This is a genomic window from Anaerococcus murdochii, from assembly GCF_019957155.1.
Classification (GTDB): Bacteria; Bacillota; Clostridia; order Tissierellales; family Peptoniphilaceae; genus Anaerococcus; species Anaerococcus murdochii.
The window spans coordinates 1903160-1950000 of the sequence record NZ_JAIPME010000002.1; the positions used below are offsets into that span (position 1 = coordinate 1903160).

A 46841-nucleotide genomic window follows, 5' to 3' on the forward strand; every position below is an offset into this window, starting at 1 on the left:
GCTACAGAATATAAACCAGCTATGATTGTTGATCTAGCAACCCTAACAGGCGCAGCCCTAGGTGCCCTTGGAGAAACATACACAGCCTCTATTACCAATGATGAAGATGCCTTCAGAAAAATCCTTAAGGCGAGCAAGAAAATGGATGAAAAAATTTGGCTTTTACCAAACGATCCATTCTATAAAACTTATAACGAATCAGATGATGCTGATGTTAAAAACTCTGGTGGACCACTTGCTGGTTCAATAACTGCTGGTCAATTTATAGAAAACTTTGTGGAAGGTTATCCTTGGGTACACTTAGATATAGCAGGAACCGCTCATTTATCTGCACCACAAGGTATAAATGGCAAGGGTGCAACAGGTGTCCACGTAAAAACCCTTTATGAACTAGCCAAAGAATTTTAATAAATAAAAAATAAGCCCTCCTTACTTTTATAAGGTGACCCCACAAAGTTGGACCTAATACCAGAGTTAGAACTAAACTAGCTCTGGTATTTCTTTGTTCTTTCCTACCCCTAGGGGTAGGAAATTTTTATGCTGCATTCTTCTTTCTGTATTCTATTGGTGATAAGTATCCTAATTTTTCTTTTATTCTTTCTTCGTTGTAATATTCTATGAAATCTTCTATTGTCTGTTTTAAGTGTTCGTATGAATAGAATTTTCTTCCGTAATATATTTCTTGTTTTAATATTCCAAAGAAGTTTTCCATTGGTGAGTTGTCTAAGCAGTTGCCTTTTCTTGACATAGATTGGGTGATGCCGTTTGTTTCAAGTCTTGATGTATATTTCTTTGTTTGATATGCCCAGCCTTGATCTGAGTGGAATATTCTTTCTTCTTTACTTTTTTTAGTTACCTTTATTGCTTTGTCTAAGGCTTTCAAGATTGGTTCTATTGTTGGTTGTTTTGATATTTCATAGCTTAGTATTTCACTGTTGTACATGTCTAGGTATGGGTTTAGATAGAGTTTCTTTATTTGGTAGGTTCCTGTTTTATCTTTTTCTAAATACTTAAATTCTGTTGTGTCTGTTGTTATTTTTATGTATGGTTTTTCTACTTTGAAGTTTCTTTTTATTTTGTTGTCTGATATTTTTCCTACTTGTCCTTTGTAGGATGAGTATTTTCTAGATTTTCGTGAATAACTTTTTACTTGAAGTTTTAACTTTTGAACTAATCTTTGTACTTTCTTTTTGTTTATTATTAGTCCTGATCTTTTTAACATGGCTGTTATTCTTCTGTAGCCATAGTTTGGATTGTCTTTTCTTATGTTTAGTATTTTCTTTTCTATCTCTATATCTTTATTTGGTTTATTTAATCGTTTTTGCTAATACATGTATGTTGATTTGGCAATATTAAAGTATTTTAACAAGTCTTTTAGTTTGTATTTACTTCTTAAGACTTCAATTGTTTCAGCAATTGTCTTATTTCTGTATCTGTCATTTGAGATAATTCTATCTTTTTTTTTATTGCATCATTTTCTAGTTGGAGCCAATAGTTTTTTTCTTCTAATTTCTTTATTTTTTCTTTTAGTTGTGCTTCATTTAAGGAATTATCTTCTTCGTTGGTTAATTGTGCTGATGATTCTATTTTAGTATCTTTTGATTTTTTTGGGGATTTTGACATTTTTGAAGGTCTTCCTCTCTTTTTAGATTTCAGTCCTTCTATGCCTTTTTCTCTAAAGTCTATTACCCATCTTGCTATCATTAATGGATTGTTTATCTTTAATTCATTTGCTAGGCTTTGATAGGACATTTCTCCTGTTAAGTACAAGTTTACTACATTTAACTTAAATTCCAAAGTATATTGTGTATTTTCTCTTTTTACTTTTAGTCCTTCATAGCCTTGTGATTTGTATGCATTTACCCATCTTCTTATTACACTTTTATCCGGTATACAATATTTTTCTGATAAATTTGTATATGAGTTTTTAGACTCCAAATATTCTTTTACTACTTTCATTTTGAATTCTGTACTATATTTTGCCATTTAAAAACTGACCTCCTTTAGTTAGTTTTTAGGTCTAACTTTTGGGGGTCAGTTCATTAGTAAAGAGAGGCTTATTTTTATATTCCAAGATAAGCTGCTTTGACATCTGGATCTGTCTTAAGGTCGCTTGCTCTTCCTTCTTTTACAATTTTTCCTGTTTCTAGAACATAGGCCCTATCGGCTATATCTAAGGCTAGGTTAGCATTTTGCTCAACTAGCAAAATTGTCCTACCTTCTTCTTTCAAAATCCTTATTGTATCAAAAATTTTATCTACAAACAAAGGTGATAGTCCCATAGAAGGTTCATCTAAGAGAAGGACCTTTGGATTTGTTAAAAGTGCCCTTCCCATGGCAAGCATTTGCTGTTCACCACCCGATAGAGTACCAGCCTTTTGCTTTTTTCTTTCTTTTAAAACTGGGAAAAGTTGATAAATTTTATCAAGTTGGGCTTCTAATTCCTCTGGGCTCCAGCCAACAGAAATCGAGCCTAATCTTAGGTTATCTTCTACAGACAGGTCCTTAAAAACCCTCCTGCCTTCTGGAACTTGAGCAAGACCTGCCCTCGTAATTTTATATGACTTTTCTTTTTTGATTGACTTATCATTAAAGAAAATATCCCCTTCTTTTATAGGAAGTAGGCCGGAAATTGTTTGAAGAGTGGTTGTCTTACCTGCTCCATTAGCTCCAATTAAGGAGACTACTTCACCTTCTTCTACTCTTAAGCTAATTCCTTTTAAGGCCTTGATATTACCGTAGGATACAACTAAATTTTCTATTCTTAAAATACTCATTTTTTCTCCTAACTACCCAAATAGGCCTTAACTACTTCTTTATTAGAAATTACATCATGTGGATCACCCTCAGCGAGAATTTCTCCATAATTTAAAACTATAAGTCTTTCTGTAATTCCTAAAACAAGGTTCATATCGTGTTCGATTAGAAGGATTGAAACCCCTGTTTTTTCCCTAATTAACCTTATTGAATCCATTAGGTCTTGAGTCTCAGATTCATTCATGCCTGCGGCTGGCTCATCTAAAAGCAAAACTTTTGGTCGAGTCGCCATAGCTCTTGCAATTTCCAATTTTCTTTGTGCTCCATATGGCAAAGATCCTGCAAAGGTCCTAAAATATTTTTCTAAATCAAATAATTCTAGAATTTCCTTCGCTTTTTCTGTTGCTTCATTTTCTTCCTTCCAATAATTTGGAAGTCTGAACATCCCAGTTAGCATGCCATAATTCATATACTGGTTCATGGCAAGTTTTACATTGTCAAGGACTGTTAGGTTATCAAAAAGTCTTATATTTTGAAAAGTCCTCGCAACACCTAGTTTTGATAGCTTATCTGGCCTAGTCCCATTAACATTTTCTCCATCAAGAATTATCTCACCACTTGTTGGTGTATATACTCCTGAAAGCATATTAAATAAGGTGGTTTTTCCAGCCCCATTTGGTCCTATAAGTCCAAGAAGTTCTCCATTTTTAAGTTTAAAAGTAACATTTTCAACAGCCTTAAGTCCCCCAAAAGAGATGCTTAAATTATTTATTTCAAGAACATTTTCACTTATTACTTCTTTACTGTTCACCTTCCACATCTCCTTTCTTGTACTTATCTAGCTTCAAAAACCTTCTAATAGAAAATTCCTTCCTACCAAGCAAGCCTTGAGGTCTGAAAATCATTACAACAACAAGGATAATAGCATAGATTACCATTCTCCATTCAGCTAGTGGTTTTAAAAGCTCAGGTATAATTGTAAGTCCAATTGATGAGAAAATCGCTCCTGTAATTGAACCCATACCACCAAGAACAACCATTACTAAATAGTCAAAAGACTTGTTGTAGTTAAATATATTTGCAGCGAGAACGCCTATATTTTGAGCGTAAAGTGCACCAGCTATACCTGCGAAGATTGCAGATAAGGTAAAGGCTTGAGTTTTATATTTGGTAATATTTATACCACAAGCTTCTGCTGCAAGTTCATTATCTCTTATAGATAAAACTGTTCTTCCGTGACGGCTTTCAGCCCAGGTGAAAATCATTGTTATAACAAAAACTGCCATAAAGAAAAATTTCCAAAAATCATTTGTTGTTGGAATTCCCGCAAGGCCTTGGGCACCACCTGTGAAATCTAAATTTTCTATTAAAACTCTAATAATTTCGCCAAAGGCAAGTGTAACTATTGCAAGGTAGTCTCCAGTTAGCCTTAAAACTGGTAAACCGATGAGAATACCAAATATAGCTGCAACAAAGCCACCAACTATCAAACTAAGAATGAAGGCCGGAAAACCTGTTACAATCCCAGTTTTTAGAAAAAGACCTGCAGAATAGGCTCCAATTGCCATAAAACCAGCATGTCCTAGGTTGATTTGTCCAAGAACACCAACAGTAAGATTAAGGCTAGTTGCCATTATCATATTTATGCAAATTAAATTTAAAATTCCTTGCCAGTATCTATTTAAGATATTTGCAGAAATAAGAACTTGGACAATAACATAAAATAATATAACTAATCCGGTTGTGATAAGATAAGACTTCTTTTTGTTTTTTGACATATCACACCTTTTCTTTCTCTAATTTTCCAAACAAACCATTTGGTTGGACAAGTAAAACAACTATTAAAACTACAAATACTATGGCATCTGCATAAGCACTTGATAAATAGGCCCTGGTTAAAACTTCGATAATACCAAGGATTAAACCACCAACGACAGCGCCTGGAATTGATCCAATTCCACCTAAAACTGCCGCTGTAAAGGCCTTTATACCTAGCATAGAACCCATGAATGGTTGGATTTGTGGATAGCTTGCAACATATAAAACTGATGCCACTCCTGCCAAAGCAGATCCTATGGCGAAAGTCAAAGTCATTACTTGATTTACATTTATACCAACTAGTTCAGCTGCCCCGTAATCTTCACTAACAGCAAGCATGGCCTTGCCCTGCTTGGTTTTATTTACAAATAAGCTAAGTATATAAGTCAAAACAATTGTTGTAACTATAGTGATGATTGTAGCAAATGAAAGGTGAACTCCCCCAAAATTTATAGAAATTTGTGGGAATATTGCTGGTATAGGTTTAGCGCTTGAAGTGAATATTTTTACAAAAAAGTTCTGTAAAAATAAGGATACGCCTATTGTTGTGATAAGTAAGGAAATTCTTGAAGAATTTCTTAGGGGTTTATAGGCCACTCTTTCGATTACCACTCCTAAGATTGTACAAACTAAAATCGCCGGAATAATAGCTAGCCATAATGGAAGGCCAGCCTTAAATAAAGGTAATTGGATTGCTAAAAATACAGTATAGCCGCCCACCATGATAATATCACCGTGGGCGAAGTTTATTAGTTTTGCAATTCCATAAACCATTGTATATCCAAGAGCTACAAGGGCATAAATACTGCCCAGCTGAAGCCCGTTAAACAATTGGGTTACAAAATCCATTTTAATCTCCTTTTATAAATTACTTGTTGGATTCAACCCCAGCATCGCTATCAAACTTATATTCTCCATTTACTATCTTTATCATTTTTGCTGTTTTTATAGGGTTGTGATTTTCATCATATGTGAATGATCCAGTTATACCTTCAAATTTTATATTCTTTAGGGCTTCGATTACCTTATCCCATTCTGTTGTACCAGCTTCTTCTGCTGCTTGTTTATATAGATAAACTGTATCGTAACCTTCTGCTGCAAATGTAGATGGTTTTTCACCATATTTTTCTTCATAAGCTTTTATAAAGTTTTGAACTTTTTCACTTGGATCTTCTAGGGTAAATTGATTTGCAAAGTATGAACCTTCGATTGCTTTAAAGTTTGATTGATCCATTACAGATAAAACTGTATCCCAACCGTCAGCACCAACTAAAGTTGCCTCTATTCCAGCTTCCCTTACTTGTGGGACTATTAGAGCTACTTTTTCATAATAATCTGGGATAAATAATACATCTGGTTCCTCTTTTCTAACTTTTGTAAGCTGAGCTTTAAAGTCTGTATCACTATCTCCATATGATTCATCAGCAACAACTTCCATGCCTAATTCTTGAGCTTTCTTACAAAATACATCAGCAACACCCATAGAAAAGTCTGAAGATTGGTTTCTTAGGATTGCTACTTTTTTAGCCTTAATGTTATTTTTAGAAAAGTTTGCAAGAACTTCACCTTGGAAAGGATCTGTAAAGCAAGTTCTAAAGGCGTTTTTCTTGCCTTCTGTAATGTTTGCTTGAGTTCCTGTTGGTGTGATGAATACGACTTCATCATTTGCTGCTGATTCTGCTATAGCAAGTGATGGTTTTGATGGTACACCACCAAATATTGCTTCTACTTCATCTTGCATAAGGTTGTTATAGTTTGTAACAGCATCGGTTATTTCACCCTTGTCATCATATTCAGACCATTCAATTTGTCTACCTAGGACCCCGCCATTAGCATTTACTTCTTCGATTGCAAGTTTGATTCCATTATTGGTTGTTGTACCATAGATTGACAAAGGACCAGTAAGAGGTGCTGAGTTTCCTAATTTAAGAACCTCACTCGCTTCTTTCTTTGAACCTTCATCTGCTTTTTTGCCTTCATTTCCGCCATTATTTGAGCAAGCTGTTAAAAACATACCTGCTAGTAACATTCCAACTGCAAATTTTTTCTTTAATTTCATAATTTCCTCCTTAATTTTTGGGAATAAAAAAACCTCCGTCTCCTTACTCCACTTGGGTAAAGAGACGAAGGGTAATTACATAATTTTTACCTTCCGCGGTACCACTCTTCTTCATCTAATGATGCACTTAATTCATTTAATGAATAGCTCTGTAACGGGAGCTCCCGTCAACCACTTACATTTCAGTGGGAAGCTTGATGGTGATTTTCGTTAAAATATCTCAGTATCTTCCACCAGCCGATACCTCTCTAAATAGATTCTCTTAACTACTCTTCCATGTCATAGCTTTTATTTATCGTTAGGAAGAATATACACCAGCTAATTTATCTTGTCAAATATTTTTTTGATAATTATTAATAAAACTTGATTATTATCAATATTTTCCTTGCAAATAGCCACTTTTCTTTACTAACAAAAATAAAAAACCACACACTTATGTAAGCATGCGGTTAAAATTTGTAATTTAATTTTTATAATCCTAGTAATAATGATGCTACTTCAAAATAAATTAAAAGTACACCAGTATCTACAATTGTAGTTATAAGTGGACCTGCCATTACAGTTGGATCTATGTTTAGTTTATCAGCTAAAAGTGGTAATAGACCACCTATGATATTTGATAGAACTATTGTTAAAAATAAGGTCAATGATACTGTGAGATTTACAGCAAGACTCACATTGTCCACAACAAGAATCCTCAAAAAGTTGATCGCAACAAGAACTAAGGAAACAAGTGTACCTACTCTCATTTCTTTAAAAATAACTTTTAAAAAGTCTTTAGCTGAGAGGTTGCCTGAGAATAATTGAGTCATAATTGTTGTTGATGACTGACTTCCAGCATTACCACCAGAGTCCATTAGCATAGGTATATAAGCTGTTAGGGCAACTGCTTGTGCAAGTAGACTTTCATACCTTTGGATAATAAAACCTGTCATTGTTGCGGTTATAAGACAAATTACTAGCCAGGTTGTCCTGTTTTTCGCAATAGTAAATGACGATTCATCGATGTATGATTCGCCCTGATCAGAAATACCTGTGATATTTGCAAAGTCTTCTTGTAACTCTTCATGAACTACGTCGATTACGTCTTCTGCTGGTACGATACCGATAAGCCTGCCTTCTGAATCGATAACTGGTACCTCTCCTAGGTCATATTTTATAGATAGCTTTGCTACTACCTCTTGGTCATCAGTTGGACCTACAGCTGCTGTAATTTGTTGGGTAATTGATTCTATGGTTGCTTTTTTGTTTCTGATTAAGTCTGCTATAAATACAAAACCAGTAAGAACTAAAGACTCATCAGTAACCCAGATTTGTTCAAGTTTTTCCGCATCCAAATCAGATTCCATAACTTTTTTCATAGCCTCTGCAGGAGTTTCTGTTGACTTCACTGATAGGAAGTTTACTGTCATGATAGAACCAACAGATTCTTCTGGATAGCCTAAAAGTTCGTTGATTATTTCCCTTCTGTCGCTATCAATATGGCTTGTCATTAACTTCTTAACCATATTTGCAGGAAGTTCTTGCAAGGTATCTACAAGTTCGTCTTCGTCTAGTTCCTTGACAAGGTCTTTGATATTTTCTTCTGATAGGATTTTCAAAACCCTATCCTTATTTTCTGGTTTTAGCTCTGTAAAGGTATCAGCAAGTAAATCCTTATTTAATAGCTTAATCCAAATAGCTACAGATTTTTCTGGCAATACCTCAAGTCTATCGGCTATATCAACCGGGTTCATCTTGTTGATTTCTACTTGGAGTTGTTTTAGATTATCAACGTTATAATTTCTTTCTGCCATTCATTTCTCCTATTTAGTTAAAATATTCTTTAGAATATTTTTTGTATAATGGCAAATAGAAATCCGCCACTATACTAGTTTCTTATTTTCTTACGCCTTCGATAGGGCGACGCCTTATCCATTTCTCCTCCTTAATTTCAAAAGTTTTTCTAAATAAAAATATTTTTATGTAAGATTTACATAAAACTTCCTTCATCATTATACATTTTTTGCAAGTTTTCTGCAATCATCCAAAGATTTTTGCTAGACAATCCTCAACTTCATTTAGGGAACTTATTTCTAAATCAATTGGCAAATCTAAGTGGTTCTTCTTGCTATGTGGATTAAACCAAATTGTTTTTATTTTTGCATTAACCCCACCTAGCATGTCTGATGTCAAAGAATCACCTATTATTACATAATCATCAAGGGTCCTCGATCCAATTTTTTCAAATACATATTCAAAAAATCTCTCGTCTGGTTTTTCAAAACCAATTAGCTCCGAAATAAATGACTCCTTAAGTATTTTGTTCAAATCAGATCCCTCAAGCTTTCCACTCTGGGCTGTTAGGGACCCATTTGTGACTGCATATTGGTCATATTTACTTGCTAATTTTTTTACAGCTTCCTTGCCGTAGGGATTAAAAACATAGGTCTTTCCAAGTTCAATTTGATAATTGTGGTTGAAGTCTTCAACTATATCGGTTTGTATCCCATATTTCTCAAAAAAATCCCTAAACCTACCCAATAGTACCTCATCCCTAGTAACCTCATTTCGCTCAAGCCTTTCCCAATAAATATTGTTTATATTTTTGTAGGTCTTAAGCATATCTTCGGTCGGCTTATCTAAGTTAAATATCTCAAAACACTTATATATAGCTGCTGTTTCTGCCAAATCAAAATTTAAAAGTGTCCCATCTATATCCCATAAAATTTTCTTCATATCATATCCCCTTTATATAAATATTTTACTACTCTATAAATATTATAAAACTATTTACTTTAATGACTATTAGTGTTATCCTTAACATAAGAATGTGAGGTATTTATGAAAAAAGTTATGAAAATTTTAGGTTATTTAATACTCTTATTGATAATTGCCTTTTTATGCCTTTTAGCCTATTTAATGGCAACTGAATATAAGCCAAAAGACATAGAAGAAGTAGCTATAGCCGGCTCATCACAGGATAAAATCAAAATGAACGAGACCTATAAGGCCCTAAGCTGGAATATTGGCTACGGCGGACTAGATAAGGATACAGATTTCTTTATGGATGGCGGCAAGATGGTAAATCCTATATCAAAAGACCACGTCGAAAATGCCCTAGCAGGTATTGCAAAAGAAGTAAAAAATATTAACCCTGATCTATTATTATTACAAGAAGTAGATTCTGATTCGCAGAGGACCTATCATATAAATGAAGTTGGATATTTTGACAAAGAATTTTACGGAGCATCAACCTTCGCCTATAATTACAAAGTGAACTTCGTACCATTTCCTATTCCACCAATGGGTAAGGTAAATTCTGGAATCTACACCAATTCTAAATTTGCCATAGAATCATCTTACAGGTACCAACAACCAATCCCACACAAGTGGCCAGTAAGGCTAGCAAATCTCAAAAGAGGCTTCAACGCCTCCTACCTACCTATAGAAGGTTCTGATAAGTACCTAGTATTAGTAAATGTCCACCTTGATGCCTATGAATCTGGCTCAAGCGGCAGACTTGCCCAAACAAAACAAATAATCGCCTTTATGACAGAAGAGTACAACAAGGGAAATTATTTAATAGTCGGTGGCGATTTTAACCAAGAATTAAGAAAAGATTATGTAGCAAATGTCCCAGAAGGTATTTGGAATCCATCACCATTTCCATACGATTACCTAACAGACAAAATCAAACCAGTTTTTGATGAATCTACCCACTCATCAAGACTAAATCACAAGCCATATGACCCAAATGACTCTTATGAGTGTATTATAGACGGATTTTTAGTAACAGATAATGTAGAAATAAAATCCGTTAAAGGCCAGACATTGGGCTTCGTAAACAGCGACCACAACCCAGTTTTATTGGAATTTAGTCTAAAAGAAAGTAAAGATAGATAAATAAAAATCGTCCAAGATATTTAACTCAAGATTTGAGTCAAAGTCTGCGACGATTTTTTATTTTTATGATTTCATTTTAAATCTAATTTATACATTTCTTTGCCGATTTTTTCAAAACCATGACTTTTAAATAAGCTTTGTGAAACTTGGTTAAAGTCATAAATTTCTGCCTTTAAATATGCCAGGTCTTTTTCCTTAGCCAAGGTTATCAATCTATCCAAAACCTTTCTCCCTATTTTCATTCCCCTATATTCTTTTGAAACTACAATAGCTACCATATTGTCATCAAATATTGCACAGTCTCCTATTAGTTTATTTTTATAGGCAATATAAAATAAATCACCATTTCTATCAAGGTAGCCATACATATTCTTAAGCTGATCTATATCATAAGGAGTGTTTGCATTATCAACCATTTTTACAGTTTCCACATCTTCATACCAAGGAAGGGTTAATTTATAGGAGGGAAAGTATTTTACTAGATTTATATCATCAACAAAATCTTTTGATTTATATTCGCTAAATTCCAAAATATTTACTGTTGATTCTTCTTCCATCATTCGATCCTATTCCAATTATTTTCCATAAGTTCGGTTAGGTTTTTGTAATTATTTTTAAAAAGCCTACCATTAAGCTCCACTTCGTATTGATAGACCTTGCCTAGGTGGTTGATTTTTAGTATTTTTTTGTTTCCTTCCACTAGCTCAAAATCTTCTATCTCATTCCAGGCCATAAAGAGAAAATCTTTTTTATCTGAGTTTGAAATCTCTGATTCATAGACTCCTTTTGGGTCAAAGTATAAAATGAAGGTCCTTGATGAATCCATTGTATAGTAAAGGCCGCCGATTAAAAGCCATTTGCTAATATCCTTAGCAGGGCTGTTATGCTTAAATACTATTAAATAAGACTTATCATCTCCAAATTTTTCCCTTACTTTTTTGTCCATATCATCGCTGGTGTTAAATAATAATCCCATAATATCTCCTATTTAAATATAAATACTTCCTTAATATCCTTATCAAAAACTTTACAAATCTTATAGGCCGTCTCTAGGGTTGGGCTTATGGTGTTACTTTCATATGCCATTATTGACCTACGTTTAAGACCTACCATTTTCGCCAAGGCATTTTGAGAAAGCCCCATTTCCTTCCTAAATTCTCTAATCCTATTTTCTATTACTACATCCAAACAAAAACCACTCCTTTTTTATTTATAAATCTTTAACATATTTTATCCTTGCGATTAAGGTATAAATTACAAAAATACACAAAGTTACATAGAGCTTGAATACCTTAATATCCAATACTTCAGTTGGATCATAGCCAAGAGTTTTAGATTGGATAGCTCCCAATACCAAAATAATTATTATTGACACTAAAGCACTTAATAAAAATGTCTTCACAGTGTAGTATTTTTGTACTTTGCCACCTTCATTTTTAAAATAATAAAACGAAATATAGAAAAATACTCCCAAGCCTATAATTATTGGCAAATAATTTGGAACTTCTAGAAAAAACATTGTAACTAACAAAATAAAATAAGAGACTATCGCAAAACTTATCATAAATTCCTCCTTAAATTTTGTTACATTTATAGTACTATTTATGTTACATTTATAGTACCACGAATACTAATATTAGGCAAGGTTTTTCAAAAAAATATAGCCTTTAAACATCTCAATGTTTAAAGACTATTTTCTTATCATATAAATATATCCATAACTGTATCTGGCATATCTATAAGTCTATTTAGGTCAAGAACTATCAAGTCATCATATTTTTCAGCTATTTGCCAACATTCCTTGGTTAATCTTGCCTCATCTATTACTAAAACTAATTTAGCCTTTTCTTGGTCAAGGGCCTTCCTATATTTTTCTATACTTGCTAAGATTCGCATAAATTCACCAAGACTTAAGTATGTCTTATAGCTAATATCCTTAATCTCGACTATATATTTTAGCCCATCTTTTTCTGCCAATATATCCAGATAATAAAATTTCTTAGTTTCCTTATCGACAATTTTCGGCTCAACCTGAGTTTTAAAACCATTTTTCCTGAGATTGGCATCTATTAGTTTTGCTTTGTTATATTCGCTTTGAATTGAAATATTGTTTAAAGCTCGAATTAAGTTTTTCGGTCTTATCTTAATTATGGCCTTTTTTTCGCCCTTATGTTCGTTAAAACCGACAAACATATCTCCAACTACAGTGAAATCCCCGTGGGCAACCGCATTTCTAATACACCTTAATAAATCTTCGGTCTTTGTCTTATTTTTTTGCCTAACTATAATTATCTTTTGACAAGAAGTGCAGACTTCTCCCTGGTAATAATCCCAATATTCATCAAAAATTTCTCCACCAGGCCTTATGAATAAAACATCTTTATAGCTCATTCCTAGAGAGTCTAGTACGTAATCAAAGGTCAAATTTTCGAAGGCCTTGCTCCTAATAAGATCATCGCTAAAGGACTGGACAGAATCTATATTTGGTATATACCACAGAAGCATTTGAATGGCATCCATCACATCCTTATCCCAATCTTTTGGCCTTGGCATATGGTAGATCTGATATTTTTTCGTATTTCTATCTGGGCAACATTTGTCAAACTTCATAATAACCTACATATTATCCTTCACTGCTACAGCCACCATCTTGGCTTTGGCTCTGACTTCTCCCTTGCAAGTTAGAACCATATTTACAACAGCCTTTCTCTCTCCTAATTCCTCAAGACTTGCCACAACTTCAATTTCCTCATCCATTGGAGTAGGCTTTTTGAAATCCACTTCTAGGTGGGCTGTGATAAATCTTTCGATAATAGTATCTTTAGAAAGTTCAAGTCCCTTGGCTTGGTGTTTGAAAAATGCCGCACTTGCTGTGCCATGGCAGTCAAAAATCATGGCTATCATTCCACCAAACAAATTATTTGGTACCCCACCTGTAAAAGCCTTGCCAGGCCTTACCCTTGTTATTACCTCTTTTCCGTCATCACTTGGGTAGGATTTTAGGTGTAAACCTTCTTCATTTTTGGGACCACATCCCCAACAATATTGAAATCTTTGGCCATAAGTATCTTGAATAGCAATTTTTTCTCTCATTTTCTTTCCTTTCGCTATTAAATTTCAAATCAAAATTTTGATCTATTAAGTATTTTTATTAATCATCTATTTTTTTAATTACAATTTTGGTTTCTTCTAGAGGCAGTGGGAGATTTTCGTAAGAAAAATATTCTATATTTACAACCTCAGCCATTGTTTCCCTGCCGTGATTTCCAACAGGTACAAGGACCCTATCTCCAACCTTAATTGTTTCGTCATCTGTCCTGTAATAATAGCTTTTACTATCTGGACTAAATTCAACCGATAAGTAGATATAATCAGACTCACTTCTAATTATTTTCCCGTAAATATTTGGGTCTAAAATATCTGGTATAGAGGAGTCCAACAGAATTTCTGTGAGATTTCCAATAAATATAGGGAAAAAATACGGTAGATTTCTCCTATCGTAGGTCCCTTCTATTCTTATTTCTCCCTTTTTTTCATAAGTAATTAATAACTGATAAAAATTTTTATCATCAGGGTCATAAATTAATTCATCTTTGAAATCCTCAATATAGTAAAAAACCTCAAAATTTTCCAAAAATCCTAAGAAATCTTTGAATTTATCAGTTAATTTATATGAATATTCCACTAGAGTCCCGTCTTGAAGACCTCTTTTAATATTAATAGAATCCTTATCTAGTTCTAATTCTTCCCTAATCCCCTTATAGGAAACTTCTTCATCAGTCTCTTTATTTTCTTTTATAGTCCTTTGATAATTTAGGACAATTTTTTCTATATTATCGTAGTTTTTCTTACCATCAAAGACAAACAAATCGTAATTCATTAGAAATTGTCTAACAAGCCTTGAGATCTCTTTATCTTCCAATAAATTAAATCTATAGGAAAGTGGATCAGCCTTATCTTTTTCATAAAATTCTAGGATAAAATGTGGTCCCTCTAAACTTAGAGAAAGGTCGATATTTTTCCTAAAATAATCGTTAATTATACTTATAATATTGCTTGTCCTGTATGAATCAATCTTGTATTCATATTCATCTTTCAAAATAAATTCTAAATTTCTATAATCATAGGAGAATGACTTTAAGGAGATACTTCCATCTATATCAACGCTTAAGACTTGCATATCTTCTGTATCGGTATTAGTAGCTAAGTCCGATCCTCTTATATCAGTTTTTATTATCATTTTATCGAATATATTATAATACAAAGCCTGCTCCTTTTAAGTTTTTATACCCAATAAAACCGAGTTAATAACTATTATAAGAAAGAAAAATCGCCCATTGTTTGGGCGATTTAGATTTGTTTATATTTTTGTTAGGATCTTAATTTATAATATTTCTTTCATTTGTAAATTGCCTAGTCAATTAAAAATTAATCCTCTTGTTCTTTATTTTGAGACCTGTCTAGGATTTTCATAAGATTTTCCCTACCATTTTTGAGATTTTCTTTAAAAATATTTGCTATGGTTTCCTTGCCTTCTTTGCTTGATAGGTCTTCTATATTCATCTCTCCCTTATAGACAAGTTCCATAAAGGCGATGTAGGCACTACCTAAAGCTGCTGTAATGACACCTGCTGTGCCCGCTGAGATTGCTCCTCCAGCAATGGATCCTGCAGCTGGAAGAAGTTTTAAAATATTTGCCACAAATGCCCTACCAAGTAAGGTTGCCCCACCAGAGCCAATTGTCGATGACAAGAGAGCTGTAATTACAGACTTGTTTACGTCAAAACCAAATATAACTGTAATTGAAGCTATCATTCCCACCTGGGTTGGGATTAAGAGTGCTGCATCTGCGAAGGGAATTGGTGCTGCCCCTTGGCCTGTAGCTGCAAGTGCTGCTGTGGCTACGACCTTAGAGGCTCGGCGCTTTTTTTCGGATAAACTCGCTATCTGCACATGTTGAAGAGTATCAAGAAGTTCCTCCGGCAAAGCCTCGCCCATCACTTCAATCAACCTTTCAAGTCCAAAAGATTTCACTACTCCAACATCTTCTATCTCAAAGTCCTTGGCAAGGACAGGGATAACTTGAATAATATCTAAATTTTCATCCAAAATCATCTGCCTCATCTTCTCTGCATTTTTCTTTGAAATTGACTGGGTAAGTACCACAATTATAGGTACTTGTGTGACCTGATTTTCCCTTGATAGTTCCCTAAGCCATTGTATTTCCTCAGGCTCAATCCTGTTTGATGCTGTATTTATGCAGTACCAAATACAATGGATGGCCTTATTTATATCCTTAGTGGCAAGTCCCTTGTTAATTGTATCAAAAACTTCTTTTTTTACGTCTTCTTGGACATCCTTGCCAAGTTCAAAACCCCTAGTGTCATAAATTGCAAGGGGAATATCTTTTTTAGTAATCTTTCTCATGTGGTTTGTAACAGGTCTACCCATGCCTGTTTCAGCAAGTTCGTCCTTAAAAACAGCGTTAATTAAGGTAGATTTACCTACACCAGTTTTACCTGCAACAATTATATTCAAAGTGGAAAGATTTTGAATTTTCTCATTGATTGCATCAATAGTATCTTGAGCAACCTTACCTAGGTCATTTAGCATATAAACTCCTTAGTTTTCATTTTTATAAATGAATTATAGGAATATTGTACTTTTTAGCCAATTTTTAACAATATAAGTCAAAATCAAAAATACCTGCAAAACTAAACTTCACAGGTATTATGAATCTTATTTTATTATTTTTAAATTTCTGGCCAAGTTTCTTGCTTGTAGCACATATCCCAAAACATATACTCAAATAAGCCTGTTTTAACTACTATTTCTTCAAGGACCTTTAATTCTCTTTCAGGTTTGCCTTCGGCAAGCTTATTAATAAGATCCATGGCGTTTTCATTTAGGTCTGTAAATTCATCTGATGAATACATTCCTATCCACGACCCATAATTTTCGCCCTCCAAGGCCCCCGGAATTTTGGCAAGCTCAAGGCCTATATAATTATAGCACCATGAACAAGCAAGTAGGGCTGCCGCTACGTTTTCTACCCCACCTGCCTGAGCTTTATTTAGCATATAAGAAGTATAGGCGGTATTGATTGCGGATTGATCAGTCGCTTCAAGGTCTTCTTCTGGAATGCCGAAAGTCTTAGCATAGGACCTGTGTAGGTCCATTTCCACAAATAAAACCCCATCAAGGCCCTTGGCAAAAGAATTCATTGTTCCAAGGTCTGTAGCCTTTGATGTTCCTATCGCAAATAATCTCGCATATTCAATTAGATAGACATAATCTTGCATTAGCCAATGTTTAAATTTTTCAAGGTCTAAAGTCCCATCTCCCATGCCTTGAACAAATGGATGTTTGAAGCACGCCTCCCAAATCCCCTTGATTTTTGGATAAATCCTATCAGTAAATTTTTCTGACATAAAAAACCTCCTTGTATTCACAAGGAGTTAAATTCGCTATTTTCACATCCCTCCGCTAGTCCTAACTAGATCAGGTTAAAGAGTTCGATTTCTCGTCTCAGCCTAAGCACCCCTCGTGTTAGTCCTATTATATCTAATAGGATAATTATTGGCAAATTTTTATAAATTCTTCAACATCAATAGCTTTTATTCCTTCTTTCTTTAATTCCTTTACAAAAATTCCATCACCTTCGATTAATTTTCCTGAAAATGACCCATCATATATTGTATCCACTCCACAAGAAGGACTCCTTGATTGTAAAACTACAAGTTCTGCCCCAGATTTTTTCACAAGATTCAAAGCTATTTCTGCTCCCTTTCTAAACGCAACATCAACTGAACTTCCATCTTTTGTTAAGACAACTCCATTTACGACTTCAGCCGGCCTTCTTGGTGTAGGAAGACCTCCCATAACCTCAGGGCATATGGGAACCACATCATGTTTTTCTAGAATTTTCTCTAATATATATGAGTAATTATTCCCACCATTATATTTACAATTTTCTCCTAATAAACATGCGCTCACAGCAATTTTCATAAATTTACCTCATTCTCTCATTCGTTTTGTAAGCATTTTCTCCACTTAAAATATATCTTACCACAAAAATAATGAAAAAAAATAAAAAAAAAGTTTTAATTATTAATTTTGATGGTATGATAGACTTATTAATTTATTAATGAAAGAGGAATTATTATGAAAGAACATAAAGGATTTACGGGCCAGCTTGGTTTTATATTAGCAGCGGCTGGTTCTGCAGTCGGTGTAGGTAACCTTTGGCGTTTCCCATATCTTGCGGCCAAAAATGGAGGCGGAGTCTTCCTTATCATATATTTGCTTATGGTTTTTACAGTAGGTTTTGCCCTCCTAACAACAGACCTTGCTATTGGTCGTAAAACAGGAAAAAGTGCAATCTATGCCTACCAATCAATGAGGTCAAAATGGGAATTTTTGGGAATTTTCACATTTTTTGTACCAGTAATTATCATGACCTACTACGCAGTAATTGGCGGTTGGATACTTAATTACATAAAATATTTTTTAACCGGCCAGTTAACACTAGCGGCTGATGATGCTTGCTTTTCAAATTTCATTTCATCAAGCTCATCAGTTTATTGGTCATTAGCCTTCATGGTTCTAACAGCTGTGATTGTTTTTGGTGGTGTTGAAAAAGGAATCGAAAGAGTTTCTAAAATTATAATGCCAATTCTTTTGATAATGGTATTAGGAATTGCGATTTTCTCTCTAACCCTAAAATCAACTACAGATACAGGCGACCTTAGAACTGGTCTTGAAGGACTCGCTGTGTATTTAAAACCAGATTTTACAGGCATGACCTTAAAAAGATTTTTACAAATCTCTCTTGATGCTATGAGCCAGCTATTTTTCTCACTTTCAGTATCTATGGGAATCATGATTACCTATGGATCTTATGTAAAAAAAGAAGTTGACCTAGCAAAGTCTGTTTCTGTAATTGAAATCATGGATACATCAGTTGCCATGCTTGCTGGTGTTATGATTATTCCTGCTGTATACGTATTTTTAGGCGTTGAAGGTATGTCCGCAGGACCAGGACTTATGTTTATTTCCCTACCTAAGGTATTTTTCCAGATGGGAACTGCTGGCAGAATCATAGGCTTAGTATTTTTCATACTCGCGGCCTTTGCAGCCCTTACATCTTGCATATCAGTGCTTGAGTCAATCGTTGCAAACACAACAGAAATCTTAAATACAAGAAGAAAGTCAACTACTCTTGTACTTTCTGTTGTTTATCTAATAGCCACAGCTGTAATTGCCCTTGGCTATAGCAAATTTTATGTAGAAATATCCCTACCAAACGGATCAACAGGCCAGCTTCTTGACATAATGGACTATATTTCAAATAGTTTCATGATGCCTCTAATCGCATTCCTATCTTCAATATTTATTGGTTGGGTAATGAAGCCAGAATGGATTATTGATGAAGTCGAATATGGCGGAAAGAAATTTACTAGAAAAGGTCTTTATGTAATAATGACCAAGTACTTTTTGCCAGTCATCATGTTTATCCTATTTTTAATATCAACAGGTATTTTTACCTACTAAAAAAATCGCTCCAACTGGGGCGATTTTTTATTTTAAATTCTCAATGATTTTAAGTACTTGTGGGAAATCTTCTTTCTTATATTTTTGCTTATAAATTGTTGAATCTGCATAAATTTCAAGCTTATAATTTTCCTTATCGACCTTAATATTTTTTATATTAGAAAAAGCAATTTTCCTAATAGTTGATTTTCCTAGTAAAACATAAAATCCATCTTCCCCAATTCCTTGACAATAAATTGTTGTGCAAAGGTAAAACAAAGCAAAAATTGCTGCAATACCTGACTCTATTTCCCCTCCTATTTTATAAGCTAAGACTGAGTACAAAATCCCAGCAGCGACCAATATAATTTTATAAATAGAACTTATATCTATTCTGATTTCCTTTCCCTTACTTTCTCTTAGGTTATAAATAGCAAAGGCTAAGAACATTAAAATTATTAAGTACTCCATAAATCCTCCAAAAATGAGTCAATCTCCTAATAATATTTTACCAGATTTTAAATATGAAACTAATGGGTAAATTATTAATATAAAGAAAAGAGGATATTATGAATTTATTAGAAAATTTAAAGATACTTGATTTTACTACCCTACTTCCGGGCCCATACGCAACTTGGATGCTCGCAGAAATGGGAGCTCATGTTTTAAAAATTTCTGCACCAGGCAGAAAGGACTTAGTTTTGGATTCCAAACCAAAAACACAAAATGGCCTTTCAGCCAATAGAGCATGGCTAAACAACAAGAAAAAAGAAATTTTCATAAACCTTAAAGAAGAAGCAGGCAAGAAAGAAATTGAAAGACTCATCAAAGAAGAAGGCTATAATTGCATAATTGAACAATTTAGGCCTGGAGTTATGGCTAAATTTGGCCTTGCTTATGAAGACGTAAAAGAAATTCAAGATGATATAATCTACTTAAGTCTTACAGGCTACGGTCAAGATGGTCCATACAAGGACAAGGCAGGCCACGATATAAATTACCTCGCCCTTTCAGGTCTTATGAGCTATTCTGGCAGGAAAGAAACTGGACCTGTTCTCTATGGCATGCAAATTGCTGACATTGCCTCTGCCCAAAATTCTGTTATAGGAATCCTTGCTGCCCTAAATAAGAGAAACTCAACAGGCAAGGGAACTTACATTGATGTTTCAATTTTGGATAGCGTAATTCCTTTTAATGCCATGGCTGGTGCTGGTGCTATGATGGATGGAATAAACCCAGAAAGAGAAAAAGATTTCTTAAACGGTGGATCTCTCTATGATTTTTACCAAACCAAGGATAATAAATACCTAAGCTTTGGAGCGCTTGAAGAGAAGTTTTTTGAGAGATTTTGTAAAATTATCGGCAAGGAAGAATGGATAGAAGCTGGTTGTGTATGCCCTGACTTTAAGGAAAAGAAGGAAGTCTTAAGGAAAATTTTTAAGGAAAAAACTAGGGATGAATGGACCCAAATCTTTAAAGACGCAGATTGCTGTGTAGAACCAGTCCTAGACCTTAAGGAGGCCTTGATTGACAATAAAAACTCAATAATTAGAAATTCGATCAAATCCATAGAAATAGCTGGCGAAGAGATTAAAGTTTACGCTAATCCTATAAAATTTAAATAAACTAAGTACAATTAATTTTTGCATAATGAGCTATTTTAAAAATTGCTGGTATAATAATAAAAGTATTTGGCAGTTGTCTGATGACGACTGCTTTTTTTGTTGAAAGAGTAAAGGAATATTAATGGAATTTAAAGAATTATATATATCAGAAGAAATATTAAAAGCAATAGCAGATATGGGATTTAAGTCCCCATCACCAATCCAAGAAGAAACCATCCCTCCACTCCTAGAAGGAAGAGATCTGATCGGTCAGGCTCAAACAGGCACAGGCAAAACTGCTGCTTTTGCTATACCAATTATTGAAAAAATCGATGCAAATGGAATCACCCAGGCCCTTGTTCTTTGCCCTACAAGGGAACTTTGTATCCAAGTAGCAAAAGAAATAGGAAATCTTGCAAAATATAAAACAGGCATAAAGATCCTTTCTGTCTATGGCGGAACACAGATTGTAAAGCAAATAAAAACCTTAAAAAAAGGTATAGAAATAGTTGTCGGCACACCAGGCAGGCTTATGGACCTTATGAGAAGAAAGGTATTAAAGTTAGATGATCTCAAGATAGTAGTCCTTGATGAAGCTGATGAGATGTTTGACATGGGCTTTAGGGATGACATGAAATTTATCCTTGATGCCACAAACGAAGATAGACAAACCTGCTTTTTCTCGGCAACTATGGGTAAGGAAATTACTGAATTTTCTAAAATTTATCAGACAAATCCTGTTACAGTAAAGATTAAGGCAGAAGAACTTACCGTAAATAAAATTGACCAACATTTTATAAAATTAAAGGAAGCCGATAAAGAAGAAACCCTTAGAAGACTTTTAGAAATCAATAAGCCAAGGCTTGCTATTATTTTCTGCAATACCAAAAGAAAAGTTGACAGACTTGTAGAATCCCTTAGCAAGAAAGCCTACCTCGTTGATGGACTTCACGGTGATCTCAAACAGTCTCAAAGAGATATTGTTATGAAAAAATTTAGAAATAATGCCATAAATATTCTTGTGGCAACGGATGTGGCAGCAAGAGGACTTGATGTAGATGATGTTGATATGGTAATTAATTATGACCTACCTCAGCTTGATGAATATTACGTTCATAGGATAGGAAGGACTGCTCGTGCTGGTAGGAGCGGTCTTTCCTATTCCCTTATTTCTGGTAGAGATAATGAAAGGCTTAAGGCTATCGAGAAATACACCAAGGCTACAATAAAACAAGCGCAAATCCCAAGCCTAGTCCAAATAGATAGAAACCAAGAGATAGCTGTGGTTGAAGATATTATTGAGAAACTTGAAAATTATACTAGCCTTGAGAAAGAAAAATCAATCCTCATTAGGTTGATGGAAAAAGGCTACGATCCCTTTGTTATTTCCCAAGTCCTCTTGTCAGATAGGCTAAATAAAGACAATCTAGACCACCATGAAAAAATAGCTGGCGTTGACACACCAAAGGAAAAACCCAAATCCTCTAAGAAAAAATCTAACAAATATAAAGACGAAAACATGACAACCCTCTTTTTAAACAGGGGTAAGATGGATAATTTCACCAAGGATAAGATAATAAAAGCATTAAACAGGCTCGCCCATGTTCCAAATAAAAAAATCGGTCAAATCAGGATTCAAAAATCCTATAGCTTTGTAGATGTAGAAAAAAGCGTAGTCTACGATTGTATAAGAGGTCTTGATAATAAAAAGATTAATGGCAAAAAGGTAAAAATAGAAGAATCCAAAAACTAAAAAAAATAAAAAAAATGATGAGCCAGGAGAAATTCTCACCAGCTCATCATTTTTTATTCGCTTTTTAAAACTTCTTCTCTCTTAGCCTTGTTTTCCTTAGCTTTTTCAAGGAAATTTTCTTTTGCGTAGGCAATGATATCGTCTGATTCATACATGGCCTTACCATCTATAACCATACAAGGAACTTGGACCTTGCCGCCTACTGCAATTAGCTTATCCTGGTTTTCATAGCCAGAATTCACATCTTCGGTATTGTATGACGGAAATTTTATTATGTCATTTTCCTTAAAGAAATTTAAAACTTTAAGGCAAAATGGACAATCTGGTTTAAAATAAAGTTCAAAATCCCATTCTCTTTTAATTTCTTTTCTCATAAAAAATCCTTTCTTTCCATTCTTCTATATTCCTACCCTATTCTTCTTATAAAAAAACTTTCGTTTAAAATTATTTCATTATAAAAGCAAACTAAGGAAAACCTCAGTCTGCTCGCTTATCATTTTATATTGTGTTTTTCCATTTTCTCTTTAAAAATATCTGTGATGATTTTTCTTAACTCTTCACGCTCTTTTTCAGGAAGGTCTCCTGGCCTTTTGGCTACTTCAAAGAGTTCTGGATAATCATTTGCAATTCTTTCAATTGTTTTTGTTGTAGAATGGCTTCTAACAAAAAATGGAATTTTTTTAATCCATTCTTCTGGCACTAGGTCTAAGATCTTTTGGCCAGCTTCCTTATCAGTAATTTCTGCAGTTGAAAGTCCTTTTTTAATAGCATCTTGTTCTTTATCTGTAAAATCAAATAATTTCATATATACTCCTTGATTAGTTTATTTAGTTTTGTCAGTAGGCAAAATATATTAATAAGTTTGTAATTCACCGCTACGAAATATTTTTACCCACTTATTCACAAATCAATCTTACACTTAGAAATTTTGGTATTTTTTTGACAAATTAATAATAAATAAAAAGACTATTCAATCTTCTAATATTTTTGACAAAAGATAAGGATCTTTGCCTTGGGTCTTCTTGCCATATTCAATAGCAGAAACAGGACATTTTGAAATGCATGCTGAACAATGGGTACAGTTGCCATTCCATACAGGCCTAGCTTTCTTATAAGTAATATTATTTAATACGCAAACTTTCTCGCAAAGTCCACATGAAATACATTTATCGGTCGCATAAAATTTCTTGTCCTTGGCTATAAATTTAAAAAATATAGGATTAATGACTGCTGATTGAAATTTACCGACTATACCAACTTTCTTTTCAGGAAAATTTTCCATATTTTTTATGTAACTTACAATATTTCCTATCTCATTTTTAGCCCCTGCGATTATTTTCTTATTTGTTTCAGGACTATCAAGATCAAAAAGCATAATATAATTTTCAGGCATTTTGACCCCATAAAGCCCCTTAAAATTAAGGTCTAGCTTATGTAAATCTTCTTTTATGTAATAATAGGCATTGCCACAAGAATCTCCATAATCCATCACCACATAAAAATCCCTGCTCCCCTTAAAATCACAAGTTAACAAATATTTTGATAAAAATAAAGGGACTCTCCAAGAATAGGTCGGACAAACTAGGACAAATGGACTATCAGATTCAAAAACACCAGATCTACCTTCTTTTATATAGGAAAATAAGTCCACAACTTCATCCCCAAGCTCATCACCAAGAGATTTAGCCAAAAATTCACTATTACCTGTAGCAGAAAAATATAAAATCATTTCTTCTCCTTAACTAATATCTATTTTAAAAGATTCCCTTAAAGGATTAAGAACTTTTAAAACATCACCTAATTCGACTTCACTAAGGTTTGTCAGATAAACTTCTCTCCCATAATGGGCACTGCAATAATTATCCCCAATTTCAAGCCTAATGAATGGACTATAATAATCCATACCATCGTCATTTTTTACTTTATAAGACTCCTTAAAATCTTTTATCATTTCCCTATTTAAGATGCCTTCAAAATATATTTGATTTTTTTCTTTAGCGATTTTAAGGTCATTATAATAAGTAGAAAGTTTTTCTAAAATATCAGTCTGATTTCGATCAATACTTGCTTTGACTCTTAATCCTGGCTTTAAGAAAATTTCTAATATGTCAAGCCACCATTTGTGATTTGCCTTCACTATTTCATAATCGATTAAGAATATATCTAGGTTTACCATTTTTCTATGCAAGCCACCAAGTTCCGTCATGTCTTTGGTAGAGGTTACCAATCCTTTCTTCGATAATATTTGAATCCAAGTCTTTAACAATTAACTTATCATAATAAGAATAGTCTTCTCCTGCACTATCCTTTTCATCATCCCAGCCTTCTTCTATCCAACGATTGATATAGACCTTACCATCGTCTATCAAAAGTACCGATTCGCTTCCAGCAAGTTTTATTGTTTTCCTGTAAGGATAGTAAATTTCTAAGTTCTCAGAATCTTGGCTTATTAGGTGGAGGTCAGATCCGATAAGCTCGAGATTATAGGTGGATAGGTCTTTTATCTTGTAGTCGATAATTTTTTCTAAAATTTCACCTGGATAATACTTATAAATATTTGCAAGACCCTCATTAAAGTCTACTTGCAAAATATAAAAAATCCCGTCAATAAATATCGGCCTTCCATAGCTTACATTTTCTTTTTGTTCAAATAGAAGTGAAACTTTTCTTGTTTGATAGTCATAAAATCTTATCACAGATCCCTTATAGGATCCGTCGTATTTAATTATGTCTTCTATCTCAAAAAAATCATCCATATCGGATAGAGCGTATCCAAAACGTGCTTGGCCTGGTATTTCATCAACATATTGACCTTTAATTTCTGAAAATTCTTTAATAAATTTATTCATATTTCACCTTCTATTGTCCACTTTAATTTTATTGGATAAATTTCTATTACAAAATGATTGACAGCTAGGCCAGTATCTGGGAAAGATTCTGCAAGGTCAATTGTTAGTTCTCCTAGCTTTACTTTTCTAAAATCATCCTTATTTCCAATAATAATATACTGGGCTCCCAAATATTCAATATAGCCCCCACTTGGCTCTCCTGGCATGGCTTCAAAAGGCTTTTCTATATCAACTCCTATCTTATCTAAGTAATCTGCCAAGTCTGGATAGGCCTTCCTAATCTCTTTTATATAATTTTTGCAATAAGCGCAATCACATAAGTCATCATAATCTTTATAAAATTGTCTGGTTTTTTCTATATTCATTTATCTTATCCCAAAGGCCTGTTCTTGGTCATCATCTAAGAAAAGTCCCGATTCGCTCTCCCTTACTGTAAGATATTTCATATCTTGTTCCTATAATTTAGATTTTTAATAAAAATATAATTATAAATGAAAATTATGCCAGCAAGTAATAGAGCAAAGCCAAGTCCTGTGTAGAAAAAGGCAATGAAAAATTCAGGTATTTTACCACTTGCACGAAGTCCTATACCCATAGACATCATAAAGACCATAATCAAGTAAGATTTGGCATCAAAAAAATTCCAAAATGGCCTTTTATCTTCATAGGCTAAAATTCTTTTTGTGTGTTTTTCGCTCATCTTATAAAACATAGTTCCAAAAATTATGAAAATCAAAATAGTAAGGGCATACAAATACCAATTTTTATCAATCAAACCAAAAGATAAAGTCCCAAGTCTTGCCACATTAAAGCCCGCAATTAACCACACTATGCCTGCAATTAATAATAAAGTTCTCTTTTTAACTTTCAAAATATACTCCTTTATAATTTTTCCCAAAAAACCTCTAAATCTTCCTATTAAAGCTAGCTCCCAAAAAAGATCCAACAAGGGATATAACCCCATAGGCAAAAACATAAACAAAAGCACTTTCGTTATAAAAAATAAATATCGATGGGATAAAAACAAGCATCACAAAAATTGGATAAAGCCAAGAAAATGAATTTTTCACGCCATAAGCTAAGGATGTTAAAAAACAACCTAAAGGCATCAAGATTAACAAGATTATCATAGCAGATCCAGTATCTATCATAAGGGTTGGCAATAGATAAAACATTCCAATATTTATCAATAAGTAGGGCAACATTTTTTTTATTTTTTCCATAACCTGACCTCCTAAATATATATAAATTATACCCTATCAAAAAAGTAGGTATAGCTTTTTCTTTCAAAATATATTATAATCAAGTCAAGAAGGAGCTGGGTATGGAAGAAAAAAGAAAACTCAAATTAATTATCGGTGCCTTTATATTTTTGCTGGTTATAGGTGTCCTTGGCTATATGGTCTTACTAAAAGTAGACTTTGTTGATGCCCTCTACATGACTGTAATAACCATATCTACAGTTGGTTTTGGCGAAGTAGGCACAACTAGCGATGCATCAGAACTTTTTTCTATTTTTATGATTTTTTTAGGTGTAGGTATAGTTGGTTACACCTTTACGTCTGTTGTGGCGATGTTTGTAGAAGGAAAACTTGGCGACTTATGGAAGGGAAGTAAGATGGATAAAAAAATTTCGGCTCTAAATGATCATTACATAATTTGTGGTTCAGGAGAGCTTGCAGAAGTCATTATAGATAAATTTATAAAAGAAAAGTTAGACTTTGTTGTTATTACAAATAATCGTGAAGATTTAGACGATTATAGTCATCATGATATTTTAGTTATTGAAGGACAATCCACAGAAGAAAATGTCCTCGACCACGCTGGAATCATGAAAGCCAAGGGTCTGATTTCTACCCTTGATACAGAAGTCGATAATATTGTTACAGTCCTAACCGCAAGGAATATGAATAAGGAAATATATATTATATCAAACGCTATAACAAAGTCAGGCAGTGATAAGCTAATGAAAGTTGGGGCTAATAAGACATTATCAGCCACAGAAATTAGCGGCAAAAGAATGGCATCTCTCGTGATCAAACCAAATATTATTTCGTTCTTAGATGTAGTCACAAAAGTCGGTGATGTTGAGCTTGACCTTGAGGAAGTTATAGTCAGGAGTGGTTCCTACCTAGAAAATAAAAACCTAATAGAAGCACAAATCCCAAACAAAACTGGCCTAATAGTCCTAGCTATCAAAAAATTTGAAGATGGAAAAATGATTTTCAACCCTCACGGGTCCTACACTTTTAAAATAGGTGACGTTTTAATAGTCCTGGGACAAGAAGAACAAGTTGATAAATTAAGAAATTTGGGAGATGAAAGTAAATAAAAAAGTCAAAAGAAAAAGCCAAGTCAAAATCTTAGGAGAATTTAATTCCCATTTGAATTTGAACTTGGCTTTTTCTTTTAATTTTTACTTATTTTCGTTAGTATAAATTCTTTTCCCTTTTGGAGATATTGTTGGATAAGCTAGAAACTTATTTAAAGCTGCAAACATCTCTTCACTTGTCACATGTTCTAGCAAATCCGATTGGTCATGGACAATTTCTCCACTAAGCCCAAGTGCATCCACAAGGAAACATTCCCAAATCCTGTGTTTAGAAAGAATCTCCTTGGCTTCCCTATCTCCCAAATCGCTTAGGTGAATCTTGTTTTTTTCTTGAATTACTAGGCCATCATCCACTAGCTTTTTGATCATTTCGCTAACAGATGGTCTACTTATAGAAAAATAATCAGATATATTTTTATTGCTAGTATAGCCCTTATCTTTTGAAAGCCTGTATATAGCTTGAATGTAGTCTTGTCTGATAGAGTTCATCGCTTACCTCATAGTCCGTAATCTTTTATTAAACTTACATATAAGATTCTACCCTTTTCAGTTAGTTTATAAATACCTCCATCAACCTCAATCTTATTTTCAGAAATAAGGATTTGACTATATTTTTCAATATCTTCTTTTTTCCATGATAAGTGCCTATAAATTGTTGATAAGCCTAACTCTTCGCTAGCATCTTCTTGGGCTTGGTGGTTGCCAACGTGCATCAAAAATACGTCTTTTTTAAATTCCCTATGATTTTTCTTTCGAGTTAAGATTTTCATCAAAAATCCATTTTTATTAAATAAAAATGTAATTAGGAAACTTATGCCAGCCATAGTTGCAGACATACCTGACATTGACAAATTATAGTACATAGCTAAGACAAATCCAAGTATAGAATTTATTATAGCATATATAACTGAAATTATTATCATAGTTCTGAGATTTTTGCTTATAAGATATGCACTCGCTGCCGGAGCAATCAAAAAGGAGATTACTAAAATTGCCCCTACTGCCTCAAAGGCAACCACTGTCGTAAATGATGTTAAGGTCATTAGACCATAAAATAATAGCACTTCTGAAAATCCTGCAATCTTTGCAAATTCCGGATCAAAAGTAGTTAGTTTTAGTTCTTTAAAAAATACGACTATAAAACTTAAATTTATAAGCCCAATCACAGACATTTGCAAGAGGGATTTTGGTATTTCGTAGCCTAAGAAATTCATAGTATTTAAAGGCGCCATAATTACTTCACCCATTAAGACAACATCCACATCTAGGTGGACATTTCTCGCATATTTTGTAATGAGTATAACTGCCAGAGCAAAAAACATTGGAAAAACAATTCCAACTGCATCATCATTTTTTACAAGTTTGGTTTTGGATAAAGATTCTATGGATAACACAGTTATTATCCCAAATATCGCCGCTCCAAATACCAAGTAGACCGAAGTGATATCCTTAACTATGAAATAGGCTAATACAATTCCCAAAAGGATTGAGTGGCTAATTGCATCTGCTAGCATTGAAAGTCTTCTTAAAACTAGGAAAACTCCAATTAAAGAACAAGCTATAGCTGTGACGAGAAGAACCAACAAGGTTTGATAATTAGATACAAAAGAATACCTTAAAAAATCAAGCATATTTTTTCCTCCCAAGCTGTTTTCTAATCCCCCTAGGTCCGATTAACATGGAGATAAGGGAAATAAAGCTCATTATCAAAATAATTGTAGATCCCGTACTCATCCCGTCATAAGCTGTGGATATATAGGTGCCGATAAAAGCTGATACCCCACCGCAAAGCCCTGCAATTATTAGCATTACATTGAATTTATCAGTCCATTGAAGGGCTGTAATTGCTGGCACTATGAGCATGGATGAAATCAAAATCGCCCCAACAAGCTTAAGGCCAGTTGTGATTAAAAGCATGGTTGCAAGGAGTATTACTGTGTTCATTATGCTAGGTTTTATGCCGATTGTTTTTGCATAGACTTCATCAAATACATAGACCTTTATTTCTTTATAAAAAGTTAATAAAAGCAATATTGAAAAAATTGATACAATAAAAATTATCTTAACATCATTTTTCATAATATATGAGGCCTGACCGAAAATATAGTTTTTTAGGCCAGATTGAGAAACACATGCATAAGTAGGATTACCTTGGATATAGGATTTTAAAACCATACCTAGTCCAAAAAAGCTCGATAATACGATAGCTAATGTCGCATCGAGGTCTATTTTTGAGTTATTTGCTATCATATCTATCAGGAAAAATGAAATAGCTCCAGCAATAGCCGCTCCAAGCAAAAGAACAAGGGGAGATTTTTCCATTGATAGCATAAAGGCGATAACAATTCCAGGATAAGTAGAGTGACCAATGGCATCTCCTATCAAGGACTTACCCTTTAAAACGCTTATAGATCCAATTATACCAGTAGCCATAGCAAGAATTACCGTACCAAGAGCCACTATTATGAAAGAATAATTTCTAAAAATATCCATAAACTTACCTCACAAAAGCCTTGTCTACATTTTCTTTTGTGAAAGCCTCGCTAACAGGACCTTGGGCAATGACTTTTTTATTTAAAATCACTATATGGTCAAAATATTTTTCTATAGTATTAAGGTCATGGTGGACAACTATGGAAGTTTTTCCCTTATTTTGAGAATCCTTCATAAAATCAAAAATAATTTTTTCTGTCACCTTATCCACACCTGCGAGAGGCTCGTCCATAAAATATATTTCTGCATCTTGGCAAATGGCCCTTGCTATAAAAACTCTTTGCCTTTGGCCACCTGAGAGTTCTGAAATTTGCCTATCTTCAAAGTCTTCCATGCCAATTTTTTTTAAGGCTTTTCTAGCAAGACCGTAGTCTTCCTTAGTCGGTCTTTTGAGCCAACCAAGGTGAACATACCTGCCCATTAGAACAACGTCTAATACTGTAGTTGGGAAATCCCAATTTACTGAAGCAGTTTGTGGTATATAGGCAATTTTTTTCTTAACCTCTTCAAAGGACTTGCCCATGATAGTAACAGATCCTGATAATTTTTTCTGTAAATTAAGGATTCCCTTGATCAAGGTTGATTTGCCCGCCCCATTAGGGCCGATAATCGCAGTTATTGAATTGTTTATTATATCTATATCATTATCCCAGAGGACCGGCTTATCAGCATAAGCTATTGTCATATCCTCTACTTTTATGATTACATCCTTCAAAATTCCACCTATTTCAAGTTTTCTACTATTAAATCAACATTATGCTTGTACATGTCAATATATGTGTCGCCAGCTTGGCCTACTGGTGCAAGAGAATCTGAGAAAAGTTCTTTGCCCTCACCTGACACAACTTTTACATCAAAGCCCTTAGCCTTTACAGCTTCCTTTAATTTTTCCATCCTCATTGGGTCAGTTGTTGACTCTGCAAAAATCGCCTTGATTTTGTTTTCAACAATAAAGTTTACAGTATCTTCAATATCCTTATTTGCAACTTCGCTGTCTGTAGACACACCTTGTGGAGCCTTTACAGGAATGTTGTAAGCTCTTGAAAAATAATTAAAAGCATCGTGAGGAGTAATCAAATATCTGCTAGCTTCTGGAATTGAGTTTATTTTTTCCTTATTTTCCTTATCAAGTTCATCAAGCTTTGCAAGATAATCTTCTAGATTTTTCTCTATATTTTCTTTTTCTTCAGGAAGAAGTTTTTCTAAATCTTCAGCAGCATTTTTTGTGGCTTCCTTGTAAAGTTTTATAGAAAACCAAAAGTGTGGGTCAACAACAACCTTTCCACCCTCTTCCATTTCACCAATATCTTCTTTTTTGAAAGTTCTAGAAACTGCAGAACCCCTCTTCTCTAAAACATCAACCATCTTGCCCTCAAAGTGAAGACCGTGGTATAAAAGAAGATCAGCCTTTTTAATCTTTTCCAAATCTTGTGGTTTTGCAGTATAAAGGTGTGGGTCTTCGCCAGCAGGAATAATTAATTCCTTGTCAACCTTATCCCCAACCAAGTTATCAACCATGTCATACAAAAAAGAAGTTGTAACTGTAACCACCTTCTTGCCACCATCTTGATTAGCACCTTCTGATTCTGTATTCTTTTCGTTTTTTGAACAGGAACTAGCAATGATAAGCATTGCAAGGACCATTAATATTTTTTTAATTTTCATATTTCCTCCAATAAATTAATTCTAATTAAAAGTTAGGCATACCTAACTATTTATAGTATAGCCCCAGCTTTTATTTTTGTCAATTATTTTTTGATAATAATTATCATTTGATTGTAGTTGTAAGAAAAAATTCACATTATCTAGGAATTCAATTTTAAAACCTATGAAAAAGAGTCTTAAAAGACCTAATAATCTTAAAAGACTCTGCTATTATTGAAAAAACAAATATTAAATTTTATCATCGCTTCAACTTACGATTAAATTTAATAAATTTATTTAAGATACTTATTATATTTTAAATAAATTTTATGGATTAAATCTGAAAACTCTTCAGACTTTGACTCCATAAGTCCATGACTGGTATTCTCCATAAGATACAATTATTTTTCTGGCGCCTCTAGCTCATCAAAATATTCTCTCGCTAGTTTGTAATTAGCCTGATAATCCATATCACCATTAATATTTATATATGGAACTTGATAAGTGTACTTTCCTTTTATGGAAAAATCCTTAAATTCATCTGACCTATAAAAATCAAAATATACTTTAATGTCTCTGCCAAAATAAGCAGCCCAATCTTTTATTGAGTAATTCGGATTGAATAAAAGAGTTGTAAAAAGATTATAATCTGAACCATCTTTCATCATATCGTATCCATATTTATTTAAAATTATATTTTTTATTTTGATATTTTTCAAGTTGATTTCTTCAGGATTGTAAGTTTCTAATAGGTTCATATCTCCATGGTTATTTGCCGCCCATTTTATCACCTCTTCTTTAAAGGCCTTTTCATTTTCTACAATATCAACTATTTGGCCAGTGCCAATATATAAATTATAATAATTAGGATAGGCTTGGACGAGATTTGCCCCATATAATGACCCCCAAGAATGACCCAGAATACTTATTTTATCAACTCCCAGATATTTTCTTAGAAATTCAGTCATTTCTTTGCCATTTTCCATAAAGTCTCTCTCGTTAGCTTTATATTATTTTGATTTTTATCATAACTTTTTCCACAATTTCTCTGATCCCAAGTCACAACTGTGAAAATATCCGCCCATTTTCTTGTGAAAGCATAATCAATTTCACTAGTAGCTGAGCCAGGCCCTCCGTGCAAATAAAGTAAAACTGGATTATTTATATCTTCACCATAAATGTTTATCCACTACTTTGTTCCGTTAATTTCAACATACATCGACTCATTTATTCCACCCTTTGGCCTTGATTTATTAAAACACTTCCCCAAAATTGTAGTCCCAAAATCAAAAATATTGATATAAGCAAAATAGACAAAATTATTTTCAAAAATTTTTTCATAGTATTTTAAATTTCCCAAAACCTATACATTTCAAAACTAAGTATTACTAGAATCTGAGTCATAGCAAGAAGACTATTTATAAAAAACTTATATTTTTCTTTCTCACTAGCCTTGTTATAATATTTTCTAAATCCATTAAAAACAAAATATGCCATTAAAAGAATTAGAGGTAAAAATATTGCACTTTGAACCATGTATGAAGCCCTGATTCCAATATTTCCAGTACCATAGCCATGGCTAAGTCTAAAAAAAAATAATTAGCAAATTAATAAATGATATTGACATCAAAACAAAAATAAAATATGAATCCTTACGAATCTGCGCAAGATTCTTTAAATTTCTCTTATTTTTTATCTTCTCTTTAATCAAGCCCCTAGAATAACCTTCACCAAACCATATATGCCAGCAAGAATAAAAAACACCATAAATAAAATATTTGTAAGAGCCTTAGGTGTAGATATAAGAAAATCTGAAAATTGGATCTCAACTATCTCATTTTCTTCATACCACCAATTTTCCAAATCTTCTTCTCCATAGGAAGTTACTCCCAAAGCACTAATAAATTTTAGTGGTCCTGTCATTATCCCACGAGTATTTAAAAGAAGACCTTTAGGGAACATCCATTTTAATTTTAGTTAAGTCAGAATCTTTAAATTTATCAAAAATTAATTCATACATATCGTAATTATAAATAGTTTCATGGGCTTGATTAGTCATAAGAACCATTACAACCCCACTAATAGGATCAAATTGCAACATAGCTGAGCAATCAAAAGTATTACCCCCATGGCCAATAGTTTTAAGGCCATACTCACTTGCAAAAAAACCATAGAAATTTTTAGGAATCTCTGTTGGTCCGTAAAAACTTGTAGGAGTGTAAATCTTTTTTAGAGTGCTTTGATTTTTAAAAAGTGGAGAAAAATTATTATCACCAGAAGTAAGAGCACGAGCTAATTTTGCCAAATCGCCTATTGTGCCCATTGCACTGCCAGCAGGATAAAGATGAATATAATATATTCCAGGTCCTTCAATTTTTTCTCCCTTTGTGTCATAACATTTAAGCTTAAGTCTTTGATTTTTAACCCACTCATTATCATCAAATACAGGACTTATTGAGCTATGGTCCATCTTTAGAGGTCTAAAAATATTTTCATGAACATAATCTACATAATCCATACCTGAAACTCTCTCGACTATAAAAGCTCCAAGAGCCGCTGCCCAATTCGAATATCCTGTATGTTGGACTGGCTCATAGATTTACCTGGGTTGATTAGTGCTAAGAGTATCATCAAGGCTTTTTATTTCCGAAGGATCTGTAGTTTGGATAAAATATGTATCTTGGAGACCCGCCTTATGATTCATTAGATCTAAAATAGTAATTGGCTTGTCATAACTTAGATTATTGAGGAAATCATCTGGTAAATACTACCTTATATCCCTATTTAACTCAATTTTATCAGCTTCATAAAGCTACATAATAGAAACCCAAACTAATAGTTTAGAAATTGATCCCCACTCGTAAACAGAATCAAAATCAGCCTTAAGTCCAGCTTCCTTATCCAAATATCCAAAATAATTTGATTCCTGTCGTACACAATCACATTTAGACCATAAGTTGTATCCTTATTATTGCCTAAATAACTTTCTATCTCTTGTGGCAAATCTTCGTATTTTATTCCAGATGGTAAATATTTTTGTGCTTTACTCGCCAAACTAACTGGTCCAAAGATAATAATAAAAACTAAACTGAATATTAATGAATCTACAAACGACTTTACTAGATTTTTCATAAAAACACCCCATTTTTCTTATAATTTTATAATAGAAGCAGATTCTATTTTTTATGTAAGAATAATATTAGGAATGTATAAAGTTTTTAATTATAATAATTCTACTAAGATTCCCCTTTTTCCGTTTCAAGTTTAATTAAAACTTCTGTATGGGGTAAATATTTTATATCAGCCAAAACATTATCATAAGGTCCCCACTTTTCCTTTTCTCTATCGTATGTTTCTCCATTAATATCAAAGATTTTTATCTCGCCATTTTTTGTATATCCAATCAAATGATACTTTACAGAATATTCATTGTTATAATCTCCCTCAAAGCTTACATAATCTAGCTTTATGGATTTTGGATTGTCAAGATATTCCAAATCTAGTATTGGTGCTTTTAATAAAAGATAAATACCCAGAATAGAAAAGACAAGACAAATCCACCAAATAATACTTGCTCGATCCCTCTCCCTAAAAAAATAGGTCGCAAAAAGTGTTGTACAAATAATCAAACTAATAAAAACTCGTAAAATGGCGTCACATATTAATCCTATTAAGCCCTCTCGATAGTAGCCATCAGCATTTTTTAAGATAAGATAAAAAGAAATTATCCCAATTACTCCAAGTATTATTAAGATAATTATAAAGATAATTATAAGGACAATCCTTCTTATTTCCAAATATTTCCTACGATTCATCTATATCTCCTGTATTATAAAATATTTTAGTTTTAATCCAAATCATCCTTCTTATCTAATTTCAATAAATATAAACAATAGAAAATAGCCACTATAATTGTAAGAATAATATAGATCCATTTTGTCACTTGGTTTTCTACACCAAATTTTGAAAAAGCATTTATTAGGCTATGGGCGATAATACAAGGAAATAGGCTGTTCCTTTTATAAAAAATAATAACCAAAATAAATCCCCAAGCAATGGCAAAAATTATTTGAACTAGGGTTTCTAGACTTGCTTGACCTGCAAAAAGATTAACAATATGACCAAGACCGAAAGTTATGCCAACTATAACTATAGCTTTTTTAGGCCCACTTTTTTCTTGCAAAGCCTTGAAAAGAAATCCACGAAAAATAATTTCCTCAATATAAGCAATAAGTATCATAGATAACACTGCCCATAGCTGTGAAAGTCCAGTATAAGATAAGCTAAATCCACCCCATAGATTCCCCGTTGCAAGAATCCAGACTGGAAGAAAATATAGATATCTTTTTGAATTTTTTGGATACTTATCTAAACCATATTTCTCAACCAGCTTATATTTCTTGATAAAAGTTGTAATTATAATAGATAACACAAGAAGAAATAAAAACATAAAGATACTAGCATCCCCAAATTTCCCCATAATTGGTGCAGCCAGCAAACAATAAATAAGGATCCAGAAAAGTGCAAAATTAAGCTCGTTTTTTTGATAAAGTTTATACATCGGCTTCCCCTAATTTTTTAAATATATGTTGAGTCTTAGTGTTATTTTCACTATACTTAGCAAAAATACTGGAGCTAGTTTGTATAAAAAATTTTACAAATTAAATAAAATTATTTATTGAATTTAAATATAAATATTAAAAAAATACACCCCAAAATCAAATTTAGATTAGGAATGTATTGAAAACTATATTAAATTTAATATTCACATATTATTTTTATTATTTTTCCTTTTCTATATTAATAAGGGCAAGAAATATAGTTAGGGCGAACAAGAATATGGCGAATATACCATAAATCGGTATAGCTTGTACTATGCCTAGTTTTATTAATCCACCTATACAGTAGGCATAGATAGCAAACCAGAATATTATCAATGTCCAATCTTTATTCTTTGCCAACCTAATTTTTTCTCGATTTCTCATTAACTCGGCTAATAATTTTATAAAAATAAATGTCCGTAAAAGACAAAATGCAATGCAGGAGAACCATTCATCACTTATTTTATCTAGGAAAAGGGCAAGATAAGAACAGATTCCTACAAAAATCACTCCACCAGATCCGATTAAAAGTGACTTGCCTAGATTTATTTTTGACTTGTTATTTTTCTTTTCCCAACTTTTTAAGGTCATGTAGACTATGAATGGGACTTCAAACATATAGCCCAGGAAATTGACCCAAATTACTGACATAAACATATGGTGGTTGATTGCTAGATTTATTTCTCGACCGTCCCAGACCCAGAATCCACCGTCTAACCTAATCGCAACAACGTCCAGCAGCAGATCCATGCTTACTATTAGCCAACCAGCGAATAGGGCTGTCATTAATTTATTAAAATGAAATTTTCTCGCAATTCTTAGGGCACATACTGTTATCCCACCCCACATGAGTCCTCCAAAAAATGGAAATTGATAGGGCCTGAAGCCTATGCTTATGAAAAAATCGTCGCTGTAATGGTAAATATCAGTTAGCCTTACAGCCAAAAGTTCCAAGGAAAATCCTGCCAAGGCGCCTGATATCAAGAGTCCCAATTCCATATAATTTTTAGATTTATAAATGTCTACAACCAGTAATATGACTATAAAATAACAAATCAGCTCAAAACTATTTATCCAATTCATTTTAACTTCCCTTATTTAATTAATTATGGTCTAAAATATGTTCTTTGCTTAAAAGAAAATCTCTGTGCTCATGCCTATGTCTTCCATTCTTTATAAAGTGTTCGTGATCGTGAGCGTGGCTTATCTTATGGGTATGGATTCTTCCATTATGAAAATGTACTATTAAATGGTTATGGGTATGGTTGTGGTGTTTTGCCATGGTGTCTTTGACTACAAAAATTGTCCCAACAATCATGAGGCTAAGTCCAATAAAATACATAGGGGTTAATTTTTCGCCATTGATCAGAAAGGACAATAAGGCTCCTATAAAAGGTGCCACTGCATAATAAGCACTGGTTTTGGCAGCTCCCAAATCTCTTTGGGCTCTTATATAAAGAAAAATACTAAGTCCATAAGCCACAAAACCTAAAAGCATTACCAAAATAATATATTTTATAGGCGGGAATTTCTCTCCAATAAAAAGACCAATTAGAAGAGAGCCTCCTCCCGAAAATATTCCCTTTAGTAAAACAATTTGATAGGTAGACTTATCTGCAATTTTTCTAGTGCAGTTGTTTTCTAATCCCCAGGATGATGTAGCGAGAATTACAAAAATAGATCCAATAGAAAACTTAAAGCTATCAGCTCCTTCAAAGGATAATAAAATACATGATGAGCTAATAAAACCTATAGCTATCCAAAGTCTTGCTGAAACTTTTTCCTTAAATATAAATAAGGCTATAAGGGTTGTCGCTACAATTTCAAAATTGCCCAATAAAGATGCGTTTGATGCTGTCCCATACTCGATTCCTAGCATGAGAAATATCGGTGCCACAATGTCTAGGACTATCATGCCTAGGCTGTAAGGCAAGTCTTCCCTTCCTAGTCTAGTATTTTTATTTTCGTCCTTATAGTGAAATAAATATATTATTCCAACCCCTAGGCCAGCACCTAGGTATAAGAATCCCGCCATGAATGTAGGCCCAACATTATCAAGTAGGACTTTTGAAAATGGTGTGCTTATGGCATAAAATATTGCTGCTAATAGGGCGAGTAAGATTGGCCATAGTTTACTTTCTCTATTTACAATATTATTTTTTTCTAGCATGTAAATAATCCCCCATTTTCTTGAAAATATACTAGTATCACTAAATATTTTACCTTTTTAGAAAAAATAGGGGATTTTTTATTTACTTATTTATCAAAATGATTTTCGTAGTTTGAAATCAAGAGCCTAAGTCTTTGAACTTCGTCTTTTAAAAGATCCCTTCCTACATCTGTAATGATGTAGTGTTTACCTTTTTGGTCCGCTTCGACCCTTTTTATCAAATTATTTTCTAGAAATTGGGCAAGGAGAGCATAGAGTGTGCCAGGTGCTAGGGATACCCTGCCCTTAGTTATCTCCTCTACCCATGATGTGATTTCTGCCCCATTTCTCACTTCTCCCAGGGCTAAGAGAGTGAAATACATTGGTTCTGTTAAGGTTTGAAATTGATCTCTTGCCATTATTTTGCCTCGAGTATCTTTTCTATATCTTTTGTGACTTTTTCATCATAGATATTTCCATCAACTTCTAAAACTGTATTTCCATTTAAAATCAAATAGGAATCCTCATCAGCAAGGCTGTAAGTTTTATCATAAGTAAAATCTTTTGAAAGATCTTTTACAAATTCTGCCCTATATGGATGGTTTTTAGCATTTTTAAGAATTCTATCAAATAAATCTTCCGCAAGCCCTTCAGAATTTACAACAGTTTTTCTTATATCAAGGTCATGAGATTTTGCTCTAAAATCTTCACAGCTTTCCGCCAAGAAACTTGTAGATTCTTTCCTTACAGAAAAACCAGCTATTTCTTTTGTTTGTAAGTCATCTTTTAATGCAAGCTTACCAAGCATACCAAAATTAGATACGCTAAAAACTATAAACATTATTACTGGTATTAAGGCAAATAGAAATTTTTTCTGTCCTTTTTGTGCATCCATAAGTTTTACTTTTTTAATAAAATAAGAGATAAGAATAGCCATAAAAATTATAGGAATCACGGAAATAAGTATTGTTAGCCCATAACCCATTCCTAGCTGATTTATTACTAATGCAATCCAAGACAAAATTACTAACACTATTGATAATACAGGTAGCAAAGCTTGTAACTTTCCTATTCCCAACCTAGAAAATTTCAAATTTTTTATTGATTGTACTTTCTTATTTCTCTTCTTAAAACTTATATAATCTCCCAAAGATAAGAGTGATAATATGAGAAATAAACTAACAGCTGGTGCCATAAAAAATGGAAAATTAGAGTAATATATTTCACTTGATCTTAAACGAGCAATGCTGGATAGAGCCATAAAGCCAAAAACAAGAAGATTCAAGCTTATTGTAATTAATTCTCCCTTGATACCTTTATTTAAAATCTCAATTTCGTAAGAATCATCATTATAGAGTGAATTTGATCCATTCTCATCAACCTGATATAGGTTCATATTAAAGCTTCTGTCAACAATATGCCAACCATATTCTTCTGCCATCTGGTCATAGTCTTTGAGTTCTTCCTTAGAAAACTTAACATACCAAGTCTCGTTAGGAGCAATTGTAAATTGATATTTTATATCTGCTGGATCACATTTTTTAAACTTATGAATAAAAGGCAAAACAATTTTTTCTATTTGCCAACCTTCCCTAGCCATTTCTTCGTACCATTGTGCCATAGGTCCGAAATTAGTATAGGATAAAAATCTAAACTTAAGCATCTTCTACCTCCTTTTAAATATCGATTCTCGATATTTGTTGATTTAATTATATATCGATAATCGATACTTGTCAATAAAATTTAAAAATTTCATTTAAAAAACCACCTAATTTTGTCTTTATAAGCCTAATTAGGTGGTTAATCATATTAAAAAATTTTAATATTTTTTCTCATAGTGTCTACTGACAAAAAAGGTTATAAGAGGGAAAGATAAAATTCCTATTGCTAAAATAGTTGCTGGTAAATAAGCCTTTGTAGAAAAACAAATCACGGCTACTAGACCCATGATAAGCATGAGAATAGGAGTCATTGCTGCATTTACCTTATCTCTAATTTTCTCATTTCTCTCATCATTTACATTTATTCTATAGAATGGATCATCCTCCATCTTCTTGTTATGACCTAGGCTAACACTAGAAATAGTCACACTTATTGTAAAAATAAAAGGCAATATCTTATTTAAAATTTCATCATCCTTAAAAATAAATAAAGCCACCAAACTTATAAAACCAATCACATATCCTATATACCAAATTTTCTTATTTTTCATCGTCATTCTCCTCCTCATATATAAAAATATCTTCAATTGTCATTTCAAAATATCTTGCTATCTTAAACGCCAAAATAATTGACGGGTTGTACCTACCATTTTCTAGAGAGCCCACAGTTTGCCTTGATACTTCAAGAATTTTTGCCAGTTCTTCCTGGGTAATTCCTCTTTCCTTGCGAATTTCCTCCAACCTATTTTTCAAATAATCCACCTCCAAATGTTAAGCTAGCTTTACATTTATTATAATAGGATTTTAAACTTATGTCAAGTAAACTTTCCATTTTTATATAAAAAATAAATCCAGCTATTACCTTAAAAGTCACACCGGATTTATAACTCAATTATTCTTCTTTTTCGCTGGCAAGACCACTGCCCGTTTTCAAGATCAAATTCTCCAACCCAAAGGATATCAAGTATTCCACAAAGAAGCCCACTGGAAATAGCCAATAAATAATCAAACTTGTCTGCATTACTAGATAAGAGATCAAGCTTGCTATCCACATCAAAAATTATTTCATCAAAATAAAACTCTTCATTTTCCGAAAAATTTTCATAGGGTGTGATTTTATATTCTATATCTAAATTATTATTCATATCGTATCAATTCCTCACTTGATTACTAAAAACTATATTTGTCTATATTATTTTATCAATAAAAGTATACCTAAACAACTATCAAATAATCTTTCTCTATAAAATTATAAAAGCACCCAATCCTTTGAGTGCTTCTATAGATTCTATTCAATTTTAATTTATTAACATTCTAGAAAACTTTCATGGAGGATTTTCTTTGATTTTTCATAGCTTATCCCTTCATACTTTGTAATTTAGAAATCAATTAAATTATCAGTACTAAAAGCGTCTATCAACCCACACCCATTATAAATTTCATTCTTTCATAAATTGCGTATGGATAAGCGCCTTTTTGTACCACCTTATCCCAATCAAGGATTTTTTCAGCGTTTGTAACTCCTTCTGGAACAATCAAAGAGCCGTCCTTTAAGCTAATTGAAGGTGAAAATTCCAAGACATCGTCCCTATACCTTATAGTAATTTTCCCGTTTGGTCCAATATCACTTATATTTTGACAAATAAAAGTTGTTCCGCTACAAGCATTATTATCCAAGTATGGATTTTCAACTTCTTTTAGCTTTCCATCCTCGGTAATTTCTAATTCTTTAAGGGAAACAGAAGCATTTTTGTACTTAGGTATAACTAAATAACAATCTTGGCCATTTAGATATGGCATATCTCCACCTTCACTTTGTTTAATGGCGACCAGCATATCAGGCTCCTCAAAATCATAATAAAAAGCATCTAAGTAGGCTTGTAATTTACCTAAACTATCTTTTAGACTTTGATCATCAAAAGCTCCTCCAAGATAAAGAATAAAAGCTTTGTTATTTTCATCATTAGGGTCAATTCCTAGTTCTCTTGCTATCCTCAAATATTGATCAGAAATTGGATTATCGTCAAATTTATCTAACCTTAGTTTTAAAGTTAAAGGTGCCTGTCCCATGTCCGCACTTTCAAAACCAGTGAAAACAAAATTAGGAATCCCCAATTCGTTAATATAAATTTGTCTATTTTTATAATCATAATTATCCCAAAGGTCATTAAGGATAAGGCCTGTTAAATTGCTAGGATTGCTTGTGTAAGATAAATCCGTGATATCCCTACAATAAATTTTAGTAAACAAGTCTCTATCTTCCCTCAAACTATTTTCCACAATTCCCAAAACTTGTTCCTTGTCCACACCAAAGTTTTTCATAACCTCATAATCATCAATAAAGTTTCCATCAGGAAGAGAAAAATTATATACAAGATAATTTGTAGACTCTCCATTCCAAATATCGTAATTTTCAATCATCACACTTAGAATATTCTCATCTTGATAAACAGAAAAAGATGCACGGATTCCAATATCAGAGCCTTCCATATTATCCTTATTATCTTCATATGTATTTTTGATTTTCCCTACCAAACTATCAATCTCTTTATTAGCTATCTTCACATCAGGAGAATCCAGAAGTATCCTAGGGATATGGATTCCAAAGCCGTAGCATTTTGCAGAATCAATATACTTTTCATCAAATAAGTCATTCCAAACCTCCCTATCCTCAACATAGGAAGACACAGATCCAATCTTCGCACCTTTAAGAGGCTTCAAATTTTCTATTTGATTTGAACTTATCTTATTAGAATCATATTCCGCAATATTTGCCTTATCAGTCTTTTCTTTATTCCCTTTTTCTTTGCCAGGATTTTCATGGGCTACATTATCCTTCTCAACTTCAGGAAAATCTTTCTGACCTTGGCACCCAACAAGAAAAACCGCCGTAATTAATAAAACAGCTAAGCATTTAAAAGATTTGTTCATAATATCCTCCAAATAAAAAATCAATTAGCTTTAAGTAGTCAACATTTTAATAAAAAACTCCAGAAGACATTTTCCTTAACTTATTTATACCCATTTAAGAATGAATAAGAATAAAAAATAAGATTTTCAGAATAAATTCAAACCTAAAAGTCTTATTAAATACTTATTTTATATTATAAATATAAGCAATATCCTCTATATGAGAAAGTAATCACTAAGTTCATCAAGATAATCAATATTCATCCTGAAATCTGAACTATAAACTATCAATTTAATGATAACTCTCCATCCTATGATATAAGCTTCTAGCTCATCATTTATTGAAACAAGTCATCGTTCCAAACAAGTTTTACCAAATCAGTTAGAACTGCAATTCGTTCAGTAATCTCATGCTTACCAAATGAAGCATACGATTTGAATCCAAGATTGTTATCTGCAATGAATTTCATAAATTTAGGGTTATTTTGATATGCCAAATCACCAAGAGATTCACTATAAATATTACCTTCGTTAGAACAATATTTCCTAAGCTTATAATCATACTTTGAATCATTCAAGCTGGCGTTTATACTCTTATGAAGAAGCAACAAAGCACCAACACTATTTCTCCATCGTCTGAAATCATCTGGATCAGAATACTCTTCCGTAAACCATTCATAATGGTCTGTAATTATATGTTCAATCTCGAATGGATTCTTTGTTTTAGTGTTCATGTAATTACAATAATTTGATGCTACACCTATCTGTTCCTCTATATATCCAGTAATACGAGCAAGAATGTTTTTTATATATTTCTTAGTAAAGCTGTTCAATCTTAAATCAGTTAAAGATGTTTCAGGCTCGAAGGCAAGATTGATATAGTGCTGCTTTAATTTTTGCTTCAATGTTTGTATATCCGTCATACGGATATCCTTACTAACAGAAAAAACATAATTCTTGATTGTACTATAATCAACAGATCTGTAATTTGTAACTCTAGAAACAATTAACAAATCAATAAATCTAGCTACAAGATTTATCTTCTCAATTATAACTGCCCAAGAATCTTCATAGCATATTGGTGCCAATAAAAGTTGTAGCTGTAATGTGAAGTTGACTTGAGCATTGTAATATACGTACTTTGTTTCTTCAGCATAATTAGTTTCTGCATGACGAATATATTCGTAAACATCGGCGAATTTTGCAAATTTCTCTATGAACAGCTCAAAGTCGTGTGAATTCTTAAGTCCCAACTTATCACGTTCATCTCGAACCCATTTATGGAAGAAGCCACCAATAATATCAAAATCCTTATTAATTGCACCAGCTTTTGTCTCACGGATGGTTTCCGCATAGTGAGCTCGAAGCCACGCTTTAATAAATGTCTCATCGCCCTTGTCATCATCCTTCTTCAATGTAAGAACTTTATCCTTCCATATATAATTCATTTCTTCACGGATTGAATCAGATTTAATTTCAGAAAGAATATAGCCCTTTAACATTTCCGTAGATGTAAGGCTCAAACCACGATCATTCATCGAAATAAATACTTTATATGCATCTTGCTCAGTTGTTGCTACAATTTCAATAAAATATACTTTTTCAGCAATCCAATCACAGAAATATAACAACATATCATCAGTGATATTAGCTGGGAAAACATCCTGAATGTCTTGATAACGTCCATAAAGATTTTTTACTGATTCTCCAGATCCAGTAATATCAAAATCAGTATTGTTAAAAATTGCGTTCATACAATCTTGACGGTCGTCAACATTAATGTTGAAAGATTTTGTTCCAAAGGATTCTGAGAAAATCATAGTTTCAATCATGTTATAAATCTGACCTATAGATTTTAATCTATTGTTAAGATACATTAATAACAATGTCAAAGAAGAGAATCTTTGTTGACCATCAATAATTGCATTTTCTCTACCAGCAAGAACAATGGAACCCATGAAATATACACCATAATCAGCAACAGCCTGTCTTGGGTCATCTGTTTTATAATATTCCAAAAATTCTGATGTGAGGTCATCAATCAATTCTTCTATGTGTTTACGCTGCCACATATATTCACGCTGGTAATAGTGAATAGAATATTTCGTATTCTGCAATAATTGTTTTAAATTTTTAGGTGAACCTTCAATCTTCTTCATTTATCTTCCTCCTCTAGAAGCAGTCCCGTTTTATTATACCAAGCCAAATCAGCACAGGCTTTAAAAGATTTTGTAAAGATATTCTTATAAATGTTTATTAAATTTAAGTCCAATTTTATAATTTATAATCTGATTCTCCTTATTTGACGAATTATTCCAACTGAAAAATCATCATTCTTTTTCTAATCTAACAACGCTTTCCACGTGTTATACATAGGCTTTTTTCTGAATCTTTTTAATTTCATATCTTGTAGATATTTCATTATTTTGTTGGCAATTCTATTTACTTCACCATTGATTTTGATTAGGCTATTTTGAATACCTCATATCAATATTTCTTACTATTCTTTCAAATGAAGCTCTCCCCAACCCAAATAAAATAAATCATCTTCTTGGAGAGATAAATAAACCTTAAAAATTATATTTACCATTTTTTTATTTTGAATAACTTCAAATTTATAATTTCCATCTTTTAAATCTGGGTCATCTCTTATTTTATCCATAACATAGTATAAAGCTAAATTAACATCACAAGAATTTTTATTCTTTTTTAAATATTCTACAGTCAACTCTTTTACTTTATCAGAATAGTTTTCAATAAAAATTTTTTCAAAATCTTTGTAAGATTTTTCAAATCTCCACGATATAATCTCATTCATACCTATTGAAAAACTAGATAAGTTAAGACTTGTAATGAGAATGTCATAGTCTGTATTCCAATCAGTAAGAATTTGTCTTCTATATTTAATTACTTCTAAAAGTTCTTCTTTATCGTCTTTTTTAATACAGCAATTTATTTTATCTATAATTTCGAATTCTCTTAAAAGATACTCTATGTAATCATATTCTAAATAAAATGAACAACTTTCATAATAATAAAGCCAATTTTTCGGATAAATAACAGGATAAAACATATCATTAATCCTATTTAATAAAATTGTTACCAATCAACAATCATATTAATTGTCAGATATTTAATATACTTATTTCCACTGAGATATACTTCCCACAAAGATCTTAGGTATGAATATTCTTTTATGTCCTCAATTATTTCCTCATAGTCTTGCATTATATCCTAGCTTCCTCTTATGTTTGAGGTTCTCTCTATTGCTTCTTTTAAAATTTCATAGTCTATCTGGTCTTTTTTCAGCTTGTAGAGAGTGTATAGGTCGTAAAAGTCTCTCATTTGTGTTGTTATTATATTTCTTCTGATTATGGTTTCGTTTTTTTCAGCTAAAATTGTTTCTAATGGATATGCCATTATTTTTATATTTTCTTTACTAAAGATACATGGATAGATGTATTCTATTTCCCTTGGTATTTTTGCTTCTCCCGTTGTTAGGTCAAATTTCATACGACTTTTTACTCATTCCTATTTTTACTAATAGCAATCAAAAAAGCACCTACCATTTGATAGATGCCGTTAAACAAATTTAAATTACTCTTTTACTATAGGAACCCATAATTCCATTTTATAGTCTTCTGAATTAGGGTCTCCATCTCCATATACTTCAAAATCGGGACTTTCATCATGTCTATATCCTTCTTTAGGGAAGAAATATGAAATAATATACTTCCAACCTTCGTGAATGCACTTTGGTATAGGTCCTTGTAAGCTTACAATAGCATACTCTT

Annotated in this window: 55 protein-coding genes, 2 pseudogenes, 1 riboswitch and 1 other annotated feature (2 of these 59 running past the window's edge); of the genes and pseudogenes, 6 read left to right on the forward strand and 51 right to left on the reverse strand. The window is 32.8% G+C overall.

Translation table 11 applies throughout. The annotated features are described in order from the left end of the window. Window positions 1-408: the final stretch of a leucyl aminopeptidase gene (locus K8P03_RS09610; protein ID WP_223420466.1), read on the forward strand. It extends 960 nt beyond the left edge of the window; only the last 408 of its 1368 coding nucleotides appear in the window; its start codon lies off the left edge, out of view; it ends in the stop codon at window positions 406-408. Between the two features lie 127 nt (window positions 409-535). Here K8P03_RS09610 and K8P03_RS09615 read toward each other — a convergent pair. From K8P03_RS09615 to K8P03_RS09655, 9 genes and pseudogenes are all read right to left on the reverse strand, one after another. Continuing rightward, window positions 536-1300: pseudogene (locus tag K8P03_RS09615) on the reverse strand (IS3 family transposase); the annotation flags it as partial. A gap of 92 nt (window positions 1301-1392) precedes the next feature. Beyond that, window positions 1393-1986 carry a transposase gene (locus K8P03_RS09620; protein ID WP_223420467.1) on the reverse strand — a complete coding sequence of 198 codons (594 nt, stop codon included), beginning with the start codon at window positions 1984-1986 and terminating at the stop codon, window positions 1393-1395. Between the two features lie 77 nt (window positions 1987-2063). Then, window positions 2064-2777 (reverse strand): ABC transporter ATP-binding protein, encoded by a 714-nt coding sequence (locus tag K8P03_RS09625; RefSeq protein WP_223420468.1) that lies wholly within the window; start codon window positions 2775-2777, stop codon window positions 2064-2066. 8 nt (window positions 2778-2785) lie between these two features. After that, window positions 2786-3577 (reverse strand): ABC transporter ATP-binding protein, encoded by a 792-nt coding sequence (locus tag K8P03_RS09630; protein ID WP_223420469.1) that lies wholly within the window; start codon window positions 3575-3577, stop codon window positions 2786-2788. Continuing rightward, window positions 3558-4535, reverse strand: a complete 978-nt coding sequence (locus K8P03_RS09635; RefSeq protein ID WP_223420470.1) for a branched-chain amino acid ABC transporter permease — start codon at window positions 4533-4535, stop codon at window positions 3558-3560. The genes K8P03_RS09630 and K8P03_RS09635 overlap by 20 nt, the downstream gene beginning before the upstream one ends. Before the next feature lies 1 nt (window position 4536). Further along, a complete protein-coding gene (locus tag K8P03_RS09640; protein WP_223420471.1) occupies window positions 4537-5424 on the reverse strand; it encodes a branched-chain amino acid ABC transporter permease in 888 nt (295 codons plus the stop codon). Between the two features lie 19 nt (window positions 5425-5443). After that, window positions 5444-6634 carry an ABC transporter substrate-binding protein gene (locus K8P03_RS09645; protein WP_223420472.1) on the reverse strand — a complete coding sequence of 397 codons (1191 nt, stop codon included), beginning with the start codon at window positions 6632-6634 and terminating at the stop codon, window positions 5444-5446. A 57-nt stretch (window positions 6635-6691) separates the two neighbouring features. Next, window positions 6692-6926 (reverse strand) — a binding site (T-box leader). Between the two features lie 178 nt (window positions 6927-7104). Then, the gene (mgtE, locus tag K8P03_RS09650; protein WP_223420473.1) at window positions 7105-8430 is read right to left on the reverse strand and encodes a magnesium transporter; all 1326 of its coding nucleotides are present in this window, start codon (window positions 8428-8430) and stop codon (window positions 7105-7107) included. Between the two features lie 226 nt (window positions 8431-8656). Then, window positions 8657-9352 carry a YjjG family noncanonical pyrimidine nucleotidase gene (locus K8P03_RS09655; RefSeq protein WP_223420474.1) on the reverse strand — a complete coding sequence of 232 codons (696 nt, stop codon included), beginning with the start codon at window positions 9350-9352 and terminating at the stop codon, window positions 8657-8659. Between the two features lie 105 nt (window positions 9353-9457). On the opposite strand from K8P03_RS09655, the gene K8P03_RS09660 reads away from it, so the two are divergent. Then, window positions 9458-10519 (forward strand): endonuclease/exonuclease/phosphatase family protein, encoded by a 1062-nt coding sequence (locus K8P03_RS09660; RefSeq protein WP_223420475.1) that lies wholly within the window; start codon window positions 9458-9460, stop codon window positions 10517-10519. Window positions 10520-10590: 71 nt separating this feature from the next. Here K8P03_RS09660 and K8P03_RS09665 read toward each other — a convergent pair whose 3' ends face one another. The 10 genes from K8P03_RS09665 to K8P03_RS09710 form a co-directional block, all read right to left on the reverse strand. Continuing rightward, window positions 10591-11076: a GNAT family N-acetyltransferase gene (locus tag K8P03_RS09665; protein WP_223420476.1), complete on the reverse strand. Its 486-nt coding sequence runs from the start codon at window positions 11074-11076 to the stop codon at window positions 10591-10593. Then, window positions 11076-11495: a histidine kinase gene (locus tag K8P03_RS09670; RefSeq protein WP_223420477.1), complete on the reverse strand. Its 420-nt coding sequence runs from the start codon at window positions 11493-11495 to the stop codon at window positions 11076-11078. Before K8P03_RS09670 ends, K8P03_RS09665 begins: the two co-directional genes overlap by 1 nt. An 8-nt stretch (window positions 11496-11503) precedes the next feature. Then, on the reverse strand, window positions 11504-11707 hold the full coding sequence (locus K8P03_RS09675) for a helix-turn-helix transcriptional regulator (protein WP_209772249.1): 204 nt from the start codon (window positions 11705-11707) through the stop codon (window positions 11504-11506). 22 nt (window positions 11708-11729) lie between these two features. Next, window positions 11730-12083, reverse strand: coding sequence for a hypothetical protein (locus K8P03_RS09680; protein ID WP_223420478.1), 354 nt, complete (start codon window positions 12081-12083; stop codon window positions 11730-11732). A gap of 137 nt (window positions 12084-12220) precedes the next feature. Beyond that, window positions 12221-13129: a hypothetical protein gene (locus tag K8P03_RS09685; protein ID WP_223420479.1), complete on the reverse strand. Its 909-nt coding sequence runs from the start codon at window positions 13127-13129 to the stop codon at window positions 12221-12223. Between the two features lie 6 nt (window positions 13130-13135). Further along, window positions 13136-13612 (reverse strand): PaaI family thioesterase, encoded by a 477-nt coding sequence (locus K8P03_RS09690; protein WP_223420480.1) that lies wholly within the window; start codon window positions 13610-13612, stop codon window positions 13136-13138. A gap of 58 nt (window positions 13613-13670) precedes the next feature. Continuing rightward, window positions 13671-14783 carry a hypothetical protein gene (locus tag K8P03_RS09695; protein ID WP_223420481.1) on the reverse strand — a complete coding sequence of 371 codons (1113 nt, stop codon included), beginning with the start codon at window positions 14781-14783 and terminating at the stop codon, window positions 13671-13673. Between the two features lie 164 nt (window positions 14784-14947). Beyond that, the gene (locus K8P03_RS09700) at window positions 14948-16132 is read right to left on the reverse strand and encodes a YcjF family protein (protein WP_223420482.1); all 1185 of its coding nucleotides are present in this window, start codon (window positions 16130-16132) and stop codon (window positions 14948-14950) included. Window positions 16133-16272: 140 nt separating this feature from the next. Continuing rightward, window positions 16273-16950, reverse strand: coding sequence for a thiaminase II (tenA, locus tag K8P03_RS09705; protein WP_223420483.1), 678 nt, complete (start codon window positions 16948-16950; stop codon window positions 16273-16275). A gap of 30 nt (window positions 16951-16980) precedes the next feature. Next, a riboswitch (TPP riboswitch) is annotated at window positions 16981-17074 on the reverse strand. Between the two features lie 21 nt (window positions 17075-17095). After that, the gene (locus K8P03_RS09710; RefSeq protein ID WP_223420484.1) at window positions 17096-17527 is read right to left on the reverse strand and encodes a DUF523 domain-containing protein; all 432 of its coding nucleotides are present in this window, start codon (window positions 17525-17527) and stop codon (window positions 17096-17098) included. 156 nt (window positions 17528-17683) lie between these two features. Between K8P03_RS09710 and K8P03_RS09715 the strand changes: the two genes are divergently transcribed. Next, window positions 17684-19072, forward strand: a complete 1389-nt coding sequence (locus tag K8P03_RS09715; protein ID WP_223420485.1) for a sodium-dependent transporter — start codon at window positions 17684-17686, stop codon at window positions 19070-19072. A 27-nt stretch (window positions 19073-19099) separates the two neighbouring features. Here K8P03_RS09715 and K8P03_RS09720 read toward each other — a convergent pair whose 3' ends face one another. After that, window positions 19100-19522 (reverse strand): hypothetical protein, encoded by a 423-nt coding sequence (locus K8P03_RS09720; protein WP_223420486.1) that lies wholly within the window; start codon window positions 19520-19522, stop codon window positions 19100-19102. Between the two features lie 98 nt (window positions 19523-19620). Between K8P03_RS09720 and K8P03_RS09725 the strand changes: the two genes are divergently transcribed. Both K8P03_RS09725 and K8P03_RS09730 read left to right on the forward strand, forming a co-directional pair. After that, complete coding sequence (locus tag K8P03_RS09725; RefSeq protein WP_223420487.1) at window positions 19621-20676, forward strand: CaiB/BaiF CoA transferase family protein; 1056 nt, start codon at window positions 19621-19623, stop codon at window positions 20674-20676. Window positions 20677-20797: 121 nt separating this feature from the next. Next, window positions 20798-22408: a DEAD/DEAH box helicase gene (locus tag K8P03_RS09730; RefSeq protein WP_223420488.1), complete on the forward strand. Its 1611-nt coding sequence runs from the start codon at window positions 20798-20800 to the stop codon at window positions 22406-22408. 53 nt (window positions 22409-22461) lie between these two features. Here the strand turns inward: K8P03_RS09730 and K8P03_RS09735 are convergent, their stop codons facing one another. From K8P03_RS09735 to K8P03_RS09770, 8 genes are all read right to left on the reverse strand, one after another. Next, entirely contained in the window at window positions 22462-22782 is a 321-nt protein-coding gene (locus K8P03_RS09735) for a glutaredoxin family protein (protein ID WP_223420489.1), read from the reverse strand. Window positions 22783-22901: 119 nt separating this feature from the next. Further along, window positions 22902-23213: a hypothetical protein gene (locus K8P03_RS09740; protein ID WP_223420490.1), complete on the reverse strand. Its 312-nt coding sequence runs from the start codon at window positions 23211-23213 to the stop codon at window positions 22902-22904. 165 nt (window positions 23214-23378) lie between these two features. Continuing rightward, window positions 23379-24137: an EFR1 family ferrodoxin gene (locus tag K8P03_RS09745; RefSeq protein WP_223420491.1), complete on the reverse strand. Its 759-nt coding sequence runs from the start codon at window positions 24135-24137 to the stop codon at window positions 23379-23381. A gap of 9 nt (window positions 24138-24146) precedes the next feature. Beyond that, window positions 24147-24584, reverse strand: coding sequence for a hypothetical protein (locus K8P03_RS09750; RefSeq protein ID WP_223420492.1), 438 nt, complete (start codon window positions 24582-24584; stop codon window positions 24147-24149). A gap of 4 nt (window positions 24585-24588) precedes the next feature. Next, window positions 24589-25257, reverse strand: a complete 669-nt coding sequence (locus tag K8P03_RS09755) for a hypothetical protein (RefSeq protein WP_223420493.1) — start codon at window positions 25255-25257, stop codon at window positions 24589-24591. Then, window positions 25254-25622, reverse strand: coding sequence for a hypothetical protein (locus K8P03_RS09760; protein ID WP_223420494.1), 369 nt, complete (start codon window positions 25620-25622; stop codon window positions 25254-25256). The genes K8P03_RS09755 and K8P03_RS09760 overlap by 4 nt, the downstream gene beginning before the upstream one ends. A gap of 77 nt (window positions 25623-25699) precedes the next feature. Next, window positions 25700-26128, reverse strand: a complete 429-nt coding sequence (locus tag K8P03_RS09765) for a hypothetical protein (protein WP_223420495.1) — start codon at window positions 26126-26128, stop codon at window positions 25700-25702. A gap of 34 nt (window positions 26129-26162) precedes the next feature. Beyond that, window positions 26163-26480 (reverse strand): hypothetical protein, encoded by a 318-nt coding sequence (locus K8P03_RS09770; protein ID WP_223420496.1) that lies wholly within the window; start codon window positions 26478-26480, stop codon window positions 26163-26165. A gap of 101 nt (window positions 26481-26581) precedes the next feature. Here K8P03_RS09770 and K8P03_RS09775 point away from each other — a divergent pair, with 101 nt between their 5' ends. Then, the gene (locus K8P03_RS09775; RefSeq protein WP_223420497.1) at window positions 26582-27589 is read left to right on the forward strand and encodes a potassium channel family protein; all 1008 of its coding nucleotides are present in this window, start codon (window positions 26582-26584) and stop codon (window positions 27587-27589) included. Between the two features lie 84 nt (window positions 27590-27673). Here the strand turns inward: K8P03_RS09775 and K8P03_RS09780 are convergent, their stop codons facing one another. The 23 genes and pseudogenes from K8P03_RS09780 to K8P03_RS09890 all read right to left on the reverse strand — a co-directional run. Beyond that, window positions 27674-28078, reverse strand: coding sequence for a metal-dependent transcriptional regulator (locus K8P03_RS09780; RefSeq protein WP_223420498.1), 405 nt, complete (start codon window positions 28076-28078; stop codon window positions 27674-27676). An 8-nt stretch (window positions 28079-28086) separates the two neighbouring features. Then, window positions 28087-29220: a metal ABC transporter permease gene (locus K8P03_RS09785; protein WP_223420499.1), complete on the reverse strand. Its 1134-nt coding sequence runs from the start codon at window positions 29218-29220 to the stop codon at window positions 28087-28089. Beyond that, a complete protein-coding gene (locus tag K8P03_RS09790) occupies window positions 29213-30082 on the reverse strand; it encodes a metal ABC transporter permease (RefSeq protein WP_223420500.1) in 870 nt (289 codons plus the stop codon). Before K8P03_RS09790 ends, K8P03_RS09785 begins: the two co-directional genes overlap by 8 nt. A 4-nt stretch (window positions 30083-30086) precedes the next feature. Next, the gene (locus K8P03_RS09795) at window positions 30087-30797 is read right to left on the reverse strand and encodes a metal ABC transporter ATP-binding protein (RefSeq protein WP_317847376.1); all 711 of its coding nucleotides are present in this window, start codon (window positions 30795-30797) and stop codon (window positions 30087-30089) included. A gap of 8 nt (window positions 30798-30805) precedes the next feature. After that, window positions 30806-31747, reverse strand: coding sequence for a metal ABC transporter solute-binding protein, Zn/Mn family (locus K8P03_RS09800; protein WP_223420501.1), 942 nt, complete (start codon window positions 31745-31747; stop codon window positions 30806-30808). A gap of 380 nt (window positions 31748-32127) precedes the next feature. Next, window positions 32128-32712: an alpha/beta hydrolase gene (locus K8P03_RS09805; RefSeq protein ID WP_223420502.1), complete on the reverse strand. Its 585-nt coding sequence runs from the start codon at window positions 32710-32712 to the stop codon at window positions 32128-32130. Window positions 32713-33433: 721 nt separating this feature from the next. Continuing rightward, the gene (locus K8P03_RS09810; RefSeq protein ID WP_223420503.1) at window positions 33434-33649 is read right to left on the reverse strand and encodes a hypothetical protein; all 216 of its coding nucleotides are present in this window, start codon (window positions 33647-33649) and stop codon (window positions 33434-33436) included. Window positions 33650-33677: 28 nt separating this feature from the next. Then, window positions 33678-34325 (reverse strand): serine hydrolase domain-containing protein, encoded by a 648-nt coding sequence (locus K8P03_RS09815; protein WP_223420708.1) that lies wholly within the window; start codon window positions 34323-34325, stop codon window positions 33678-33680. Between the two features lie 233 nt (window positions 34326-34558). Further along, window positions 34559-34858: a hypothetical protein gene (locus K8P03_RS09820; RefSeq protein ID WP_223420504.1), complete on the reverse strand. Its 300-nt coding sequence runs from the start codon at window positions 34856-34858 to the stop codon at window positions 34559-34561. Between the two features lie 104 nt (window positions 34859-34962). Continuing rightward, window positions 34963-35541, reverse strand: a complete 579-nt coding sequence (locus K8P03_RS09825) for a hypothetical protein (protein WP_223420505.1) — start codon at window positions 35539-35541, stop codon at window positions 34963-34965. A gap of 32 nt (window positions 35542-35573) precedes the next feature. After that, complete coding sequence (locus K8P03_RS09830; protein ID WP_209772335.1) at window positions 35574-36287, reverse strand: CPBP family intramembrane glutamic endopeptidase; 714 nt, start codon at window positions 36285-36287, stop codon at window positions 35574-35576. A gap of 220 nt (window positions 36288-36507) precedes the next feature. After that, complete coding sequence (locus K8P03_RS09835; protein WP_223420506.1) at window positions 36508-37410, reverse strand: carotenoid biosynthesis protein; 903 nt, start codon at window positions 37408-37410, stop codon at window positions 36508-36510. Between the two features lie 19 nt (window positions 37411-37429). Next, a complete protein-coding gene (locus tag K8P03_RS09840) occupies window positions 37430-38497 on the reverse strand; it encodes a DMT family transporter (protein ID WP_223420507.1) in 1068 nt (355 codons plus the stop codon). 86 nt (window positions 38498-38583) lie between these two features. Further along, a complete protein-coding gene (locus tag K8P03_RS09845) occupies window positions 38584-38895 on the reverse strand; it encodes a PadR family transcriptional regulator (RefSeq protein ID WP_223420508.1) in 312 nt (103 codons plus the stop codon). Next, window positions 38895-40139 (reverse strand): DUF2812 domain-containing protein, encoded by a 1245-nt coding sequence (locus tag K8P03_RS09850; RefSeq protein WP_223420509.1) that lies wholly within the window; start codon window positions 40137-40139, stop codon window positions 38895-38897. The genes K8P03_RS09845 and K8P03_RS09850 overlap by 1 nt, the downstream gene beginning before the upstream one ends. A gap of 156 nt (window positions 40140-40295) precedes the next feature. Beyond that, the gene (locus K8P03_RS09855; protein WP_223420510.1) at window positions 40296-40688 is read right to left on the reverse strand and encodes a DUF2178 domain-containing protein; all 393 of its coding nucleotides are present in this window, start codon (window positions 40686-40688) and stop codon (window positions 40296-40298) included. Beyond that, window positions 40678-40890, reverse strand: coding sequence for a helix-turn-helix transcriptional regulator (locus tag K8P03_RS09860; RefSeq protein WP_223420511.1), 213 nt, complete (start codon window positions 40888-40890; stop codon window positions 40678-40680). The genes K8P03_RS09855 and K8P03_RS09860 overlap by 11 nt, the downstream gene beginning before the upstream one ends. 128 nt (window positions 40891-41018) lie before the next feature. Continuing rightward, window positions 41019-41282, reverse strand: a complete 264-nt coding sequence (locus tag K8P03_RS09865; RefSeq protein WP_223420512.1) for a hypothetical protein — start codon at window positions 41280-41282, stop codon at window positions 41019-41021. Window positions 41283-41553: 271 nt separating this feature from the next. After that, complete coding sequence (locus K8P03_RS09870; RefSeq protein ID WP_223420513.1) at window positions 41554-43068, reverse strand: hypothetical protein; 1515 nt, start codon at window positions 43066-43068, stop codon at window positions 41554-41556. 317 nt (window positions 43069-43385) lie between these two features. Then, complete coding sequence (locus tag K8P03_RS09875) at window positions 43386-45206, reverse strand: DUF262 domain-containing protein (protein ID WP_223420514.1); 1821 nt, start codon at window positions 45204-45206, stop codon at window positions 43386-43388. A gap of 341 nt (window positions 45207-45547) precedes the next feature. After that, window positions 45548-46120 (reverse strand): hypothetical protein, encoded by a 573-nt coding sequence (locus K8P03_RS09880; RefSeq protein ID WP_223420515.1) that lies wholly within the window; start codon window positions 46118-46120, stop codon window positions 45548-45550. Further along, window positions 46118-46569 (reverse strand): annotated as a pseudogene (locus tag K8P03_RS11275) (nucleotidyl transferase AbiEii/AbiGii toxin family protein); the annotation flags it as partial. The gene K8P03_RS09880 and the pseudogene K8P03_RS11275, both read right to left, overlap by 3 nt. A gap of 75 nt (window positions 46570-46644) precedes the next feature. Then, window positions 46645-46841, reverse strand: the 3' portion of a protein-coding gene (locus K8P03_RS09890) for an AraC family transcriptional regulator (RefSeq protein ID WP_223420517.1). 652 nt of this gene lie beyond the right edge of the window; 197 of the gene's 849 nt are visible here — the last part of the coding sequence; the start codon falls outside the window, past its right edge; the stop codon is at window positions 46645-46647.

What these genes read in the sequence shown, in the direction of transcription:
- K8P03_RS09660 (WP_223420475.1), top strand. Translation starts at nt 9,458, where the DNA reads ATGAAAAAAGTTATGAAAATTTTAGGTTATTTAATACTCTTATTGATA.
- K8P03_RS09740 (WP_223420490.1), bottom strand. Translation starts at nt 23,213, where the DNA reads ATGAAATTATTTGATTTTACAGATAAAGAACAAGATGCTATTAAAAAA.
- K8P03_RS09820 (WP_223420504.1), bottom strand. Translation starts at nt 34,858, where the DNA reads ATGAAAAATCTAGTAAAGTCGTTTGTAGATTCATTAATATTCAGTTTA.
- K8P03_RS09715 (WP_223420485.1), top strand. Translation starts at nt 17,684, where the DNA reads ATGAAAGAACATAAAGGATTTACGGGCCAGCTTGGTTTTATATTAGCA.
- K8P03_RS09725 (WP_223420487.1), top strand. Translation starts at nt 19,621, where the DNA reads ATGAATTTATTAGAAAATTTAAAGATACTTGATTTTACTACCCTACTT.
- K8P03_RS09830 (WP_209772335.1), bottom strand. Translation starts at nt 36,287, where the DNA reads ATGTATAAACTTTATCAAAAAAACGAGCTTAATTTTGCACTTTTCTGG.
- K8P03_RS09835 (WP_223420506.1), bottom strand. Translation starts at nt 37,410, where the DNA reads ATGAATTGGATAAATAGTTTTGAGCTGATTTGTTATTTTATAGTCATA.
- K8P03_RS09875 (WP_223420514.1), bottom strand. Translation starts at nt 45,206, where the DNA reads ATGAAGAAGATTGAAGGTTCACCTAAAAATTTAAAACAATTATTGCAG.
- K8P03_RS09735 (WP_223420489.1), bottom strand. Translation starts at nt 22,782, where the DNA reads ATGAGAAAAGAAATTAAAAGAGAATGGGATTTTGAACTTTATTTTAAA.
- K8P03_RS09790 (WP_223420500.1), bottom strand. Translation starts at nt 30,082, where the DNA reads ATGGATATTTTTAGAAATTATTCTTTCATAATAGTGGCTCTTGGTACG.
- K8P03_RS09780 (WP_223420498.1), bottom strand. Translation starts at nt 28,078, where the DNA reads ATGAACTCTATCAGACAAGACTACATTCAAGCTATATACAGGCTTTCA.
- K8P03_RS09630 (WP_223420469.1), bottom strand. Translation starts at nt 3,577, where the DNA reads ATGTGGAAGGTGAACAGTAAAGAAGTAATAAGTGAAAATGTTCTTGAA.
- K8P03_RS09655 (WP_223420474.1), bottom strand. Translation starts at nt 9,352, where the DNA reads ATGAAGAAAATTTTATGGGATATAGATGGGACACTTTTAAATTTTGAT.
- K8P03_RS09770 (WP_223420496.1), bottom strand. Translation starts at nt 26,480, where the DNA reads ATGGAAAAAATAAAAAAAATGTTGCCCTACTTATTGATAAATATTGGA.
- K8P03_RS09785 (WP_223420499.1), bottom strand. Translation starts at nt 29,220, where the DNA reads ATGCTTGATTTTTTAAGGTATTCTTTTGTATCTAATTATCAAACCTTG.
- K8P03_RS09635 (WP_223420470.1), bottom strand. Translation starts at nt 4,535, where the DNA reads ATGTCAAAAAACAAAAAGAAGTCTTATCTTATCACAACCGGATTAGTT.
- K8P03_RS09620 (WP_223420467.1), bottom strand. Translation starts at nt 1,986, where the DNA reads ATGGCAAAATATAGTACAGAATTCAAAATGAAAGTAGTAAAAGAATAT.
- K8P03_RS09810 (WP_223420503.1), bottom strand. Translation starts at nt 33,649, where the DNA reads ATGACAGGACCACTAAAATTTATTAGTGCTTTGGGAGTAACTTCCTAT.
- K8P03_RS09865 (WP_223420512.1), bottom strand. Translation starts at nt 41,282, where the DNA reads ATGAATAATAATTTAGATATAGAATATAAAATCACACCCTATGAAAAT.
- K8P03_RS09680 (WP_223420478.1), bottom strand. Translation starts at nt 12,083, where the DNA reads ATGATAAGTTTTGCGATAGTCTCTTATTTTATTTTGTTAGTTACAATG.
- K8P03_RS09720 (WP_223420486.1), bottom strand. Translation starts at nt 19,522, where the DNA reads ATGGAGTACTTAATAATTTTAATGTTCTTAGCCTTTGCTATTTATAAC.
- K8P03_RS09840 (WP_223420507.1), bottom strand. Translation starts at nt 38,497, where the DNA reads ATGCTAGAAAAAAATAATATTGTAAATAGAGAAAGTAAACTATGGCCA.
- K8P03_RS09855 (WP_223420510.1), bottom strand. Translation starts at nt 40,688, where the DNA reads ATGAAAAATAAGAAAATTTGGTATATAGGATATGTGATTGGTTTTATA.
- K8P03_RS09710 (WP_223420484.1), bottom strand. Translation starts at nt 17,527, where the DNA reads ATGAAAATTGCTGTGAGCGCATGTTTATTAGGAGAAAATTGTAAATAT.
- K8P03_RS09825 (WP_223420505.1), bottom strand. Translation starts at nt 35,541, where the DNA reads ATGAATCGTAGGAAATATTTGGAAATAAGAAGGATTGTCCTTATAATT.
- K8P03_RS09640 (WP_223420471.1), bottom strand. Translation starts at nt 5,424, where the DNA reads ATGGATTTTGTAACCCAATTGTTTAACGGGCTTCAGCTGGGCAGTATT.
- K8P03_RS09685 (WP_223420479.1), bottom strand. Translation starts at nt 13,129, where the DNA reads ATGAAGTTTGACAAATGTTGCCCAGATAGAAATACGAAAAAATATCAG.
- K8P03_RS09700 (WP_223420482.1), bottom strand. Translation starts at nt 16,132, where the DNA reads ATGCTAAATGACCTAGGTAAGGTTGCTCAAGATACTATTGATGCAATC.
- K8P03_RS09665 (WP_223420476.1), bottom strand. Translation starts at nt 11,076, where the DNA reads ATGGAAGAAGAATCAACAGTAAATATTTTGGAATTTAGCGAATATAAA.
- K8P03_RS09750 (WP_223420492.1), bottom strand. Translation starts at nt 24,584, where the DNA reads ATGGTAAACCTAGATATATTCTTAATCGATTATGAAATAGTGAAGGCA.
- K8P03_RS09645 (WP_223420472.1), bottom strand. Translation starts at nt 6,634, where the DNA reads ATGAAATTAAAGAAAAAATTTGCAGTTGGAATGTTACTAGCAGGTATG.
- K8P03_RS09745 (WP_223420491.1), bottom strand. Translation starts at nt 24,137, where the DNA reads ATGATTTTATATTTTTCTGCTACAGGTAATAGTGAATTTTTGGCTAAA.
- tenA (WP_223420483.1), bottom strand. Translation starts at nt 16,950, where the DNA reads ATGTCAGAAAAATTTACTGATAGGATTTATCCAAAAATCAAGGGGATT.
- K8P03_RS09850 (WP_223420509.1), bottom strand. Translation starts at nt 40,139, where the DNA reads ATGCTTAAGTTTAGATTTTTATCCTATACTAATTTCGGACCTATGGCA.
- K8P03_RS09805 (WP_223420502.1), bottom strand. Translation starts at nt 32,712, where the DNA reads ATGGAAAATGGCAAAGAAATGACTGAATTTCTAAGAAAATATCTGGGA.
- K8P03_RS09670 (WP_223420477.1), bottom strand. Translation starts at nt 11,495, where the DNA reads ATGGGATTATTATTTAACACCAGCGATGATATGGACAAAAAAGTAAGG.
- K8P03_RS09870 (WP_223420513.1), bottom strand. Translation starts at nt 43,068, where the DNA reads ATGAACAAATCTTTTAAATGCTTAGCTGTTTTATTAATTACGGCGGTT.
- K8P03_RS09690 (WP_223420480.1), bottom strand. Translation starts at nt 13,612, where the DNA reads ATGAGAGAAAAAATTGCTATTCAAGATACTTATGGCCAAAGATTTCAA.
- K8P03_RS09730 (WP_223420488.1), top strand. Translation starts at nt 20,798, where the DNA reads ATGGAATTTAAAGAATTATATATATCAGAAGAAATATTAAAAGCAATA.
- K8P03_RS09760 (WP_223420494.1), bottom strand. Translation starts at nt 25,622, where the DNA reads ATGAATATAGAAAAAACCAGACAATTTTATAAAGATTATGATGACTTA.
- K8P03_RS09775 (WP_223420497.1), top strand. Translation starts at nt 26,582, where the DNA reads ATGGAAGAAAAAAGAAAACTCAAATTAATTATCGGTGCCTTTATATTT.
- K8P03_RS09880 (WP_223420515.1), bottom strand. Translation starts at nt 46,120, where the DNA reads ATGTTTTATCCTGTTATTTATCCGAAAAATTGGCTTTATTATTATGAA.
- K8P03_RS09755 (WP_223420493.1), bottom strand. Translation starts at nt 25,257, where the DNA reads ATGAATAAATTTATTAAAGAATTTTCAGAAATTAAAGGTCAATATGTT.
- mgtE (WP_223420473.1), bottom strand. Translation starts at nt 8,430, where the DNA reads ATGGCAGAAAGAAATTATAACGTTGATAATCTAAAACAACTCCAAGTA.
- K8P03_RS09625 (WP_223420468.1), bottom strand. Translation starts at nt 2,777, where the DNA reads ATGAGTATTTTAAGAATAGAAAATTTAGTTGTATCCTACGGTAATATC.
- K8P03_RS09800 (WP_223420501.1), bottom strand. Translation starts at nt 31,747, where the DNA reads ATGAAAATTAAAAAAATATTAATGGTCCTTGCAATGCTTATCATTGCT.
- K8P03_RS09845 (WP_223420508.1), bottom strand. Translation starts at nt 38,895, where the DNA reads ATGGCAAGAGATCAATTTCAAACCTTAACAGAACCAATGTATTTCACT.